This window comes from Streptomyces sp. B93 (assembly GCF_018070565.1).
Taxonomy (GTDB): domain Bacteria; phylum Actinomycetota; class Actinomycetes; order Streptomycetales; family Streptomycetaceae; genus Streptomyces.
The window spans coordinates 1-57532 of the sequence record NZ_JAGPXL010000039.1 but is presented as its reverse complement, the minus strand read 5'-3'; the positions used below and the strand labels follow the sequence as shown (position 1 = coordinate 57532).

General features: G+C 72.6%; 46 protein-coding genes and 1 pseudogene (1 of these 47 cut by a window edge). 21 read left to right on the top strand and 26 right to left on the bottom strand.

Annotation, left to right across the window (positions count from 1 at the left end; translation table 11 throughout):
- Positions 1-947: the 5' portion of a heavy metal translocating P-type ATPase gene (locus KBY47_RS28325; RefSeq protein ID WP_210925883.1), read on the bottom strand. The gene continues 997 nt to the left of window position 1, outside the view; the window shows 947 of its 1944 coding nt (coding positions 1-947); its start codon is at positions 945-947; its stop codon lies off the left edge, out of view.
- Between the two features lie 57 nt (positions 948-1004).
- On the opposite strand from KBY47_RS28325, the gene KBY47_RS28320 reads away from it, so the two are divergent.
- Positions 1005-1373: a metalloregulator ArsR/SmtB family transcription factor gene (locus KBY47_RS28320; protein ID WP_247695351.1), complete on the top strand. Its 369-nt coding sequence runs from the start codon at positions 1005-1007 to the stop codon at positions 1371-1373.
- Between the two features lie 30 nt (positions 1374-1403).
- Here the strand turns inward: KBY47_RS28320 and lpdA are convergent, their stop codons facing one another.
- From lpdA to KBY47_RS28300, 4 genes are all read right to left on the bottom strand, one after another.
- Positions 1404-2825, bottom strand: coding sequence for a dihydrolipoyl dehydrogenase (lpdA, locus tag KBY47_RS28315; RefSeq protein WP_210925881.1), 1422 nt, complete (start codon positions 2823-2825; stop codon positions 1404-1406).
- A 136-nt stretch (positions 2826-2961) separates the two neighbouring features.
- Entirely contained in the window at positions 2962-3294 is a 333-nt protein-coding gene (locus KBY47_RS28310; protein WP_210925879.1) for a DUF6343 family protein, read from the bottom strand.
- A 16-nt stretch (positions 3295-3310) separates the two neighbouring features.
- Positions 3311-3736, bottom strand: a complete 426-nt coding sequence (locus tag KBY47_RS28305) for a CBS domain-containing protein (protein ID WP_210925877.1) — start codon at positions 3734-3736, stop codon at positions 3311-3313.
- Positions 3737-3802: 66 nt separating this feature from the next.
- Positions 3803-7738 carry a glycoside hydrolase family 2 TIM barrel-domain containing protein gene (locus KBY47_RS28300; protein WP_210925875.1) on the bottom strand — a complete coding sequence of 1312 codons (3936 nt, stop codon included), beginning with the start codon at positions 7736-7738 and terminating at the stop codon, positions 3803-3805.
- 277 nt (positions 7739-8015) lie between these two features.
- Between KBY47_RS28300 and KBY47_RS28295 the strand changes: the two genes are divergently transcribed.
- From KBY47_RS28295 to KBY47_RS28280, 4 genes are all read left to right on the top strand, one after another.
- Complete coding sequence (locus KBY47_RS28295) at positions 8016-9476, top strand: aldehyde dehydrogenase family protein (RefSeq protein WP_210925873.1); 1461 nt, start codon at positions 8016-8018, stop codon at positions 9474-9476.
- A 195-nt stretch (positions 9477-9671) separates the two neighbouring features.
- Positions 9672-10355: a lytic polysaccharide monooxygenase gene (locus KBY47_RS28290; protein ID WP_210925871.1), complete on the top strand. Its 684-nt coding sequence runs from the start codon at positions 9672-9674 to the stop codon at positions 10353-10355.
- Between the two features lie 113 nt (positions 10356-10468).
- Positions 10469-11080, top strand: a complete 612-nt coding sequence (locus KBY47_RS28285; RefSeq protein WP_374103122.1) for an ABATE domain-containing protein — start codon at positions 10469-10471, stop codon at positions 11078-11080.
- 145 nt (positions 11081-11225) lie between these two features.
- Positions 11226-12035: an MBL fold metallo-hydrolase gene (locus KBY47_RS28280; RefSeq protein WP_210925867.1), complete on the top strand. Its 810-nt coding sequence runs from the start codon at positions 11226-11228 to the stop codon at positions 12033-12035.
- A gap of 10 nt (positions 12036-12045) precedes the next feature.
- Here KBY47_RS28280 and KBY47_RS28275 read toward each other — a convergent pair whose 3' ends face one another.
- From KBY47_RS28275 to KBY47_RS28260, 4 genes are all read right to left on the bottom strand, one after another.
- Positions 12046-12558, bottom strand: coding sequence for an O-acetyl-ADP-ribose deacetylase (locus tag KBY47_RS28275; protein ID WP_210925865.1), 513 nt, complete (start codon positions 12556-12558; stop codon positions 12046-12048).
- A gap of 90 nt (positions 12559-12648) precedes the next feature.
- On the bottom strand, positions 12649-14058 hold the full coding sequence (locus KBY47_RS28270) for an NAD(P)/FAD-dependent oxidoreductase (RefSeq protein WP_210925863.1): 1410 nt from the start codon (positions 14056-14058) through the stop codon (positions 12649-12651).
- Between the two features lie 195 nt (positions 14059-14253).
- Complete coding sequence (locus tag KBY47_RS28265) at positions 14254-15102, bottom strand: inositol monophosphatase family protein (protein ID WP_210925861.1); 849 nt, start codon at positions 15100-15102, stop codon at positions 14254-14256.
- 134 nt (positions 15103-15236) lie between these two features.
- Entirely contained in the window at positions 15237-17063 is a 1827-nt protein-coding gene (locus tag KBY47_RS28260) for a gamma-glutamyltransferase family protein (RefSeq protein WP_210925859.1), read from the bottom strand.
- Between the two features lie 222 nt (positions 17064-17285).
- On the opposite strand from KBY47_RS28260, the gene KBY47_RS28255 reads away from it, so the two are divergent.
- The 9 genes from KBY47_RS28255 (at position 17286) to KBY47_RS28215 (ending at position 29019) form a co-directional block, all read left to right on the top strand.
- Positions 17286-18320, top strand: a complete 1035-nt coding sequence (locus KBY47_RS28255) for an RNA polymerase subunit sigma-70 (protein WP_210925858.1) — start codon at positions 17286-17288, stop codon at positions 18318-18320.
- Between the two features lie 326 nt (positions 18321-18646).
- Entirely contained in the window at positions 18647-19996 is a 1350-nt protein-coding gene (locus KBY47_RS28250; protein ID WP_210925856.1) for a NarK/NasA family nitrate transporter, read from the top strand.
- Positions 19989-22151, top strand: a complete 2163-nt coding sequence (locus KBY47_RS28245; protein WP_210925853.1) for a molybdopterin oxidoreductase family protein — start codon at positions 19989-19991, stop codon at positions 22149-22151. The genes KBY47_RS28250 and KBY47_RS28245 overlap by 8 nt, the downstream gene beginning before the upstream one ends.
- Complete coding sequence (locus tag KBY47_RS28240) at positions 22148-23740, top strand: FAD-dependent oxidoreductase (RefSeq protein ID WP_308405317.1); 1593 nt, start codon at positions 22148-22150, stop codon at positions 23738-23740. The genes KBY47_RS28245 and KBY47_RS28240 overlap by 4 nt, the downstream gene beginning before the upstream one ends.
- Complete coding sequence (locus KBY47_RS28235) at positions 23625-24869, top strand: NAD(P)/FAD-dependent oxidoreductase (protein ID WP_210925851.1); 1245 nt, start codon at positions 23625-23627, stop codon at positions 24867-24869. The genes KBY47_RS28240 and KBY47_RS28235 overlap by 116 nt, the downstream gene beginning before the upstream one ends.
- 67 nt (positions 24870-24936) lie before the next feature.
- Entirely contained in the window at positions 24937-26058 is a 1122-nt protein-coding gene (locus tag KBY47_RS28230) for an ABC transporter substrate-binding protein (RefSeq protein WP_210925849.1), read from the top strand.
- Between the two features lie 111 nt (positions 26059-26169).
- Complete coding sequence (locus tag KBY47_RS28225) at positions 26170-26769, top strand: GPP34 family phosphoprotein (RefSeq protein ID WP_210925847.1); 600 nt, start codon at positions 26170-26172, stop codon at positions 26767-26769.
- Between the two features lie 263 nt (positions 26770-27032).
- The gene (locus tag KBY47_RS28220; RefSeq protein ID WP_210925845.1) at positions 27033-28001 is read left to right on the top strand and encodes a glycoside hydrolase family 11 protein; all 969 of its coding nucleotides are present in this window, start codon (positions 27033-27035) and stop codon (positions 27999-28001) included.
- Positions 28002-28035: 34 nt separating this feature from the next.
- Positions 28036-29019: a polysaccharide deacetylase family protein gene (locus KBY47_RS28215; protein ID WP_210925842.1), complete on the top strand. Its 984-nt coding sequence runs from the start codon at positions 28036-28038 to the stop codon at positions 29017-29019.
- A gap of 3 nt (positions 29020-29022) precedes the next feature.
- On the opposite strand, the gene KBY47_RS28210 is transcribed toward KBY47_RS28215, so the two are convergent.
- Both KBY47_RS28210 and KBY47_RS28205 read right to left on the bottom strand, forming a co-directional pair.
- Positions 29023-29697: a response regulator transcription factor gene (locus tag KBY47_RS28210; protein WP_210925840.1), complete on the bottom strand. Its 675-nt coding sequence runs from the start codon at positions 29695-29697 to the stop codon at positions 29023-29025.
- Positions 29694-30806 carry a sensor histidine kinase gene (locus tag KBY47_RS28205; protein WP_210925839.1) on the bottom strand — a complete coding sequence of 371 codons (1113 nt, stop codon included), beginning with the start codon at positions 30804-30806 and terminating at the stop codon, positions 29694-29696. The genes KBY47_RS28210 and KBY47_RS28205 overlap by 4 nt, the downstream gene beginning before the upstream one ends.
- 165 nt (positions 30807-30971) lie before the next feature.
- On the opposite strand from KBY47_RS28205, the gene KBY47_RS28200 reads away from it, so the two are divergent.
- Positions 30972-32057 (top strand): carboxymuconolactone decarboxylase family protein, encoded by a 1086-nt coding sequence (locus tag KBY47_RS28200; protein ID WP_210925836.1) that lies wholly within the window; start codon positions 30972-30974, stop codon positions 32055-32057.
- A gap of 172 nt (positions 32058-32229) precedes the next feature.
- Positions 32230-32910 carry a hypothetical protein gene (locus KBY47_RS28195; protein WP_210925834.1) on the top strand — a complete coding sequence of 227 codons (681 nt, stop codon included), beginning with the start codon at positions 32230-32232 and terminating at the stop codon, positions 32908-32910.
- 19 nt (positions 32911-32929) lie between these two features.
- Here KBY47_RS28195 and KBY47_RS28190 read toward each other — a convergent pair whose 3' ends face one another.
- The 9 genes from KBY47_RS28190 to KBY47_RS28150 all read right to left on the bottom strand — a co-directional run bounded on the left by KBY47_RS28190 (position 32930) and on the right by KBY47_RS28150 (position 43587).
- Positions 32930-34474, bottom strand: a complete 1545-nt coding sequence (locus KBY47_RS28190; protein WP_210925832.1) for an NCS1 family nucleobase:cation symporter-1 — start codon at positions 34472-34474, stop codon at positions 32930-32932.
- A gap of 97 nt (positions 34475-34571) precedes the next feature.
- Positions 34572-35591 carry a TIGR03842 family LLM class F420-dependent oxidoreductase gene (locus KBY47_RS28185; RefSeq protein WP_210925830.1) on the bottom strand — a complete coding sequence of 340 codons (1020 nt, stop codon included), beginning with the start codon at positions 35589-35591 and terminating at the stop codon, positions 34572-34574.
- Positions 35592-35602: 11 nt separating this feature from the next.
- Entirely contained in the window at positions 35603-37006 is a 1404-nt protein-coding gene (gene hydA, locus KBY47_RS28180) for a dihydropyrimidinase (RefSeq protein ID WP_210925828.1), read from the bottom strand.
- A gap of 28 nt (positions 37007-37034) precedes the next feature.
- A complete protein-coding gene (locus tag KBY47_RS28175; protein ID WP_210925826.1) occupies positions 37035-37877 on the bottom strand; it encodes a nitrilase-related carbon-nitrogen hydrolase in 843 nt (280 codons plus the stop codon).
- Positions 37878-38033: 156 nt separating this feature from the next.
- Entirely contained in the window at positions 38034-39596 is a 1563-nt protein-coding gene (locus KBY47_RS28170; protein ID WP_210925824.1) for a PucR family transcriptional regulator, read from the bottom strand.
- 34 nt (positions 39597-39630) lie between these two features.
- Positions 39631-40917, bottom strand: coding sequence for an aspartate aminotransferase family protein (locus KBY47_RS28165; RefSeq protein WP_210925822.1), 1287 nt, complete (start codon positions 40915-40917; stop codon positions 39631-39633).
- Complete coding sequence (locus KBY47_RS28160; RefSeq protein ID WP_210925820.1) at positions 40914-41756, bottom strand: nitrilase-related carbon-nitrogen hydrolase; 843 nt, start codon at positions 41754-41756, stop codon at positions 40914-40916. The genes KBY47_RS28165 and KBY47_RS28160 overlap by 4 nt, the downstream gene beginning before the upstream one ends.
- A gap of 157 nt (positions 41757-41913) precedes the next feature.
- Entirely contained in the window at positions 41914-43209 is a 1296-nt protein-coding gene (locus KBY47_RS28155) for a hypothetical protein (RefSeq protein WP_210925818.1), read from the bottom strand.
- A 99-nt stretch (positions 43210-43308) separates the two neighbouring features.
- Entirely contained in the window at positions 43309-43587 is a 279-nt protein-coding gene (locus KBY47_RS28150) for a helix-turn-helix domain-containing protein (RefSeq protein WP_210925816.1), read from the bottom strand.
- 32 nt (positions 43588-43619) lie between these two features.
- Here KBY47_RS28150 and map point away from each other — a divergent pair, with 32 nt between their 5' ends.
- Both map and KBY47_RS28140 read left to right on the top strand, forming a co-directional pair.
- Positions 43620-44390, top strand: a complete 771-nt coding sequence (gene map / locus KBY47_RS28145) for a type I methionyl aminopeptidase (protein WP_210925814.1) — start codon at positions 43620-43622, stop codon at positions 44388-44390.
- 500 nt (positions 44391-44890) lie between these two features.
- Positions 44891-47467 carry an ATP-dependent Clp protease ATP-binding subunit gene (locus KBY47_RS28140; protein ID WP_210925812.1) on the top strand — a complete coding sequence of 859 codons (2577 nt, stop codon included), beginning with the start codon at positions 44891-44893 and terminating at the stop codon, positions 47465-47467.
- Between the two features lie 61 nt (positions 47468-47528).
- On the opposite strand, the gene ggt is transcribed toward KBY47_RS28140, so the two are convergent.
- Positions 47529-49358 (bottom strand): gamma-glutamyltransferase, encoded by a 1830-nt coding sequence (ggt, locus tag KBY47_RS28135; protein ID WP_210925810.1) that lies wholly within the window; start codon positions 49356-49358, stop codon positions 47529-47531.
- A gap of 174 nt (positions 49359-49532) precedes the next feature.
- Between ggt and KBY47_RS28130 the strand changes: the two genes are divergently transcribed.
- A complete protein-coding gene (locus KBY47_RS28130; RefSeq protein ID WP_210925808.1) occupies positions 49533-50288 on the top strand; it encodes a hypothetical protein in 756 nt (251 codons plus the stop codon).
- 347 nt (positions 50289-50635) lie between these two features.
- Here the strand turns inward: KBY47_RS28130 and KBY47_RS28125 are convergent, their stop codons facing one another.
- Together KBY47_RS28125 and KBY47_RS28120 are read right to left on the bottom strand one after the other, a co-directional pair.
- A complete protein-coding gene (locus tag KBY47_RS28125) occupies positions 50636-51379 on the bottom strand; it encodes an amino acid ABC transporter ATP-binding protein (RefSeq protein WP_210925806.1) in 744 nt (247 codons plus the stop codon).
- Positions 51380-51525: 146 nt separating this feature from the next.
- The gene (locus KBY47_RS28120) at positions 51526-51957 is read right to left on the bottom strand and encodes a DUF6278 family protein (protein ID WP_210925804.1); all 432 of its coding nucleotides are present in this window, start codon (positions 51955-51957) and stop codon (positions 51526-51528) included.
- A 264-nt stretch (positions 51958-52221) separates the two neighbouring features.
- On the opposite strand from KBY47_RS28120, the gene KBY47_RS28115 reads away from it, so the two are divergent.
- Positions 52222-53940, top strand: a complete 1719-nt coding sequence (locus KBY47_RS28115) for an SGNH/GDSL hydrolase family protein (RefSeq protein WP_210925898.1) — start codon at positions 52222-52224, stop codon at positions 53938-53940.
- Positions 53941-53953: 13 nt separating this feature from the next.
- On the opposite strand, the gene KBY47_RS28110 is transcribed toward KBY47_RS28115, so the two are convergent.
- From KBY47_RS28110 to KBY47_RS28100, 3 genes are read right to left on the bottom strand one after another with little or no spacing between them, the layout of a single operon-like run.
- A complete protein-coding gene (locus KBY47_RS28110) occupies positions 53954-54733 on the bottom strand; it encodes an exodeoxyribonuclease III (protein WP_210925802.1) in 780 nt (259 codons plus the stop codon).
- A 53-nt stretch (positions 54734-54786) separates the two neighbouring features.
- Positions 54787-55422, bottom strand: coding sequence for an MBL fold metallo-hydrolase (locus KBY47_RS28105; RefSeq protein WP_210925800.1), 636 nt, complete (start codon positions 55420-55422; stop codon positions 54787-54789).
- A gap of 40 nt (positions 55423-55462) precedes the next feature.
- Positions 55463-56797, bottom strand: a complete 1335-nt coding sequence (locus KBY47_RS28100; protein WP_210925798.1) for an alpha/beta fold hydrolase — start codon at positions 56795-56797, stop codon at positions 55463-55465.
- Between the two features lie 479 nt (positions 56798-57276).
- Between KBY47_RS28100 and KBY47_RS36780 the strand changes: the two are divergent.
- Positions 57277-57532: pseudogene (locus KBY47_RS36780) on the top strand (hypothetical protein); the annotation flags it as partial.

Below are 57532 nucleotides of genomic sequence, written 5' to 3'. Positions count from 1 at the left end.
ATGGCCGAGAGCAGTGGCGGCATGGTCGCGAGGACGACCGCGCACGGCGAGGCGACGATCATGAAGGTCATGGCGCGCAGCAGGGCGTCGTCGAGGTTCTCGCCGAAGGCGAGCGGGATGCCGAAGACGGCGAGGGTGGCGATGACGATGCCGATCGCGTAGCGCTGTTCGATCTTCTCGATGAAGAGCTGGGTGGGCGCCTTGGTGCGGGACGCCTCCTCGACCAGGGTGACGATGCGGGCGATGACGGAGTCGGCGGGGTCGCGGTCGACGCGGACGCGCAGGGCGCCGGTGCCGTTGAGGGTGCCCGCGAAGACCTCGTCGCCGGGGCCCTTGACGACGGGGAGGGGTTCGCCGGTGATGGTCGCCTGGTCGGCCTCGCTGGTGCCGTCGAGGACGGTGCCGTCGGCGCCGATGCGGGTCCCGGGGCGGATGAGCAGGATGTCGCCGACGGCGAGGGCGGCGGTGGGCACGGTCTCCTCGCGGCCGTCCGCGGTGAGCCGGGTCGCCGTGGTGGGGGCGAGGTCGAGCAGACCGCGCACGGAGTCGGCGGTGCGGGCGGTGGCGAGGGCCTCCAGGGCGCCGGAGGTGGCGAAGATGACGATCAGCAGGGCGCCGTCGAGGACCTGGCCGATCGAGGCGGCGCCGAGGGCGGCGACGATCATCAGCAGGTCGACGTCGAGGGTCTTCTCGCGCAGGGCCCGCAGTCCTTCGAGGGCGGGCTCCCAGCCGCCGGTGACGTAGGCAGCCGCGTACAGGGGCCCGTACGCCCAGGCCGGGAAACCGCCGAGGTCGAGGGCGAGGGCGAGCAGGAAGGCCAGCAGCGCCGTGAGCGCCCAGCGGGCCTCGGGCAGGGCGAGGAGCCGGGTACGGCGGCGGGGGGCCACCCGGGCGGCGCGGGCGGGGGCCGGGTGAGGGGCGAGAGTCACTGACACGCCGCACACCATACAGGAACACTTGAAGACTCGTTCATGTGTTCATCTACGACCGGTAGGATACCGGTCATGGGTCATGGAGCCGTCACCGCAGCGCAGGACACCGCCGGCCGGGTACGCCTGGACGAGGGCAACGCCGCGAAGGTGGCGACCACGCTCCAGGCCCTGTCCACCCCCTCCCGGCTGCTGATCCTCGCGCGACTGCGCGAAGGACCGCTGCCCGCCACGGAGTTGGCGGCGGAGGTCGGCATGGAGCAGTCGGCCTGCTCGCACCAGCTGCGGCTGCTGCGCAACCTGGGCCTGGTGGTCGGCGAACGGCGCGGCCGTTCGATCGTCTACGCCCTGCACGACCACCACGTCGCCGAACTCCTCGACCAGGCGGTCTACCACGTGGAGCACTTGCGGCTGGGGATCAGCGACGCGGCGGAGCAGCCGTAGGAACTCCCGGCTGCGGGAGCAACTCCCCGGCTAGAAGTTGATCATGTGGCCGGACAGGCCGTGGACCGCCTCCTGGATCGCCTCGCCCAGGGTCGGGTGGCCATGGACGTTGCGGGCGACCTCGTGGACCGTCAGGTCCCACTTCTGGGCCAGGGTCAGCTCGGGCAGCAGCTCGGTGACATCGGGGCCGATCAGATGGCCGCCGATCAGCTCGCCGTACCTGGCGTCGCTGATCAGCTTCACGAAGCCGGTGGCGTCGCCCAGGCCGTGCGCCTTGCCGTTGGCGGTGAACGGGAACTTCGCCACCTTCACGTCGTAGCCGAGGTCACGGGCCTGCTCCTCGGTGTAGCCGAAGCTGGCGACCTGCGGCTGGCAGTAGGTGGCGCGCGGGATCATCACGTAGTCGAGTTCCATCGTCTCGGCGTCCGCGATCGTCTCCGCGGCCACCACCCCCATCGCCTCCGCCGCGTGCGCCAGCATCAGCTTCGCGGTCACGTCGCCGATGGCGAAGATGTGCGGCACGGACGTACGGCAGCGGGCGTCCACGTCGATCGCGCCGCGCTCGGTGACCCGGACGCCGGTGTTCTCCAGGCCGTAACCGGTGACGTTGGGCGCGAAACCGATCGCCTGGAGGACCTTGTCCGCCTCCAGCACCCGCTGCGAGCCGTCCTTTGCGGTGACCGTGACCCGGACCTGGGGGCCGGACTCGTCGATGGCGTCGACCCGGGTGGAGGTGAGCACGTCGATGCCCAGGCGGCGGTACTGCTTGGCCAGCTCCGCCGAGACCTCCGCGTCCTCCAGCGGGGCCATCCGGTCCAGGAACTCGACGATGGTCACCCGCACGCCGTAGTTGTTCAGCACGTACGCGAACTCGACGCCGATCGCCCCGGCGCCCGCGATGACGATCGACCCCGGCAGGTCCTCGGCGAGGATCTGCTCCTCGTACGTCACCACGCGCGCGGTGCGCTTGGTGCCCGGGAGCAGCTTCGGGGTGGCGCCGGTGGCGATGACGCAGTGGTCGAAGCCGATGGTCCGGGTGGAGCCGTCGTATCCGGCGACCTGGAGGGTGTGCGGGTCGAGGAAGGTGCCGCGGCCGTCGAACTCGGTGATCTTGTTCTTCTTCATCAGGAAGTGGACGCCCTTGACCCGGCCGTCCGCGACCTTGCGGCTGCGCCGGAACGCCTCGCCGTAGTCGAAGGTGATGGGGCTGTCGGAGCTGATGCCGAAGGTCCTGGCCTCGCGGGTGACGAGGTGCGCCAGTTCGGCGTTGCGCAGCAGGGCCTTGGTCGGGATGCAGCCGACGTTCAGACAGACGCCGCCCCAGTACTTCTCCTCCACGACGGCGACCCGCTTGCCCAGCTGGGCGGCGCGGATGGCGGCGACATAGCCGCCGGGTCCCGCCCCGAGGACCACGACGTCGAAGTGCTCGTCTCGCTCGTCCTGCTCGTCCATGCGTGTGGGGTCCCTTTCGGTACGGCGGGAGCGTCTGGCCAGGAGTCGTGCGTGCCGTGCGTACGGCGCACCAGGAATTCTTTCGTCCCGGCCTGCTCCTCGCCACACCGGTCACTGTGATGTGCCGCGCACGGCGTCAGCGGCCCGGCGAGCCCCGCTCGCGGCGCGTCCGGCGCAGTACGACCGCCCCGTCCAGGGCCGCGATCAGCGCGAGCACGCCGCAGCCGACGGCGAGGCCGGTCAGCACCCCGCTGCCGGGTGAGTCACCGGGGCCGGAGCGCGCAGCCCAGACGGCGAAGCCGACCGTCGCGGCGACGAAGAGGGGCAGGAAGACGGCGGTGAGCAGCAGCCGCAGGCGCAGGGCGCTCTGCGCGGTGGCCGGTTCGGTGCCGGTGCGCGGGTGGTGACGGCCGTAGGCGCCCGAGCGGGAGCGGGGCACCGGCGGGCGGGGCGGGCGCGGACGGGACATACGGGCCTCGGCGGGGTCAGTGGTTGGGGGCGGCGCGGCTGATGTCGGCCAGCGCGGAGTGCGGGTCCTCGGTGGCCGCGAGGTCGCCGAGGCTGACCACGCCGACCGGGCAGCCGCCGTGCTCGACGACGGGGAGCCTGCGGACCGCGTACCGGCGCATCAGGTCGATCGCCCGGTCGGTGGTGTCCTCGGGGGTCAGGGTCACCACCGGGGGACGGGTGCAGACCGAGCCGACGGTGGTGGCCTCGGGGTCGCGGCCCTCGGCGACGGTCCGCAGGGCGATGTCACGGTCGGTGAGGACGCCGAAGAGGTCGCAGTCGTAGGCCACCAGGACCTCTCCGACGTCCTGTTCGCGCATCACCCGGGCGGCCCGCGCCACCGTGGTCATGGGTTCCACGGCGGCCGCTCCGGGCGACATCAGGTCACGTATCTGCCGGGTCATGCGGGCCTCCCGTGCGCGCGCTGGGCTGTCGCCTACGGAGTACCGCGTACGGCCCGTCGCACACCGCTATCCGGTCACCTCCTCCCCGAGTCCGGTGGGACGCCGGGCGAGGCGCTGTGCCTCATTGACGTCGGTGAGGGGGCGGAGCCGGTAGGTGTAGGCGTAGTCGCGGTCGGCGAACAGCTTGTACTCGTCGTGCGTGTGCGCGCCCCAGCTGTTGTCGCCGCCCACCCCCATCTGCCGGTGGTTCAGCCGCAGCACGACCTCCTCGCGCGGGGTGAGCTGGTAGTCGTGACGGGCGCCGACGGACAGGTCCTCCGGGGTGAAGCGGGAGGCGTTGACCTCCAGCAGGGGGCCGCCGGGCGGGGCGCAGGCGAGCAGTCCGGCGCCGTCGCGGCCGGTGAGCGCGACCCAGCGGACGTCGGTCTTGTTGCCGTTCTCCTGGGGGCGGATGTACGGCGTCCACTGCTCGTCGACCGTGCCGGAGTACCGGCCGACGTCGGTGCCGTCGTTGCGGTCCCAGTGGTTCTCCTCGGGGCCACGGCCGTAGTAGTGCAGGTGGCTGAGGCGGCCGGGGAGGAGGAGCAGGGTGCCGACCTCGGGGATGTAGGGAAGGGTGGCCGCGCCGGGGCGCAGGGTGTTGTCGACCTTGATCTCGGCGTTGCCGAAGACCGTGTACGTGGTGGTGTAAGCCGACCGCGCGGTGGTCGGCAGGGTGCCCTCGACCGTGATCTCGACGGCCCGGTCCCCCAGCGCCCGCACCCGTACGTCCGTCACCTCGCGCCGGGCTCCGGCGTCCCGCCAGGTCTGGTTGCGGGTGTGCTGGCCGTTGCCCCGGTCGTTGTCGGTGGGCGCCCGCCAGAAGTTCGGCGCGGGCCCCGACTCGATCAGCCGCGTCCCCCGGGCCTCGTAGGAGGTGATCACACCGCTGCGCTTGTCGACGGTGACGGAGAAGTCCCGGCCGCGGACGGTGACCGCGCCCTCGCCGTCGTCGTAGGTCAGCGTGGGCACGCTCGACAGCGGTACCGGCGTCACCTCCGGCGCCCCGGAGTCCAGGGGCAGCTGCCGTGCGGCCACCTCGAAACCGGCCCGCGCCCAGGGGGTGGGCTCCTTGGTGGTGAAGGAGAGCCGCAGGAAGGCCTCCGCGCCGGGCGCCGGGTCGTCGGGCAGGCGTACGGGGAGGGTGATGTCCTTGCTCGACAGCGGCGGCAGGTCCAGCTGGCCCCGGGTGAGCCTGCCGTGCCGCACGACCGCCCCGTCCACGGCGAGTTCCCACTTGCCGTCGAACTCGCGGAGGCTGGTGAACAGGTACTCGTTGGTGAGGGTGACGGCGACCGCGTCGCGGGTGGTGCCGTCGGTGGCGAGCCGGGCGTCGATGGCCTGGTGGACGCGTTTGATCTCGGCGGCCTTGCCGGTGTGCCGCCGGTCGGCGGTGACGATGCCGTCCGCGCCGAAGTTGCCGTCGTTGGGGTTGTCGCCCCAGTCGCCGCCGTAGGAGAGGAACGTCCTCTCCCGTGGCCGGCGCTCGGTGTGTCCGACGGTCGCGGCGTCGAACCAGAACCGCACGGCCTCGTCGTCGGGGCCGCGCCCCCCGGCGGCCAGTTCGGCGGTGGTCAGGGCGCGGGCGTGGACCCGGGCGCGCCGGATGGTGCCGCTGAACTCGCGGCTGGGGTTGTCGGCGTCGGTGCCGAGGGCGAGCGGGGCGGTGGTGGCGCCGGGGCGCCGGGTGGTGGTTCGGGTGGCGCGCACCGCGCCGTCCACCCAGAGGGTCAGCGTGCCCGCCTCCTCGTCGAAGACGCCCGCGATGTGGTGCTCGGTGCCGGTCCAGTCCCCCGGCAGCGGCCAGCTCGCGGTGATCCACTGGCCGCTGTCGTGGATGAAGAACTCCAGGCTGTTGTTGGTCTGCTTCAGGGCGTACTGCGTGTCGCCCTTGGCGAGGACGGGCTGGTGGTAGCCCGTCACCCGGGGCGTGATCCAGGCCTCCAGGGTGAGCGAGCCGGTGAGGTCGAGGCCGGGGTCGCGGGCGAAGACGGTGCCGCCGGACACGCCGTGCTCCCGGTCGAAGGTGCCGCTGGGGGCGAGGATCTCACCGCGCAGTCCGAGCGGCCCGGACTCGGTGAGCAGGGTGCGGGCGGGGGTCGGCCAGGTGAGCGCCTGGTCCATGAAGTCCCAGATCCAGCCGCCCTGGAGGACGTCGTGACGGCGGACGACGTCCCAGTACTTCCTGAAGTTGCCGTTGGAGTTCCCCATCGCGTGGGAGTACTCGATCATGACGTACGGGCGGGTGTCGGCGGTGTCCCGCGCGCGCTGTTCGACGCGGGCGGGACTCTCGTACATCCGGGAGCGGATGTCGCTGACGCCGGGCCGGTCGTCGCCCTCGTACTGGATGACGCGGGTGGGGTCGTAGGAGCGGATCCAGTCGTGCATGGCGGCGAACGTGCTGCCGCCGCCCGCCTCGTTGCCCAGGGACCAGATGACGACGCTGGCGTGGTTCTTGTCTCGGTGGACCATGTTCTGGGCGCGGGCCACGCACGCCTCGGTCCAGTCGGCGTGGTCGCCGGGGTACTCGCCGCGGATGCCGTGGGTCTCCAGGTTGGTCTCGTCGACGAGGTACAGGCCGTACTCGTCGGCGAGTTCCAGCCAGAGCGGGTTGTCGGGGTAGTGCGAGGTGCGGACGGAGTTCATGTTCAGCCGCTTGATGATCCTGATGTCCTCGACCATGTCGGCGCGGGTGAGCGCGATACCGCGGTCGGGGTGCATCTCGTGCCGGTTGGTCCCTCGGAACGACACCGGCTTGCCGTTGATGCGCATCAGCCCGTCCCGCAGCGCGAACTCCCGCAGTCCCACGCGGTGCGAGAGGGTCTCGATCACCTTTCCGGCCGGGTCGCGCAGGCGCAGCACGGCGGTGTAGAGGGTGGGGTGCTCGGCCGACCAGAGGCGGGGTCCGGGGACGGGCCGCGCGGCCTGGACGGTGGTGTCCTCGCCGGTCGCCCCGATGTCGACGTGCTGGCGCAGGGGGCGGGGCCAGACGGGGTGGCCCTGGTCGTCATACAGCGTGGTGTCGACGGTGTACCGGCCCACGTCGCCCGCGTACGACCGCACGGTCGCCGTCACCGACAGCTCGGCCGCCGTGTGGTCGTCGCTCAGCGGAGTGTCCAGCCGGAAGTCGCGCAGGTGCACCGGCGGCGTGGAGTACAGGTAGACCGAGCGGAAGATACCGCTCAGCCGGATCATGTCCTGGTCCTCCAGCCAGTCGCCGTCGGAGTAGCGGTAGACCTCGACGGCGATCTGGTTGGTGCCCGGTCTCAGGCGGTCGGTGATGTCGTACTCGGCCGGGGTGAAGGAGTCCTCGCTGTAGCCGACGAGTTCGCCGTTGATCCACACGTAGTGCGCCGACTTGACGCCCTCGAAGTGCAGGAACGTCCGCCGTCCCGCCCAGTCGCGCGGGACGGTGAACGTACGGCGGTACTGCCCGACGGGGTTGTAGCGGGTCGGGGCCGCGGGCGGACGGGGTTCCTCGCCCAGGCCGTTGGGGCCCCAGTACGGGTAGGTGATGTTGACGTAGACGGGGAAGTCGTGGCCGTGCAACTGCCAGACGGAGGGCACGGGGATGGTGTCCCAGCCGCTGTCGTCGACGTCGGTGCGGTGGAAGTCGGGGTCGCGGTCGTCGGGGCGGTCGGCGTAGGCGAACCTCCAGGTGCCGTCGAGGCTCAGCCGGTACGGGGAGCGGGTGCGGTCGGCCGCCAGGGCCTGGTCGAGGTCGGCGTACGGCATGAGCGTGGTGTGCGGGGGCTCGGTGCCGACCTGGAAGAGGGCGATGTCTCCGTTCCACTCCGGGGTGCCCTGCGCCCGGGGCAGGCCCGGCGGGCGGGCCGCGGCCGACGGGGCGGACAGGGCCAGGGCGCCGAGGACGGCGGCTCCCCCTTCGAGGAGCCTGCGGCGGCTGACGACGGGACGCTCGGTGGGGGTGGTGTGAGGGCGCGTGGGGTGCGGGTGCGGCATGACCGTGTCCTTCCCTGGACGAACAGTGCGCTGCACGGGCTGAGAGCGGCTCAGCTCACAGACGGCCCACCCTAGAACTCCGAACACAAACGAATCAATTACCCCGTCGGACTTTGTGTGGTCTTGATGGAGCAGGCCAGAGGCGGCCGGATTCCGCCCCTGTCGACGCCATTGACATGGGCTTCCGCCACTTGGAGACTCCATACCGCCAGGTACTTGAAGATTAATTCACCTGGCGAACGCGATCACTGGCCGAAGACGGATGGCAGGAACCCGCATGACCATCACCCGCGAGCTGCACATCGGCGGCAAGGACGTACCCGCCGCGTCGGGCCGCACCACCGAGGACACCGACCCCTACACCGGGCAGCCCTACGCCCGGGTCGCCGCCGCGGGCGTCGAGGACGTCGCCCGCGCCGCGGAGGCGGCCGACGCGGCGTTCGCGTCCTGGGCGGCCCTCAGCCCGTTCGCCCGCCGGACCATCCTCCTCAAGGCCGCCGACCTGCTCCAGGACCGGGCCGAGCAGGTCGCGGAGCTGATGGCCCACGAGGTCGGCGGCACCCGCCCCTGGGCCCACTTCAACGTCGGGCTCGCGGCCGACATGCTGCGGGAGGCCGCCGCCGCGGTCACCGCCCCGCGCGGGGAAGTCCTCACCCCACAGGAGGAGGGCACGCTGGGCCTCGCGGTGCGTGAACCGCTCGGCGTGGTGGCCGCGTTCGCGCCCTGGAACGCCCCCGTCATCCTGGGCGTGCGGGCCGTGGCCGCGCCGCTCGCCGCCGGGAACACCGTCGTCCTCAAGGCGAGCGAGGACGCGCCCCTCGCCTGCGGGCTGCTCGTCGCCGACGTACTGCGCGACGCGGGCCTGCCGGACGGCGTACTCAACGTGATCACCAACGACCGCGCCGACGCCGCCGAGATCGCCGAGGCGCTCATCGCCGACCCACGTGTGCGCGCCGTCAACTTCACCGGCTCCACCGGCGTGGGCCGCATCATCGGCGCGCACGCCGCCCGCCATCTCAAGCCCGCCGTCCTGGAGTTGGGCGGCAAGAACTCCATCGTCGTCCTCGACGACGCCGACGTGGACCACGCGGTGGACGCCGCCGCCTTCGGCGTCTTCATGAACGCCGGACAGATCTGCATGTCCGGCGACCGGATACTCGTCCACGCCTCGCTGCTGGCGGAGTTCACCCGCAAGTTCACGGCCAAGGTCGCCGCGCTCCCGGCCGGGGACCCCGCCGACCCGCGCACCGTCGTCGGGCCGCTGGTCGACGCCGCGTCGGCGCGGCGGGTCGCGGCACTGGTGGCGGACGCGGTGGCGAAGGGGGCCACGGTGCTCACCGGGGGCGGTGCGCCCGAGGGGGCGGTACATCCGGCCACCGTGCTGACCGGGGTCACGCCGGACATGGACCTGTACCACGCCGAGGCGTTCGGGCCGGTCTGCGTGGTGACCGGATTCTCCGACGACGACGAGGCCGTCGCGCTGGCCAACGACACCGAGAACGGGCTGACCTGCGGCATCATCACCGAGAACGGCACCCATGGGCTGCGCGTCGCGCGCCGGATCCACACCGGGATCGTGCACATCGGCGACCAGTCCGTGGGCGACGAACCGCAGGCGCCGTTCGGCGGAGCGAAGGCGTCGGGGTACGGGCGGTTCGGCGGGCGCTGGGGGCTCGAGGCGTTCTCCAACACCCGGTGGGTGACGCTGGCCACGCAGCACGCGCACTATCCGTTCTGAGCCGGAGGGGCGCCACTTCCACGCCCTCGTGGTGGTCGGGCCGCGGGGGACGCGAAAGTGGCGCGATCGAATGTTGCGGTGCCGTTTCGCAGGGCACAGATTGAGGAATGGGAGCGCTCCCAATCGACTCCCGATCGAGGGCGCCCTCCATCCCCACATCCCCCACACCCGACCAAGGAGACCCTGACCATGCCCATGGCCACATCTTGGCATGATCACAACAAGACTGGTTCTCGCCGCTCACGACTGACCCTCGCCCTCAGCGGCCTCGTCGCCCTGCTGCTCTGTCTGATCCCCTGGAGCGGCACGGCCGTCGCCCACGGCTCGGTCGTCGACCCGGCGTCCCGCAACTACGGCTGCTGGCTGCGCTGGGGCAGCGACTTCCAGAACCCGGCCATGGCACAGGAAGACCCCATGTGCTGGCAGGCCTGGCAGGACGACACCAACGCCATGTGGAACTGGAACGGCCTGTACCGCAACGGCTCCGCGGGCAACTTCCAGGCGGTCATTCCCAACGGCCAGCTGTGCAGCGGCGGACAGACCGAGGGCGGCCGGTACAACTCGCTGGACGCCGTGGGCCCGTGGAAGACCACGGACGTGTCCAGCAACTTCACCGTCCGGCTGCACGACCAGGCCAGCCACGGCGCGGACTACATCCTGGTGTACGTCACCCGCCAGGGCTTCGACCCCACCACCCAGCCCCTGACCTGGAACGACCTCCAGCTGGTCACCCGCACCGGCCGTTACGCGCCCAGCCAGAACTACACGATCGACGTGAGCACGTCGGGGCTGAGCGGGCGGCACGTCGTCTACACGATCTGGCAGGCGTCGCACATGGACCAGACGTACTTCCTGTGCAGTGACGTGAACTTCCGCTGACCGACTCCCACGGGTGGTCCCGCCGGGGCCGGTGCTCCGGCGGGACGGATGCGGCCCGCCGGAGGGGCCGGCACTTCGGCGGACCGCGCTCACGGAAAACCGCGACCAGTAGCATGAACGGCATGAAGGAGGTCCCGCCCGCCGACGCCGTACAGCCGGTGCTGCCGCCCGCGCCGGGCGCCGACCGGCATCCCGCCCTGGACTTCGCGGACAGCGCCGCGACCGTGCCGGGCGGACAGGGCTACGACCTCCTGGCGGCCCCGGGCGACGCACGGCGGTGGCTGCTCGCGCACGACCTGATCGCACCGGACGTCCGGCTCCATGAGCCGTGCGCCCGGCGGGCACGCACCCTGCGCGGTCATGTGCGCGCCCTGTTCGCCGCCCGCGTCGAGGACCGGGTCGCGCCCTCGGAGTCCCTGCGCGCGGTGAACGACGCGCTGACGCGGGTGCCCACCGCTCCCCTGCTGACCTGGGACGCGGACAGCGGCCCGCGGCGCGTGCAGCTGCACCCCACCGACCAGGCCGTCGACCATGCCCTGGCCACCCTCGCCGCCGACGCCGCCGACCTGCTCACCGGCCCGGACGCCGATCTCCTCGCCGCCTGCGGCGCCGCCCCCTGCGACCGGTTCCTGCTGCGCACCCACGGCCGCCGCCACTGGTGCTCGACGCGCTGCGGCGACCGGGTACGCGCCGCACGGGCCTACGCCCGGCGCACCGGGGCCTGAAACCGCCGTACGCCCCCCTCATGCGGGTCCCTGCGTCCGCACACCCTCACATCCCCCCTCCTCACGGAAAGAGTTGCCCTCATCCATGAGGAGCCATTACCGTCCTTCACGGATACTCGCCCATCTATCCGTGAGGGATATCGCCATGACGTCGTCCGTGACCTCCACACCCGCCACCGACCGGTTCCCCGTCCGGGTCTACGGCGGCCCCACCGCCCACTTCGAGTACGGCGGTCTGCGCTTCCTCACCGACCCGACCTTCGACGCCCCCGGCGACCACCCCTCGGGGAGCGGCGTCGTCCTGACCAAGACGGCACCCCCGGCCGCCGCGCCCGCCGACCTCGGCCGTATCGACGTCGTCCTGCTCTCCCACGACGAGCACGCCGACAACCTCGACGACTCCGGGCGTGCCCTGCTGGCGGACGTGCCGCTCACGCTCACCACCCCGGGCGGCGGGCGGCGCCTCGGGAGCGAGTCCGGGGCCCGCGGGCTGGCCGACTGGGAGTCCGTCGACCTCGACCGGCCGGACGGCGGCACGGTCACGGTGACGGGCGTCCCGGCCGTGCACGGCCCCGGCCCGCGTGCGGCGGTCGAGCCCCTGACCGGCGAGGTCGTCGGCTTCGTCCTCACCGGCGAGGGCCTGCCGACCGTCTACGTCAGCGGCGACAACGCCTCCCTCGACGCGGTGAAGGAGATAGCCGACCGCTTCGGCCCGGTCGACACCGCCGTCCTGTTCGCCGGGGCGCCCCGCTTCCCGTTCCTCTTCGACGGCGAGCCCCTGGTCCTCGACAGCGCCCAGACCGCCGAGGCGGCGACCATCCTCGGCGCCCGCCGCGTGGTCCCGGTGCACTACGACAGCTGGGCCCACTTCACCGAGGGCCGCGACGAACTGATCGCCGCCTTCACCGCGGCGGGACTGTCCGACCGGCTCGACCTGGGGATCAGCGGGAGCTGAATCCGCCGCGTCAGTCCGGCAGTTGGGAGGCGAAGGCGGCGTACGCCCGCTCGTCGAAGAGGACGAAGCTGACCTCCCTGACCGCTGTCTCCGCGTCCCGTACGGCCGTCACCGCGATGCGGGCGGCGTCCGTCATGGGCCAGCGGAAGACTCCGGTGGAGATGGCGGGGAACGCGACCGTGCGGGCGCCGAGGCCGTCGGCGACGCGGAGGGACTCGCGGTAGCAGGAGGCGAGGAGGTCGGACTGGTCCTCGGTTTCGCTGTACACCGGGCCGACGGTGTGGATCACCCAGCGGGCGTCCAGGTCACCGGCGGTGGTGGCGACCGCGCGGCCGGTGGGCAGGCCCTTGCCGTACCGCGAGGCGCGCAGGGCGCGGCACTCCCGGAGGATGGCGGGGCCGCCGCGGCGGTGGATGGCGCCGTCCACGCCGCCTCCGCCGAGCAGGGAGGAGTTGGCGGCGTTGACGATCGCGTCGGCGCTCACGCGGGTGATGTCGCCCTGGACGAGCGTGATGGTGGTCATGGCGTCGGTCTCCGAGGCCTCAGGGTGCTCCGCGTGCTCCGGGTGCTCCGCGGGGCTCAGGGTGCTCGGGGTGTTCCCGCGTGCTCCGGGTCATGTCTGGCGGAGCCGCCGCCAGACCGCCTTCGCCGCGTTGTGTCCGGACATGCCGTGCACGCCCGGGCCGGGCGGGGTGGCCGACGAGCAGATGTAGACGGCCGGGTGCGGGGTGGCGTAGGGGAACAGGGAGAGCCGGGGGCGCAGCAGGGCCTGGAGTCCGCTGACGGCGCCGGAGGCGATGTCGCCGCCGACGTAGTTGGCGTTGCGAGCGGCGATCTCGGGCGGGCCCGCGGTGGCGCGCGCCAGGACGCGGTCGCGGAACCCCGGGGCGAAGCGCTCCAGTTGGCGCTCCAGGGCGTCGGTGAGGTCGCCGGTCCAGCCGTGCGGCACATGGCCGTAGGCCCAGAAGACGTGCTTGCCCTCGGGAGCCCGGGAGGGATCGACGACGCTGGGCTGCACGGTGATGAGGAACGGCCGGTCGGGGGCGCGGCCCTCCTTCGACGCGGCGCGCAGGGCCGCGCCGATCTCCGCGCTGTCCGCGCCGATCTGTACGGTCCCCGCGCGGCGGGGCGCCTCGGCGGTCCAGGGCACGGGGCCGTCCAGCGCGTAGTCGATCTTGAAGACGCCGGGGCCGTACCGGTACCCCGCGTAGGTGCTGCCGAGGCCCGCGATCCGGGCCAGGGCGGTGGGTGAGGTGTCGAAGACGTAGGCGCGGGCGGGCGGCAGGTCGTCGAGGCGCTTCACCTCGTAGTCGGTGTGGACGGTGCCGCCGAGGTCCTTCAGGTAGGCGGCGAGCGCGTCGGACACGGACTGGGAGCCGCCGCGGGCCACGGGCCAGCCACGGGCGTGGGCGGCGAGGGCGAAGACCAGCCCGATGGCGGCCGTGGCCAGGCCGGACAGCGGGGCCATCACATGGGCGACGAGCCCGGCGAACAGGGTCTTGGCGGGCTCCTCCCGGAAGCGGCGGGTCAGCCAGGTCGACGGGGGCAGTCCTACGAGGCCGAAGCGGGCCAGGGTGACCGGGTCGCGGGGCAGCGCGGTGAGCGGCAGGGACATGAAGTCCCGGGCGAGCGTGTCCCACCTGGGCAGGAACGGCGCGACCAGCCTGCGGTACGCGCCCGCGTCCCGGGGGCCGAAGGAGGCCGCGGTCTCGGCGACCGAGCGGGCCAGCACGGCGGCGGTGCCGTCGGGGAAGGGGTGCGCCATGGGCAGCTCGGGTTGCAGCCACTGGAGGCCGTACCGGTCCAGGGGCAGGGCGCGGAACGCCGGGGAGTTGATGCCGAGCGGATGGGCGGCGGAGCACGGGTCGTGCCGGAAGCCGGGGAGGGTCAGCTCCTCGGTGCGGGCGCCCCCGCCGACGGTGTCCCGCGCCTCGAAGACGGCCACGGAGAAGCCGCGCCGGGCCAGCTCCACGGCAGCGGTCAGCCCGTTCGGCCCCGCACCCACCACGACCGCATCGAGCATCGACGGCACCTTGGGAACCCCTTCGTCTGCTTCGTCTGCCGATGACCACTGGGCTTCAGGATATGCGGCGGCACCGACACCGTCCGGTGGGCCCCGACGGCCCCGGCGGGCAGCGATCCGGAGGGCGGGCTTCCGCCGCGCCCGGTTCCGGTCGCACCCCATCGGTGGCCGTCGGCACCGGCTGTCGCCGTCCGCTCAGGCCGCCCCGCTCGCCAGCAGGCCCGCCACCCGGCGCGCCGTGGCCGCGTCGCGGGCCGTGGTGAAGGGCAGGGCGTTGCCGCCGGTGATCCGGAAGGGCTCGCCCGTGCGCGTCAGGTGCGTGCCGCCCGCCTCCTCGACCAGCAGCAGGCCCGCCGCGTGGTCCCAGGCGGCCTCCCAGGAGAAGGCGGTGGCGTCCACCGCGCCCCTGGCGATGGCGAGGTACTCGAGACCGGCGGAGCCGCAGGGGCGCACCGAGACCCCGTCGGTGTTCAGGCCGAGCAGCGCGCGCTTCTCCTCGTCCGTGGTGAAGTCCGGGTGGGACGCGGCGATCCGCAGGTCCCGGCCCGGGTCGGGCGACCCGGCGTGCAGCCGCCGCCCGTCCAGGAAGGCGCCCCGGCCGCGCACCGCGACGGCGAACTGGTCCCGGGCGGGGGCGTACGTCCAGGAGCCGAGGACCACACCGCCGACGGCGAGCGCGACCAGCGTGCAGAAACCCTCGTCGCCGTGCACGAACTGCCGGGTGCCGTCGACGGGGTCGATGATCCAGACCGGGGCCTCGCCCCGGATCGCCTCGTACGACGCCGGGTTGGCGTGCACCGCCTCCTCGCCGACGACCGCCGAGCCGGGCAGCAGGGCGCGCAAGGCCTCCGTGAGGTACAGCTCGGCGTTGCGGTCGGCGTCCGTCACCAGGTCGTGCGGGCCGCTCTTCTCGTCGACCTCGTCCTGGGCGAGCTGCCGGAAGCGCGGCATGATCTCGGCCGCGGCCGCCTTGCGGACCGCTTCCTCCACGTCGGCCGAGTGACGGGCGAGAAACTCGTCGATGGTTTCACTGTCTTCGATCATGCCTCCATGAGAGCACGCCCCACTGACAATCCCTACCCGACCGGTGTATCCCCCATGGAATCCGGATGAACGCCCGGCACCGTCACGCCCGGTGCCATCCCCGCACGCGCCGTGGCGTCCCGTCACGGCCGGTGTCAGCGGCCCACCGCGTACCCCTGCATCCCGCGCGGGTTGGCCGCCGCCGACAGCACACCCGTCTCCGGGTCCCGGGCGACGGCGCACAGCCGCCCCTCGGACCAGTCGTCGCCGAGCACGACGTCATGACCGCGACGCCGCAGCTCCTCGACGACGTACGGGTCCGTCCGGGCCTCCAGGGTGACGCTGCCCGGGCGCATGCCGCGCGGGTAGAAGGAGCCGGGGAAGCTGTCGTTGTGCCAGTTCGGGGCATCGATGGCGCCCTGGAGGTCGAGGCTGCCGCGTACGGCGGGGCGCAGGGCGACGGCCAGGAAGAAGTGCAGCTGCCACTGGTCCTGCTGGTCGCCGCCGGGCGTGCCGAAGGCCATGACGGGCACGCCGTCGCGCAGGGCGATCGACGGGGTGAGGGTGGTGCGGGGGCGGCGGCCGGGCGTGAGGGAGTTCGGCAGGCCCTCCTCCAGCCAGGTCATCTGGAGCCGGGTGCCGAGGGGGAAGCCCAGTTCGGGCACGACCGGGCTGGACTGGAGCCAGCCGCCGCTGGGGGTGGCGGCGACCATGTTGCCCCAGCGGTCGACGACGTCGATGTGGCAGGTGTCGCCGCGGGTGGCGCCGTCGCCCGCCACCTCGGGCTCCCCGGGCACGGGCGACAGCGGACTCTTGGCGACGGTCGGCTCACCGATCCCCATCGGGCTGAACCCGGCCTCGTCGGGTGCCACCACGCGCGCGTGCGCGCACAGCCGCGGGGTGCGTCCGCCGGGCGCGCCCGGCCGCAGCTCGTAGGAGGCCTTGTCGCCGACGAGGGCGCGCCGCGCCGCGTTGTAGTCGTCCGACAGCAGCTCCGCCAGCGGTACGTCGGCGGCGTCGCCGTACCAGGCCTCCCGGTCGGCCATCGCGAGCTTGCAGCCCTCGATCAGCAGATGGACGTAGTCGGCGGAGCCGTGGGCGGGCAGCTCGGGCGGGAGCAGCGCGAGCTGCTGGAGGAGGACGGGGCCCTGGCTCCAGGGCCCGGCCTTGCACAGGGTCCAGCCGTTCCAGTCGTACGTCGCCGGGGTCTCGTAGCTCGCGGACCAGGCGGCGAGGTCGGCGGCGGTGAGGGTGCCGGCGTGGCGCTCGCCGCTGGTGTCCATGGTGGGCCGCCGGGACTGCCGTACCAGGGCGTCGGCTATGAACCCGGTGCGCCACACCTCCCGCGCGGCCTCGATCTGCGCCTCCCGGTCGCCCGCCCCGGCGCTCTCGGCGAGCAGCCGCCTCCAGGTGGCGGCGAGGGCGGGGTTGTGCAGCAGCCTGCCGGGGCGCGGCGGCGCGCCGTCCGGCAGGTACACCTCCGCCGACGAGGTCCACTCGGTCTCGAACAGTTCGCGGACCGTCTCCACGGTCTGGCCGACGCGCTCCACGGGCGCGTGCCCGTCCCCGGCGTATCCGATGGCGTACTTCAGCACGTCGGCGAGGGACTTGGTGCCGTGGTCGCGCAGCAGCACCATCCAGGCGTCGAAGGCTCCGGGCACGGCGGCGGCGAGCGGGCCGGTGCCCGGCACCAGCTCCAGACCGAGCCCCCGGTAGTGCGCGACCGTCGCCCCGGCCGGTGCGACGCCCTGCCCGCACAGCACCCGCACCTCACCGCCCGCCGGTGCGAGCAGGATCGGCACCTCACCGGCGGGCCCGTTCAGATGCGGCTCCACCACATGCAGCACGAACGCACCGGCCACGGCGGCGTCATAGGCGTTGCCGCCGTCCTCCAGCACGGCCATCGCCGACTGGGACGCCAGCCAGTGCGTGGAGGACACCATGCCGAAGGTGCCCTGGAGAGTGGGGCGGGTGGTGAACATAGGGCCTCTCACCTCGCTGTTTACGTGTCGCGGCCCGGCTGATGGGCACACGGGACGGGTCCTGGGGAGAATCCGGCGAGCCTGCGCCGGCGGCCTCCTGCTCCCGCTCCCCCTCCGGAAGGCTATCGATGATCAGCCATGCCGACTGGCCTCGGTGATGAGTTGTCGCGCCCGCAGCCGTCACACCTGTGACAGGACACGACGAGGCGGGAGGATGACGTGATGAGCGCGGACAAGCGACCGGAGGAACTGGGCGTGAGCGGTCTGAGCGAGGTGGACGAGCCGGCGTTCTCGGGGCTGGCGCGGCGGCACCGGCGGGAGCTGCACGTGCACTGCTACCGGATGCTCGGGTCGTTCGAGGACGCCGAGGACACGGTGCAGGAGACGTTCCTGCGTGCCTGGAGGCGACGGGAGACCTTCGAGGGGCGGTCGACGTTCCGGGCCTGGCTGTACCGGATCGCCACCAACGCCTGCCTCGACCTGCTCGCCAAGTGCCGCCCGGAACCCGCGACCGGCGGCGAGGTGCGGTGGCTCCAGCCCTACCCGGACCGGCTTCTCGACGAGCTGCCCGCGGACGGCACCGACGAGCCGGAGACCGCCGCCGTCGCACGGGAGACGATCGAGCTGGCGTACCTGGTCGCCGTCCAGCACCTCGCACCGCGCCCGCGGGCCGTGCTGATCCTGCGGGACGTGCTCGGCTGGCCGGCGAGGGACGTGGCGGAGACCCTCGGAGACTCGGTCAACTCCGTCAACAGCGCGCTGCAGCGGGCCCGCGCCGGCCTGCGGGAGCACCTGCCCGCCGCGCGGCAGGACTGGACCGGCGGCGAACAGGACGCCGGCACGCGCGAGCTGGTACGGCGCTACACCGACGCCAGCGTGGCCACGGACGTCCCGGCGCTCGCCGCGATGCTGCGGGACGACGTCCGGTGCTCGATGCCGCCCACGCCCGGCCTGCACGTCGGCCGCGACACGGTCGTGAACGACTGGGTCGAGAGCGGCTTCGAGGCCATGGAGGGCCTGCGCGCCGTCGCCACCTCGGTGAACCGGCAGCCCGCCGTCGCCTTCTATCTCTGGCGCAAGCAGGAGGGCGCGTACCTGCCCCTGACGATCGACGTCCTGCGCGTCACCGGCGGGGCGATCGCGGAGATCACCACGTTCCACGACGACCAGTTCCCGCGGCTCGGGCTGCCCGAGCGCCTGCCGGCCGACGGCACGCAGCCGCACCACGACGAGCCCGGCGCACTCCTCGAACGCTAGGCCGGGCCCTGACTCCGCGGCTGAGCCGGGCGCTGGAGCGCGAGTGACCACCCGGCGCCGCCCCGGACGGCCGGTGACCTCACGGGCCGTCCGGCGCCCCGGTATGCGCCGCGCACCACCACCGCGCGCCCCCGCCCGCGCCCCGGCACGTGCCCCGGCCGGGGCCGGGCGCGCGTCCGTCCGGGGCGGCCGGCGGTGCCCCGGAGGGTCCCGGCGTGCGGAGGGCCGCCCAGGCAGGCCCTACCGGGACTCCGGTGGGAGTCAGGATGATCCTGGCTGCCGTCCGGAATCATCCCGGCCGACTTCGGAAGTGGAGTCTCCGCATCATGAGCAGTGCCCCCCGGCGCGCACCACGTACCCCGACGACCGGCTACGACCCCGAGCAGCCCGGCTTCTGGAACGGCCCGGGCAAGCGCATCGCACGGCGCAACCTGGTGCTGTCGATCCTGACCGAACACATCGGTTTCTCGGTGTGGAGCATCTGGTCGGTGCTCGTCCTGTTCATGTCCCCGGAGACCGGGCTGGACTTCACGCCCGGGGAGAAGCTCCTGCTCATCGTCACACCAACCGTGGTGGGCGCCCTGCTGCGGGTCCCGTACAGCCGTGCCGTACTGCGTTTCGGGGGACGGACCTGGACGGTGGCCACCACCGCGGTGCTGCTGGTCCCCACGGCACTGGCCTGGCACTTCGTCCAGCGTCCCGGCACCCCGCTGTGGGTGTTCCTGGTCATCGCGGCGCTGTCCGGGTCGGGCGGGGGCAACTTCGGCTCCTCGATGACCAACATCGCGCTGCTCTACCCGCGCCGCCACCAGGGCTGGGCGCTGGGCGTGAACGCGGGCGGCGGGAACCTCGGTGTCGCCCTGGTCCAGGTCGTCGGCGTCGTGGTGATCGCCACCGCCGGGGACACCAGCCCCTCCCACGTCGCCGCCGTCTTCCTCCCCCTGATCGTGCTGGCCACGCTGCTCGCCGCCCTCGGAATGGACGATCTCGGCACGGGCACCGTGCCCCGGGGCGTGATCCGGGGCGGGCTGCGGCACCCGGACACCTGGTGGATCTCACTGCTCTACGTCGGCACCTTCGGGTCCTTCATCGGGTACGGCTTCGCCTTCGGTGTCGTCCTCCAGACGCAGTTCGGTTCCAGCGCGCTCCAGGCGGCCTCCTTCGCCGCGCTCGGTCCGCTGCTCGGCTCGTTCGCCCGGCCCCTGGGCGGCTGGCTGGCGGACCGCTGGGGCGGCGCCCGGGTGACGACGGCCGTGTTCGGGCTGATGGGCGCGGGGACGGCCGTACTGCTGGTGGCCTCCGCCCAGTCCTCCGTACCCCTGTTCATCACCGCCTTCAGCGCGCTGTTCGTGCTCACCGGGGCCGGCAACGGGTCCGTCTACCGCATGATCCCGTCGGTCTTCGCGCGGGAGACCCGCGCGCCGCGGGCGCAGCGCCTCACCGCGGCCGCCATCGGCATCACGGGGGCGGTGGGGGCGCTCGGCGGCGCGGGGGTCAACCTGGTGTTCCGGGCCGCCTACGACCGCAACGGCTCGGGCGAGGCCGCCTTCTGGGCCTTCCTGCTGTACTACGCCGTGTGCGCCCTCGCCGTCTGGGCCAGGTACCTGCGCCCCGGCGCGGGTGCCGCCGACGGGGCGCCGAGGACCGCCCGGGAACGGGAGGCCCTCCATGTCTGAGCGGACGGCGTCGCACCCGGTGCCCCTCGGGCAGGTCACCACCCACTGCCCCTACTGCGCGTTGCAGTGCGGCACCAAGCTGCGCGCCACCGGCGCAGACGACGGTCCGGACGCCGCGCCGGTGACGGTGGAGCCCGACGACTTCCCCGTCAACGAGGGCGGTCTGTGCCAGAAGGGGTGGACGGCCCCGGCCGTGCTGCGCGCACCGGACCGGCTGCGCGCACCGCTCCTGCGGGACGCCGCCGCACAGCTCGTCGCCACGTCGTGGGAGCGCGCACTGGACACCGTCGCCGCACGGCTGCGGGAGGTCCGGGCCGCGCACGGCCCGGACGCCGTCGCGGTGTTCGGCGGCGGCGGTCTCACCAACGAGAAGGCGTATCTGCTGGGCAAGTTCGCCCGGCTGGCCCTGGGCACGAGCCAGATCGACTACAACGGCCGCTTCTGCATGTCGTCCGCCGCCGCCGCGGGCACCGCGGCCTTCGGGCTGGACCGGGGGCTTCCGTTCCCGGTCGCCGACCTGGGACAGGCGGAGGTGATCCTGCTGGCGGGGGCCAACCCGGCCGAGACGATGCCCCCGTTGATGCGCCACCTCCGCAGGGCTGACCGGATGATCGTGATCGACCCGCGGCGCACCCCCACCGCGGAGCGGGCGGCCCTGCACCTGGCCCCCGCCCCCGGCACGGACCTGGCCCTCGCCCTGGGGATGCTGCACATCGCGGTCACCGAGGGCCTGTACGACCGGGAAGCCGTCGAACGGCGCACGGCCGGGTTCGAGGCGGCCTGGCGGCATGCCGCCGCCTGGTGGCCGGAGCGCGTGGAGCGGGTGACCGGCGTCCCGGTGTCCCGGCAGCGGGAAGCGGTGCGCATGCTCGCGGGGGCGCGGCGGGCGTACGTGCTCACCGGCCGGGGTGCGGAACAGCACAGCAAGGGCACCGAAACGGTCGGGGCCTTCATCAACCTCGCCCTCGCCCTCGGGCTGCCGGGCAGGCCGGGGTCGGGGTACGGCTGCCTCACCGGCCAGGGCAACGGGCAGGGCGGCCGGGAGCACGGCCAGAAGGCCGACCAGCTTCCCGGCTACCGGTCGATCACCGACCCAGGGGACCGGGCCCACGTCGCGCGGGCGTGGGGGGTGGCACCCGAGCGTCTGCCCGGCCCGGGCCGCAGCGCGTTCGAGCTGCTGGACGCCCTCGGCACCAACGGCGGACCCCGGGCCCTGCTGGTGTTCGGTTCGAACCCGGTTGTCTCCGCTCCCGCCTCCGCCCGTGTCGCCCGGCGGCTGGCGGACCTGGACCTGCTGGTGGTGGCCGACTTCGTGCCGTCCGAGACGGCCCGGCTGGCGGACGTGGTGCTGCCGGTCCTCCAGTGGGCGGAGGAGGAGGGCACCCTCACCAACCTGGAGGGCAGGGTGCTGCGGCGGCGCCGGGCCGTGCCCCCGCCGCCGGAGGCGCGCAGCGATCTGACGGTGCTGCGGGAGCTGGCCGTACGGCTCGGGGAACCGGCCGACCGCTACCCGGACGAACCGCGGCTGGTCTTCGAGGAGTTGCGGCGGGTGTCCCGCGGCGGGAAGGCGGACTACTCCGGGATCACCTATGCGCGGCTGGACGCCGGGGAGGCACTGTACTGGCCCTGTCCCCAGTCCCCCGAGGACCCCGGGGACCCGGCGCACCCCGGCACACCGCGCATGTTCCTGGACGGCTTCGCCCACCCGGACGGGCGGGCCCGCTTCCAGGAGGTGGACCACCGGGAGCCCGCCGACACCCTGGACGACGATTTCCCCCTGTGGGCGACGACGGGGCGGCTGCTCGCCCACTACCAGTCGGGCAGTCAGACCCGCCGCGTTCCCGAACTGGTCCGCGCCGCGCCCGAGCCGATCGTGGAGATCCACCCGGACACGGCGGCCCGCGCCGGTGTCGAGGAAGGCGGCCTCGCGTGGGTGCGCTCGGCCCGCGGACGCGTGACGGCCAGGGTGCGGCTGGTGCCGACGCTGCGCACCGACACCGTGTTCCTGCCGTTCCACTATCCGGGCGACGGGCGGGCCAATCTCGTCACCGGCACCGCGCTCGATCCACGCAGCAGGATGCCCGAGTTCAAGGTGAGCGCCGTCCGGGTCGAACCGGCCGGTCCTGGCGCGGCGGGAGAGGACACGGGGCCGTGAGCGGGAACGGGCGGCACCTGAGCGGGAGGGCGACGGCCGGGGAAGTCGTGATCGTCGGGGGCGGCCCCGTCGGCCACCGGCTGGCGGAGCGGCTGCGCCGGTACGGCCACGAGGGAACCGTCCTGCTGCTGGACGCCGAGCCGGTTCCCGCCTACCACCGGGTGCTCCTCACCTCGGTGCTGGACGGCGGGCTCGATCCGGCGGCGGTGCGGCTGCCGCCGGTACCGGGTGTGCGCAGCCTGCGGAGCGTCACCGTGACGGGCCTGGACCGTGCCCGGCGACGGGTGCGGACGGGAACGGGCGCGTACCACCGGTACGACACACTGGTCCTGGCCACCGGGGCGGAACCGGTCCTCCCGGCGGTGCCCGGCCTGCGGACCGCCGACGGGCGGTTGATCGACGGTGTCACCGCGCTGCGGTCCCTCGCGGACTGCGCGCGCGTCCGGGGCGACCGGGTCATCGTACTGGGCGGCGGCCCCCTCGGGCTGGAGACCGCGGTGGCCCTGCGGCGCTCCGGGCGGGATGTCTCGCTGGTGCACCGCGGCCCGTATCCGCTGGACCGCCTGCTGGACGCCGCGGCCGGGGAGCTGCTCGCCCGGCACCTGGTCTCCCTCGGGGTCCGGCTGGAGTGCGGCCAGTCGGCCGCGCGGGTCGAGCCGGGCAAGCTGGTGCTCGACCGCGGTCGCCCGCTGGCCTGGGACACCCTGGTGTGCTGCACCGGCGTCAGAGCGCGCACCGCACTCGCCCGCGCGGCGGGCCTGGCGGTGCGCGGCGGGGTGCTCGTGGACGGGGCGCTGCGCACGAGTGATCCGCGGATCCGGGCGATCGGTGACTGCGCCGAACACCCCGGGTGGGCGCCGGGGCTGCTGGCCTCGGGGTGGGACCAGGCGGAGGTGCTGGCCCGCTCGCTGACCGGGCGGCGGCCCGTAGGTGAGCGGCGTCCGGGCAGCGTGCTGCGTCCGCGTGTGCCGGGGCTGCCGCTCGGTGTGCTGGGAGTGCCGCTCCAGGCCGGGGACCCGGCCGCGGGCGAGGTCGTGACCTTCTCCGACCCGGCGGGGGGCAGGTACGCGACCATGGCCCTCGACGCGGCCGGACGGCTGTCGTCCGCCGTCGTGGTGGGTATGTCCGACGCCCTCGCGGCGCTCACCCAGCTCCACGACGCACACCGTTCGCTGCCCGGTGACCGGCTGGCCCTGCTGCTGGGCAGGACGGTTACCGGACGGCGGACGCCGACCGGGTCCGCTCCGGCCGCGAGCACGGTGGTGTGCCGGTGCAGCAACGTGACCCGGGAGACGCTCGTCCGTGCCTGGCACGACGGCGCCCGGGAGGTGCGTGCCCTCGCCCGTGCCACCCGGGCCACCACGGGGTGCGGCACCTGCGCGGACGAGGTCCGCGAGCTGTGCGCCCGGCTCACCGCCGAGCAGCCGACGGCCGGTTGCGGGCCGTCGGCCGACGAAGGAGTCGATGACGTCGATGACTGCGACCCGCACGCTGGTGATCGTCGGTCACGGAATGACCGCGCACCGGCTGGTCGAGGAACTGCGCTCCCGGGACCTGGAGAACGCCTGGCGCGTCCTTGTCCTCGGTGAGGAACCCCGGCCGGCGTACAACCGTGTCGCGCTGACGGACCGGCTGGCCGGTGCCCCGGAGTCGGACCTGGACCTGGCCGGGCCCGCGCTGCACGGTGATCCCTTCGTGGAACGGCGGACGGCCACCCGTGTGGTGGCCGTCGACCGGGCCGCACGGGCCGTGCTCACCGCGGACGCCGACCGGATCTCCTACGACGCCCTGGTGCTGGCCACCGGAGCGTCGGCGTTCCGTCCACCGGTGCCCGGCGCCGACCTGCCCGGCTGTCTCCCGTACCGGACCCTGGCGGACGTCGACGCGATCCGCTCGGCCGCCGTGCCCGGGGCGCCGGTGGTGGTGGTCGGCGGTGGTCTGCTGGGACTGGAGACGGCGGAGGCGCTGCGCCGCCACCTGGGCATGCGCCCGCACGTCGTGGAGGCGGCTCCCCGTCTGATGCCCGCTCAGCTCGACGGGCCCGCGGCGCGCATCCTGGCCGGGTGGCTGCTCCACTCCGGGCTGCGGCTGTCCTGCGGGAGCCCGCTGCGGTCCGTCGACGCCGGGGCGGACGGCCGGGTGCGCGGTGTGACGCTGGAGGACGGGACCCGGATCGCGGCGGGGCTGGTCGTCTTCTCGGCGGGGACACGTCCGCGGGACGAACTGGCGGACTCCGGCGGGCCGGCCCGTGGTGAGCGGGGCGGCTTCCTCGTGGACGAGCTGGGCCGCACCGGGGTACCGGACGTCTGGGCCATCGGGGACTGTGCCGCGGTCCACGGCCGGTGCCACGGCACGGTCGCCCCCGGCTACCGCATGGCCGAGGCGGTGGCCGGGCAGCTCCTGGGCGCACCGGTCGACGGCCCCGTCCCCGGCCCGGCGGACACGGCGACCGTCCTGAAGGTCCCCGGTGTCGACGTGGCGAGCCTGGGCGACGCCCACGGCCGCACTCCGGGAGCGGTGGCGTTCAGCTGTGCGGGAGGACTCCGGCCCGGCCCCGGGGCCCGCTACGCGAAGCTGGTCCTGGACTCCGAGGCGCGGGTGCTGCTCGGTGCCGTGCTCGTGGGGTACGGCCACGCCTACCCGCTGCTGCGGTCGGTCGTCGGACATGACCTCCCCTCACCGGTGGAGGAACTGCTGGCCGGGACGGGAGGGTCCTGAGGAATCTCGGGGCTCATCGGCGGTAGCAGCGATATTCGGTTGCCCGGCGGCGGTGGCGGTGGGTGCAATGGCCGGTGTGATCACGCCACCACCGTCGTCCGCGGCGGAGCGCACCGGCCGGCCGTCCGTCCGCATCGGCGCCCTGGCTCCGCTCTCCCGGCCCGGCTGGGTCGAGGCGGGCCGCCATCTGCTGGCCGGGCTCGAGTTGGCGGTCCGCGAGGTCAACGAGGGCGACGGGATCGCCGGAAGGCCGGTCGAGCTGGTGGTGCGGGACTCCGCGGCCGATCCAGCGCGGGCCGCGGCGGCCGTGGACGAACTGGCCGACCTCGGTGTGACCGCGCTGGCCGGGGAGTACCACAGCGTCGTCGCCCGCGCCGCCGCGGCCAGGGCCGACGCCCTCGGTCTGCCGTACCTGTGCTCGTCGGCGGTTCTCGACGCGCTCACCGACGAGCCGACGGAGTGGGTCGCGCGCCTCTGTCCGCCGCAGTCCCAGGGCTGGCGCCTCTACGCCGACTTCCTGCTCGACGCGGGCCACCGGCGCATCGCCGTGGCGACCCAGCCGAGTCTCTACTGGGCGTCCGGAGTCCGCCTGCTGCGGGAGCACCTCGCGCCCCGCGGGGGCACCGTCACCGAACTCGACCTGGGCGGCGCCGCCCCCACGGCCGTCTGCGACGACCTGCTCGCCCAGCGCGCCACGGCCCTGCTGCTGTTGGTCGGCCACCCGGAGCCAGCGGTGCCGGTGGTCAGGTCCGTCCGGCGCGACCGGCGCCTCGACGGCGTCCTGATCGGCGCCCCGGCCGGGCAGCCGGAGTTCGGCGGCTGGGCGGCCTCGCTGGGTGCCGAGGGCGCGGGGGTGCCGTTCCTGCGGTATCTGCCCGAGCGGCTCAGCCCGCTGGGAGCCCGGGTCGAGACGGCCCTGCGCGGGCGGCTGGGCGAGGCGCCCTCCTTCGTCGCCTTCGAGGGGTACGACACGATCACCGTCCTGGCCGAGGTGCTGCGTTCCCACGGCACGGACCGGGCGCGTGTCGCCGCGGCCTGGCCGCGGGTGGAGGTCGAGGGCACCCGCGGGCGGATCGGGTTCTCGCGCGTGCCGGGCGTCAGCGTGTGGCAGTGGGCCGGGACGCCCCTCCAGGTCGTCGACCGCGACCCGGCGGCACCCGGCCGGTTCCGTGTCCTGCGGGTCGGCTGACCAGTCACACGACGTGGATACGCAGGCCGGGCCGGGGCACGACGGGACCCACTCGGGGCACCCGCCTATCGTGGTGGGGACATCGACCACGGGGCAGACTTGGAGCCGTTCATGACCACAGCCCGGGACCTGTCCCTGCTCGCCACCGACCCGCCGACCGGCTCCGTCGTGGAGCGGGGCGACCTCTCCCTCGCGCTGGCCGGGGCGGAAGTCATCGATCTCCTGGACGCCGCGGCCGTCACCCTCGACGACGACCGCCTCGTACCCGGGCAACCGCCGTCGTCCGCCGACCCCCTGCTGCTCGAAGCCGCCTCGGAGCTGGCCCGGCACGCCTCCGGCGGGACCGTGGAGGACTGGCTGTGGCGCCGCGGTCGCGACCTGGCCGCGCGCTACCGGGCCGCGCTCGAGTCCGAGGGCCTCGTGGCACCCGAGCGCGCGTCCCGCAACCCGCTGCGCCGGACACGTCCGGCACCGAAGGACCCCTCGGCCCTCCACCGGGCGACCGAACGCCTGGCATCGGGTGATCCCGTCCTCACCGGTCTCGCGGCCGCCGTGGGGATGACGGAACAGCCCGCCGACGCGCCCGCCGGTCTCACGGACGGCCAGGGCACCGTTCTGGGCACCGTCCACCAGGCCGTCACGGAGCTGGCGGGGGAACGGCAGCGCAGGAGCATCGAGTCCGCGGCCTTCGACAACATCTGGCGCGGCTAGGCGAAGGCGCCCGACTTCTTCGAAACATTCGGCAAGCACCGGTGTCCTTTTGGTCCGTGAACCGATCAGAGACCGGAGGCAATCAAGCCCTTCAGCCCTCCAGCCGCCTTGAGCTGCACCTTTATCGGTCCAGGCACACCCTCCCCCGACCGCAAGTTTCGAAATAAGTACCGAAACTGTTGACACTTGTCGGGGTCACACCAACACTGGCGCCGTTCGCACCGCGCATACCCGCACCCCCTTCCCCAGGAGGAAGCCCGGAGATGAACGCGTTCAGTGCAAGATCCCTCAGACGCGGCTGGACCCTCGTCCTGGCCGTCGTGATCGCGCTGCTGATCCCGTCGGCCGCGCACGCCGACACGCTCGTCAACACCAACCAGACCGGCACGCACGAGGGCTACTACTACTCGTTCTGGACCGACGCCCCCGGCACGGTCTCCATGAACATGAGCAACGGCGGCAACTACAGCACCCAGTGGAGCAACACCGGCAACTTCGTCGCGGGCAAGGGCTGGAGCAGCGGCAGCCGACGGACGGTGACCTACTCGGGCAGCTTCAACCCGTCCGGCAACGCCTATCTGACGCTCTACGGCTGGATGTCCAACCCGCTCGTCGAGTACTACATCGTCGACAACTGGGGCACCTACCGGCCCACCGGCACCTTCATGGGCACCGTCAGCAGCGACGGCGGCACCTACGACATCTACAAGACCACCCGCTACAACGCCCCCTCCGTCGAGGGCACCCGCACCTTCGACCAGTACTGGAGCGTCCGCCAGTCGAAGCGCACGGGCGGCACCATCACCACCGGCAACCACTTCGACGCCTGGTCCCGTGCCGGGATGACCATGGGCACGCTGAACTACTACATGATCATGGCGACCGAGGGCTACCAGAGCAGCGGCAACTCCAACATCACGGTCGGCAGTTCCAGCGGCGGCGGCGGTGGCGGCGGCGGTGGCGGCGGTGGCTGCACCGCGACCCTCTCCGCCGGCCAGCAGTGGAGCGACCGCTACAACCTCAACGTCTCCGTCAGCGGCTCCAGCAACTGGACCGTGACCATGAACGTCCCCTCCCCCGCCAAGGTCCTCTCCACCTGGAACGTCAGCGCCAGCTACCCGAGCGCCCAGGTCCTCACCGCCAGGCCCAACGGCAGCGGCAACAACTGGGGCCTCACCGTCCAGCACAACGGCAACTGGACCTGGCCGACGGTCTCATGCAGTACGAGCTGACCCCGACCCCGGCCATACAGGAGGACGCACCCCCATGCGCAGCACACCACGCCTGGCCACCCGCACCCTGCTCACCGGGGTCGCCGTCGGCGCGCTGGCCATGACGGGCACCACCGCCGTCGACGCGGCCCCGGCACGGGCACAAGCCTGTACCGGATACGTCGGGCTGACCTTCGACGACGGCCCGTCCAGCAGCACCCCGGCCCTGCTGAGCGCCCTGCGGCAGAACGGCCTGCGGGCCACGATGTTCAACCAGGGCCAGTACGCCGCCGCCAACCCGGCCCAGGTCAGGGCCCAGGTCGACGCCGGGATGTGGGTGGCCAACCACAGCTACACCCATCCGCACATGACCCAGCTGAGCCAGGCGCAGATGGACTCGGAGATCTCCCGCACCCAGCAGGCCATCGCCAGTGCCGGGGGCGGGACGCCGAAGCTCTTCCGTCCGCCGTACGGGGAGACCAACGCGACCCTGCGCTCGGTGGAGGCGAAGTACGGGCTCACCGAGGTCCTGTGGGACGTCGACTCGCAGGACTGGAACGGCGCGAGCACGGACGCGATCGTGCAGGCGGCCTCGCGGCTGACGAACGGTCAGGTCATCCTGATGCACGACTGGTCCGCCAACACGCTCGCGGCGATCCCGCGCATCGCGCAGAACCTGTCCGCCCGCGGCTTGTGCTCCGGCATGATCTCCCCGCAGACGGGACGCGCGGTGGCCCCGGACGGAAGCGGCGGGGGCGGAGGCGGAGGCGGCAGCAGCTGCACGGCGACCCTGTCCGCGGGGCAGCAGTGGGGCGACCGCTACAACCTCAACGTCTCGGTCAGCGGCTCCAACGACTGGACCGTGACGATGAACGTGCCGTCCCCGGCGAAGGTCCTCAACACCTGGAACATCAGCGCCAGCTACCCCAGTGCCCAGGTCCTCACCGCCAGGCCCAACGGCAGCGGCAACAACTGGGGCCTCACCATCCAGCACAACGGCAACTGGACCTGGCCGACGGTCTCGTGTAGCGCGAGCTGACGGTCAGCGGCCGCCGCGCGCGGTCACCAGGCCCGACTCATAGGCGAAGACGACCAGCTGGGCGCGATCCCGTGCGCCCAGCTTGGTCATCGCCCGGCTGATGTGGGTCTTCGCGGTGAAGGGGCTGATGACCATGTGGGCGGCTATCTCCTCGTTGGTCAGGCCGCGTGCGGCGAGCGCGGTGACCTCGCGTTCGCGGCGGGTGAGGCCCTCCAGACCGGGTGCGGTGGCCCGGTCCGGGGGCCGGGAGACGAACTCACCGATCAGGGTGCGGGTGACGGACGGGGACAGCAGGGCCTCGCCCCGGGCGACGACCTCGATGGCCTGGAGCAGGTCGGCGGGTTCGGTGTCCTTCAGCAGGAAGCCGCTCGCCCCGGCCCGCAGCGCCTCGAAGACATAGCTGTCGAAGCCGTAGTTGGTGAGGATCACCACGCGTACGTCCGCCAGCGCCGGGTCGGCGGCGATCCGGCGGGTCGTCTCGATGCCCGACAGCACCGGCATCTGCACATCGACCAGCGCGATGTCGGGCACCTGCGCGCGCACCAGGGCGAGGCCCTGTTCGCCGTCGGCCGCCTCCCCGACCACCTCGATGCCGTCCTCGGCCTCCAGCAGGGCCCGGAAACCGGCGCGCATCAGCGCCTGGTCGTCGACGAGGGCGACCCGGACCGCGTCCGTCATCGGCCGTCTCCCCCCGCGCCGACGGGCAGTTCGGCCCGTACCGAGAAGCCGCCGGTGGCGCGCGGGGCGGCGTGCAGGGTGCCGCCGAGAACGGTGACGCGTTCGCGCATGCCGGTGAGTCCGGTGCCGGGCACCGGCGGGCGGGCCGGGTCGGCCGCTCCGTCGTCGTCCACGCGTATCTCCAGGGTGTCCCGGCCGTGGTCGAGCCGGACCGTCACCTCCGCCGGGCCCGCGTGCCGGGCCGCGTTGGTGAGGGCCTCCTGCACGATGCGGTAGGCGGCCCGGCCGACGCCTCCCGGCAGGGGGCGCTCGTCGCCGGTGACGGTCAGTTCGACCGCGAGTCCCGCAGCGCGGGCCCGCTCCACCAGCTGTTCGGGGGTGCCGGTCGGTTCGTCGGCGCGCAGCACCTCCAGGGTGGCCCGCAGTTCGCGCATCGCCTCGCCGCTGGCCTCCTGGATGGCGAGCAGCGCGGGCGGCACTTCGTCGCCGCGCTTGCGGGCCAGGTGCACGGCGACGCCCGCCTGGAGCTTGACGATGGAGATGCTGTGGGTGAGCGAGTCGTGCAACTCCCGGGCGATGCGCAGGCGTTCCTCCCCGGCGCGGCGCAGCGCGGCCTCCTCCCGGGTGCGTTCGGCCTCGAGGGCGCGCTGTTCGGTCTGGCGCAGATAGGCCTGCCAGTTGCGGTCGGCGAGGCCGGTCACGACCGCACACAGGAACCAGCCCGCGAGCAGCGCGGTCCGCTCCACCACCTCCTGGGTGGCCGGCCCGGTGGCGACGTACCCGGCGAGGTACACCCCGCTCGCCGCCGCGCCGAGCGCCCGGTGCCCGGCGCGGGCCGCGGTGTGCACGGCGCCGAGGACGGGCAGCGCGGCGAGCGGGCCGGGATGGGCGTGCAGCACGTAGGCCGTGCCGGTCAGGGTGGCCACCGCGAGGACGGCGCGCGGGGCGGCGCGGTAGAACGCCAGCGCCGCACAGCCGAGGACGATAAGCGCCCGGTCGACGGTGGTGGTGCCGTCGTCGAAGGCGGCCGTGGTCAGCACGAGGGCGCCGACCACGACCGCGAGGGCCGCGTCGGCGAGGTGCCTGCGGGTGACCGGGTGCCCGTCCATGCCCGCACACTAGACGGCCGCACCGACATCGGCGTCCGCCCTGTGGACAACTCCCGCGCTACTCCCCGTGGAGTAGTCGGGCGGCGGGGCGGCCCGGCCGGAGCAGCGGCGACTGCCTTCGCCGGTACGACGACCCGGGGCGGTCCGGGCGGCGACAGTGCTCCCATGTCCACACCATTCCGTTTCACCGCACCGCCGTCGCCCAGGACGGCCACCGGCCGGGTCGCCGAGACCTACGAGCAGATCTCCCGTGACTTCGGCATCGACCGGCCGTCGACCTTCGTGGTCCTGTCCTCCGCCCCCGAACTCCTCGCCCCGGCGTGGGCGTTGATGCGCGAGTCGCTGATCGCGGGCACCGGGAGCCGTACCGGCAGGGAGCTGGTGGCGCTCGGGGTGTCGCTGGCCAACAAGTGCCCGTTCTGCGTGGACGCGCACACCGTGCTGCTGCACGCCACCGGCGACCACGCCCTCGCCGAGCGGCTGGCCCGCGGGGAGCCGCCGGAGAGCGAGGAGCAGGCGCGGCTGCTGGAGTGGGGGCGGCGCACCCGCACCCCGGGGGCCGCGCTGGCGCCGTACCCGTTCCCGGCCGAGGAGTTGCCCGGCCAGCTGGGCACCGCGCTGGCCTTCCACTTCATCAACCGGATCGTGTCGGCCCTGGTGACCGAGAACCTGCTCCCGGCGGGCGCCCAGCGGTTCCGGGTGGTGCGCTCCATGGCGGGCCGCTCCCTGTCCGCCACCGTGCGCCAGTCGACCGCTCCGGGCGCCTCCCTGTCCCTCCTCGACACGGCCGAAGACGGTCCGGCATGGGCGGGCGGCACCCCCGTGGGTCCCGCCTACGCCGCGCTGCGCCGGGCGGCCACCGCGGGCGCGGGGCTGCTGGGCGAGGACGACCTGACCCTCGTACGGCAGACCCTGCGGTCCTGGGACGGCGGTCATCCGGCGCTCGCCCACGCCGCGTTCCCGGACCGTGCCGAGCGTCCGGGCGCCCGGCTGGCGCTGCTGGCCGCGCTGGCGCCGTACCGGATCACCGAGGAGGACGTGCGGGCCTGGCGGCGGCCGGAGCACACCGACCACTGTCTGGTCCATCTGGTCGCCTACGGCGCGTTCGCCGCCGTGGACCGCATCGAGCGCGCCCTGTCCCTGCCCGCCCCTGCGGAGACGGCTGGTGCGTGCCACCCGGCCCGGGTGAACACCGTCCAGGGCGGGGAGGGAATTACGGGAACTACCCAAACAGGAAACAAGGCGCCCTAATCACCGTCTATTTGGACGCATCATCCCCACCCAACAGCTCCGCGATGGGCCCGCTGTCACCGGGCGGGCACGCAGCGAGTTGGCACTTCCGCCCCACAGGCAGGCGTGTGACACTGGCGTCCCGTCCGCAGTGCGGACTCCGCTCCGCACCCTCCCCCACGAAAAGTGCGCCGTGCGTTCACTTCCACTGCCGCTCGCTCTCACCGCACGACTGACCCCCGTCGCGGTGCTCGCCTGTGCGGGCTGGGTCATGACGTCCGGTACCGACGAGACGCCGACCGCCCAGGACAAACCGGCCCCGCAGACCGAGAGCCGGTCGGGGGCCGACCCGTCCGCGCCGTCCTCGACGGCGGAGACCAAGACGTACGCCGCCGCGCCCGCGCCGTGCGACAGCCTGGCGAAGAAGACGATCACCTCGCTGGTGCCGGGCGCCAAGACGGCGGGCAAGGAGATCCCGTCGACGGACACCAAGAAGCGCCGCACCTGCTCCTGGAACGCGTTGAAGGAGTACGACTACCGCTGGCTCGACGTGTCGTTCGAGATCATGGCGACCGACGCGGCGGCGGAGAAGTCCTACAAGGCGCGCACCGAGGAGAAGAGCGGCGGCGGCGCCGTCCCGGGCCTCGGTGACACCGCCTACTCGGTGGTGAACCTCACCACCGAGGACGGCCAGGAGACCCGCGAGGGCGTGGTGCTGGTGCGGGCGGCCAACGCGCTGGTGGCCATCACCTACAACGGCAGCGACTTCGAGTCGAAGAAGGCGCCGAGCACGGACGAGATCAACAAGGGCGCCATCAAGGCCGCCAAGGAGGCGGTCGCGGCGCTGGAGGGCGGCCAGGCCCAGCAGAGCTGACCGCCCCCGGCGCCCTGGCTCAGGACCGGTCGGCGGGCCGTGGGGCGGCCGACGCCATCAGGGCCACGTACAGCACCAGCGAGGTGCCGAGGCCGACCGCCCATCCGTAGTCGGCGAGCGGCTGGAGGAACGGGATCAGGCCGTCCGCGGGGAAGGGTCCGGCCTTGTTGCCGTCGGCGTCGACGTTGGAGTACGACCCGCCGACGGCGAGCACGGCGCCCGCCCCGAAGGCCACCAGCGCCCGCCAGTTCCAGCCGGAGCCGTACCAGTAGGGGCTGCCGGGGCCGCTGTAGAGGCCGCGCAGGTCGAGGCGGGTGCGGCGGACGATCCAGTAGTCGGCGATGAGGATGCCCGCGACGGTGCCGAGCAGACCGCCGACCGTGCCCAGCCAGGTGAAGATGTAGATGTCGGGGTTCTCGATCAGCTTCCAGGGGACGATCACGACACCGATGAAGCAGGCGATGATCGCCCCGCCGCGGAAGGTGATCAGTTTCGGGGCGAGGTTGGACAGGTCGTAGGCGGGACTGACCAGGTTGGCGGCGATGTTGGTGGACAGGGTGGCGAGCAGCAGCACGAACAGCGCGAAGAGCACGCCAACGGTGCTGTCCATGCGGGCGGCGAGCTGGCTGGGGTCCCAGATCGGCTCGCCGTAGACGGCCTGCGCACCGGAGGTCACCAGCACCGACAGCAGTGCGAACGCGGCCATGGTGGTGGGCAGTCCGAGGGTCTGGCCCCACACCTGGGCCTTCTGCCCGGCGCCGAAGCGGGTGAAGTCGGGGATGTTGAGGGAGAGCGTCGACCAGAAGCCGATCATGCCCATGAGCGCAGGGAAGAAGACCTTCCAGAAGTCGGCGCCCCAGCCGAGCTGCGAGGGCTGGTCGAGCAGCGGCCCGAACCCGCCCGCCTTGCCGGCGATCCACACCAGCAGCGCCACCGCACCGGCCAGCATCAGCGGCGCCGCCCAGTTCTCCAGCCGCCGTACGGCCTCCATGCCGCGCAGGATGATGACGATCTCCACGGCGAAGAACAGCAGGAAGCACAGCCACTGCGTCCACGGGTAGCCGCCGAGCTTCCCGGCGTCGGTCCACCAGCTGCCCGCCCCGAACAGCTTCCCGGCGAGGAAGAAGATGGACTGCCCGCCGATCCAGGTCTGGATGCCGAACCAGGCGCAGGCCACCAACCCCCGCAGCAGCGCGGGCAGATTGGCGCCGCGCAGCCCGAAGGAGGCCCGTGCGAGCACGGGGAAGGGTATGCCGTACTTGGGTCCGGCGTGGCCGGTGAGCAGCATCGGCAGGAGCACGATGACGTTGCCGAGGGCGATGGTGAGCACGGACTGCTTCCAGTCCATGCCGAGCGCGACCAGCCCGGCGGCGAGGGTCCAGGAGGGCACGTTGACCGCCATGCCGATCCACAGCGCGGCGAAGTTGTACGTCGTCCAGCGCCGCTCGGCGAGCGGTACGGGGCGCAGGTCGTCGTTGGCGAAGGGGCTGTCGGCGGGGAAGGCGTCGGGGGCGAGTTCGATGCGGTCGTCCGGAGCGCCGACCGTCGGGGCTACGTCTGTCATGAGCAGGCCAATCAGGGGAGTACGGGGACGGGAGAGGCCGTGCGGAGGCCCGGACCCCTCCCCGGGACGGCGGGGAGGGGAGACAGGGAGTGGGGGGTCAGGCGTTGACGGCGGGGATGACGTGCCGGCCGTAGGCGTCGATGACGGCCTCCTGCGCGTCGTGCATGTCGTAGACGGCGAACTGGTCGACGCCCAGTTCCCGCAGCGCGTTGAGCTTCTCGACGTGCCTGTCGACCGGGCCGATCAGACAGAACCGGTCGACGATCTCGTCCGGCACGAACCGGGTGTCGGGGTTGCCGCTGCGCCCGTGGTGGGAGTAGTCGTAGCCCTCACGGGACTTGATGTAGTCGGTGAGTTCCTCCGGTACGACGCTGCCGTCGGCGCCGTACTTGGAGACCAGGTCGGCGACGTGGTTGCCGACCATCCCGCCGAACCAGCGGCACTGCTCGCGCGCGTGGGCGAGCGCCTCGGGCGAGTCGTCCTCGGTGACGTAGGCGGGCGCGGCGACGCAGACGGTCACCTCGCCCGGGTCGCGCCCGGCGGCGACGGCCGCGTCCTTGACCGCCTTCACCATGTACTCGGTCAGATACAGGTCGGCCAGCTGGAGGATGAACCCGTCGGCCTCCTCACCGGTCATCTTCAGCGCCTTGGGCCCGTACGCGGCCATCCAGACCGGCAGCCGGGCGTCCGGCTTGATCCACGGGAACCTGACGACCGTGCCGCCGAGGTCGGCCTCCTGGCCGCTGCCGAGGGCGCGGATGACCTTCATCGCCTCACTGATCCGGGCGAGGGTGTTGGGCTTGCGCCCTGCGACGCGCATCGCGGAGTCGCCGCGCCCGATGCCGCACACGGTGCGGTTGCCGTACATGTCGTTGAGGGTGGCGAAGGTGGAGGCGGTGACCTCCCAGGTGCGGGTGCCCGGGTTGGTGACCATCGGGCCGACCGTCAGCTTCTCGGTCTGGGCGAGGATCTGGCTGTAGATGACGAACGGTTCCTGCCACAGCACGGCGGAGTCGAAGGTCCAGCCGTACCGGAAGCCGTTGCGTTCGGCGCGTTTCATCAGGGAGACGACCCGGGAGGCGGGCGGGTCCGTCTGGAGTACGAGTCCGAAGTCCATGGGCACCACTCCTAGTTGAGGTACTGACAGGTGGAGCGGGGGGTGTAGACGCCGTGCCCGGCGCGGCCCGTGTACTCCCGCTCGGTGACGACCGGCACCCCGCGCGAGAGGACGGTCTCGACCCGGCCGGTGACGCTCCTGCCCTCGTAGGCCGAGTAGTCGACGTTCATGTGGTGGGTCTCGGCGGAGATGATCTGCTCGGCGCCGGGGTCGTAGATGACGACGTCGGCGTCCGCGCCCGGCGCGATGGTGCCCTTCTTCGGGTACAGGCCGAACATCCGGGCCGGGGTGGCGCAGGCGATCTCGATCCAGCGGCGGCGGGAGATGTGGCCGTCCAGCACGGCCTGGTGGAGCAGGTCCATCCGGTTCTCCACGCCGGGCAGCCCGTTCGGGATCTTCGAGAAGTCCCCGCGCCCCAGCTCCTTCTGCCCCGTGAAGCAGAACGGGCAGTGGTCGGTGGAGACCACCTGCAGGTCGTTGGTCCGCAGCCCCTTCCACAGCTCGGCCTGGTGCTCACGGGGCCTCAGCGGCGTACTGCACACGTACTTGGCGCCCTCGAAGCCGGGCTCGGCGAGGTTGTCGGTGGACAGGAACAGATACTGCGGGCAGGTCTCACCGAACACGTTCAGCCCCGCGTCCCGCGCCTTGGCCAGCTCGGCCACGGCCTCCGTCGCCGACACGTGTACGACGTACAGCGGCGCCCCCGCGACCTGCGCGAGCCGGATGGCGCGGTGCGTGGCCTCCGCCTCCAGCAGCGCCTTGCGCACCTCCCCGTGGTAGCGCGGGTCGGTCTCGCCCCGTGCCAGCGCCTGCTCGACGAGCACGTCGATCGCGATGCCGTTCTCCGCGTGCATCATGATCAGTCCGCCGTTCTCGGCGGAACGCTGCATGGCCCGCAGGATCTGCCCGTCGTCGGAGTAGAACACCCCCGGGTACGCCATGAACTGCTTGAAGGAGGTGACACCCTCCTCCACCAGCAGGTCCATCTCCTTCAGCGTCTCCTGGTTCACATCGGAGACGATCATGTGGAAGGCGTAGTCGATCGCACAGTTGCCCTCGGCCTTGGAGTGCCAGGCGTCGAGCCCTTCCCGCAGCGAACGCCCGACAGCCTGCACCGCGAAGTCGACGATCGTCGTCGTCCCGCCCCAGGCGGCGGCGCGGGTGCCGGTCTCGAAGGTGTCGGAGGCGAACGTGCCGCCGAACGGCAGCTCCATGTGCGTATGGGCGTCGACACCGCCCGGGATGACGTACCTCCCGGTGGCGTCGATGGCCCGCTCGGCGCTGAAGGCCTCGGCGGCCGGGGTGCCGGACGCGGCGAGGGCGGCGATCCGGCCGTCCTCGATCAGGACGTCGGCGTGCATCTCGTCGGACGCGGTGATGACGAGACCGCCGCGGATGACGGTACGGCTGCTCATGCTGCTCCTCCTGCCAGGGTCGGTACGGTCAGGGCGCGGTCAGCGGCCCGTAGGCGCCCGGCGCGCGGTCGCGGTAGAACTGCCAGCGGTCGCGGACCTCGCGCAGCTTGGCCATGTCGAGGTCACGGACCACCAGTTCGGTCTCCTTGTCGCTCGCCACCTCCCCGACGAACTGCGCCTCGGGATCGACGAAGTAGCTCGTCCCGTAGAAGTCGTTGTCGCCGTACTCCTCGACGCCCACCCGGTTGATGGCGCCGACGAAGTACTCGTTGGCGACGGCGGCGGCGGGCTGCTCCAGCTGCCACAGGTAGCCGGACAGTCCGCGCGAGGTCGCCGACGGGTTGAAGACGATCTCGGCGCCCGCCAGCCCCAGCGCCCGCCAGCCCTCGGGGAAGTGCCGGTCGTAGCAGATGTAGACGCCCACCTTCCCCACGGCGGTCTCGAAGACGGGCCAGCCGCTGTTGCCGGGCCGGAAGTAGAACTTCTCCCAGAACCCCTTCACCTGCGGGATGTGCGTCTTGCGGTACTTGCCGAGGTAGGAACCGTCCGCGTCGATCACGGCGGCGGTGTTGTACAGCACACCCGGCTGCTCCTCCTCGTACATGGGCAGCACCAGCACGATCCCCAACTCCCGCGCCAGCGCCTGGAACCGCTTCACGATCGGCCCGTCCGGGATCTGCTCGGCGTACTCGTAGAACGCCGGGTCCTGGACCTGGCAGAAGTAGGGCCCGTAGAACAACTCCTGGAAGCACAGCACTTGGGCGCCCTGCGCGGCCGCGTCCCGGGCCGCCCGCTCATGCACCTGGATCATCGACTCCTTGTCGCCGGTCCAGGCGGTCTGGAAGACGGCGGCGCGGATCACTCTGCTCATCGGGACCTCCGGTTGGCTCGGTGTGCGGTGAGCCTAGGAAGTCCGCAAGTCGTCGTTGAGGTGCACCGTGTCACGTCTGCGGCGCCGCCGCGTGCCACGGTGTCACGCCCTGCCTGCCCCATGTTTCACCGCCGTTTTCCCAGGTGGCCGCATGTTTCACCCCTGTTGCGCGTCATGCGCGAGGAGCGCGATGTGCACGGAGGCGGCCTGCTCGAAGTCATCGAGGTCCACCCCGAGCCGCTTCTGTATCGCCTCCAGCCGCCGGTACAGGGCGGGGCGCGAGACATGGTGCAGCTGGGCGGTGCGGGACTTGTTGCGCCCGGTGGCCAGATACGTCCGCAGCACCGACAGCAGGTCCTCGTCACCGGCGCACAGCAGCCCGTCCAGCTCCCGCTCGGCGAACGACTGCACCTGCGGATCGTCCCGCAACAGCCTGATCAGGCCCCGCAGGTGTACGTCCCTCAGCCGCACCACCACCGGCAGGTCGAGCGCGGCCGACGACCCGGCGACGGCCTCCGCGACATGCCGCGCCTCACGCAGCCCCGCGGGCACGTCGTCCCAGACGGTACGCGCGCCCGCCGCGGCCACCACCAGTTGCTCCGTCCCCGACTCCGACCGCAGCCGGGCGGCGAAGTGCGCGGCGAGCGCGTCGGCGTCCTGGTCCGGCGCCAGGCTCAGCAGCACCGCCGTGGTCCCGTCGGCCAACTCGGCCACCAGCCCCGGCAGCCCCAGCAGCCGCAGCACCCGGTCGAGCCGCCCGGCCTCCCCGTCCCGCACCACCAGCGGCACGAACGTCCGCCGGTTGACCGGCAGCCCGGCGGCACGCGCACGCGGCAGCAACTGCCGTGCCGGTACGACACCGGAGACCAGGTCGGTGAGCAGGCCCTGCGCGGACTGCTCCTCCCAGCTGTGCGCGAGGCCGCCCAGCATCCGGTGCAGCACCAGCGCCTCGGCGGCCCGGTCGGCGAGCAGCCGCCCGGTGGCGGTGTCCCCCCGGTACCCGCACAGCACGATCCGCCCCCACCGCTCCCCGCGCCCGCCCAGCTCGGCCCGGATCCACCCGGCGCCCTCACGGCCCCCGGCCTGCCGGGCGATGCGCTCCCAGTCCCGCAGCACGTCATCGACGGCCGACCGCTCCCCCGCGGTGGCGAGCACCCGGTGAGCCAGATTCGTCACGACGACAGGACACCCGCTGTGCTGCGCCACCTCGTCCAGCAGTCGCTGAAGCGGGGCCCCCGCCGTGATGAGCCCGGTCAGCGCGGTCCGCACCGCCTCCGACAGGCTGACGGCGGCGAACTTCCGCCGCACCAGCCGGGACTGCACCTCCTCGGTCAGCTCGGCGAACGGGAACGGCCGGTGCAGCACCACCATGGGCAGCCCGCACCGCTCGGCGGCCCGCCGCATCCCCTCCGGCGGCGTCCGGAAGGCCCGCCCGAGCCCCAGCACCACGGCGGCCGCCTCGGCCCGGTGCAGGGAGCGGATGTACTCGGCCTGCTTCTCCTCGTCCCCGGCGAGCAGCACGCCCGTGGTGAGCACCATCTCGCCGCCGCTGAGCATCACCCCGACATCGGCGGCCTCGGCGACATGCACCCAGCGCACCGCCCGGTCCAGCTGGTCCGCACCGGCCACCACCTCGGGCTCCCCGGCGAGCACCCGCTCAAGGCCGAGCACCTGCCGGACCGACAGGGCGGGTTGTGCTGTCCCGAGGTCGATGGTCATGACGCGCGACGTTCCCCTGCTCGGCCGGGTCCTGCTACTGGATGCTCCGCAGAGCGTCTTCGAGGATCGCGGCGCCCTCCTCGGCCTCCGCGACGGTCAGCGACATCGGCGGCGCGATCCGCAGCGCGCTGGTGCTGTGCCCGCCGCCCTTGCCGATGAGCAGCCCGCCCGCGCGGGCCGCCTCCAGCACCGCGGCGGCGGCCTCCGGGTCGGCCTCGTCGGTGCCCGGCCGCGCCAGCTCGATCCCGATCATCAGTCCGCGCCCGCGCACTTCCCGCACGGCCGGAACCTGCGCGCCCACGGCCCGCAGCCGCTCGATGAGCAGCCCGCCGACCCTCCGGGCGTTGCCCTGCAGATCGTGCTCCAGCAGATACGTCAGATTGGCCAGCCCCGCGGCCATGGTGATCTGCGTACCGCCGAAGGTCGAAATACTGTTGGCGTCCAGACAGTTCATGATCTCCGCGCGGGCGATGACACCCCCGACGGACATCCCGTTCCCGATGCCCTTGGCGAAGGTCACGATGTCCGGCGGCCCGTTGCGCCCGTGCGCCTGCCAGCCCCAGAAGTGCTCCCCGGTACGCCCCCACCCGGTCTGCACCTCGTCGGCGATCCACAGGATGCCCCGCTCGTGCAGCACCTCACGGAAGGCGGCGTAGAGCCCGTCCGGCGGCGCGGTGAACCCGCCTACCCCCTGCACGGGCTCGGCGATCAACGCGGCGGGCGGCCGGGTGTGCCCCAGCAGATCCCGCAGATCCTCCACGCAGGCAGCGATGAACTCCTCGTCGCCAAGCCCCGCGAAGGGTCCCCGCCCGCGCACACCCCCATGCACGTACAGCGTCTGAAGCGGCGACAGCGAGGTGGGCGACCAGCCACGGTTCCCGGTGATCCCCACGGTGCTGAAGGACCGCCCGTGGTAACTGTTCCTCATGGCCAGCACGGTGTTGCTGCGCCGATACGTCGTGGCCAGCAACAAGGCGGTGTCATTGGCCTCGGTCCCGGACGTCGTGAAGAACACCCGAGCATCGGGAATCCCACTCAACTGGGTGATGCGCTCGGCCAGATCGACCATGGGCCGGTTCAGGTAAAGAGTCGACGAATGAACAATCCGCCCGGCCTGATCGCTCACGGCCTTGGTGACCTCGGGCAGGGCATGAGCGGTCATCGTCGTCAGAATGCCCCCGAAGAAATCAAGGTACTTCCTCCCCTCGGCATCCCAGACGTACCGCCCCTCACCGTGGGTGATCTCGATCGGCTCGTCGTAGTACAGCGCGAGCCAGTCAGGCAGGACCTCCCGATGACGCCCGAGCAGATCCTTCGTCACGGCAGCACCAGCCCTTCGTACGCGTCGGGACGGCGGTCCCGGTAGAACGCCCACTGCCGCCGCACTTCGTCGATCACCCCGAAGTCGAGATCGCGGACGACGAGTTCCTCCGCCTCGTCACTCGCCACGTCCCCCACGAACTGCCCCCGGGGATCCACGAAGTACGACGTCCCGTAGAAGTCATTGTCCCCGTACTCCTCCACGCCGACCCGGTTGATGGCGGCGACGAAGTACTCGTTGGCGACGGCGGCGGCGGGCTGCTCCAGCCGCCACAGATGGGAGGAGAGCCCTCGATGGGTGGCGGACGGGTTGTAGACCAGCTGGGCCCCGTTCAGCCCGAGCTGCCGCCACCCTTCCGGAAAGTGCCGGTCGTAGCAGATATAGACCCCCACCTTCCCCACCCCGGTCTCAAAGACGGGCCACCCAAGATTCCCGGGCCGGAAGTAGAACTTCTCCCAGAACCCCTTCACCTGCGGAATGTGATGCTTCCGGTACTTCCCCAGATAGGAACCGTCGGCGTCGATCACAGCGGCGGTGTTGTAGTAGAACCCCGACTGCTCCACCTCGAACACCGGCACGACGATCACCATGCCGGTCTCCCGCGCCACGTCCCGCATCCGGCGCACCGTCGGCCCGTCGGGCACCGGCTCGGCCCACCGATAGTGCTCGGCGTCCTGCACCTGACAGAAGTACGGCGAGTTGAAGACTTCCTGGAACCCGATCACCTTGGCACCCTGCCGGGCCGCCTCGCGCGCGTGCTCCTCGTGTTTCGCCACCATGGACCCGGTGTCGCCGGTCCAGGTCGCCTGGACCAGAGCGGCACGTACGACGTTGGCCATGAGCTGCTCCTTCGACGGGACGTCAGAGCCTCTACGCCCGTAGACGCAGGTCGTAGAGGGATGAACGTATGCCTAGGAAACGCCCTTGCCAAGACCATCGTCGTTAACCCGCCGAGTCGGGCGTGTTTCACCCTCCCGGGGCGCGCGGCAGGTCCGGTCAGGCGGTCAGCCCGGCGACCCGCAGGGCATGCAGCACGTCCCAGTGCCGCTCCTCGGACACACTCCGGGCGGCCTCCAGCAACAACGGCACCAGGACCTGCGGCTCGGCCACGACACTCCGGGCGGCCTCCTCAGGTGTACGCATCCGGACATAGGCGTCCAACAGCGCACCGGCCTCCCGCCGCCGCCCGTCACCCACGAGCCCCAGCACGGCCACGCCGATCTCCTCGGCGGACCGCACGACCCCCTGCCGCAGAATCCGCTCCCCGTCCCCGCCCCGTCCCGCGGCGACGAGCGCGTCCGCGGCGGCGACCAGCCGGTCGGCGGGCAACGAGGCCGCCTCCCACAACAGGGTCGCCCAGTCCGCCCCCAGTCCGGCCCGCTCCAGCTCGACGGCGAGCAGCGGATAACGGACGGCGGGCCAGTAGGCGACCTCCACGAGCAACGCGTGCGCCTCCCCGCTCCGCCCTTCCCCCCGCAGCCGCACCAACGTCTCCACGGTCCCGACGATCTCCCGCCGCGCCCCCGCGTCCACGACCGCGTCAGGCCCGGGCCGCACCTCCACCGGTTCCTCGTCGACACCGGCGAACCGGGCCCCACGCGGCCCGCCACTCCCCCCACCGGAAGCAGCAACCTCCGGCACCGCGGCCACGGGAGCGGCCCCGGCCGCCTCCTCCTCCACGACTCCGGCGAACCGGGCACTCCCCCGCCGCCGCTTCCGCTGCTTGGGCACCACCGGAGCCGCGGCGGCCTGCTCACCAGGACTCTCACCGGACACGACAGGAGGACGAGCACGCAGCCGTTCGATCCGCCCACGCAGTTCGGCGCAGCGCGCGGTGGCCCGCTCATAGTCGTCCTGGGCCCAGGCCAGGTCGAGCCGCAGCGCCCGGTCCTCCTCCGGGTCGCTCACCGCGGCGAGCGACCGCCCCAGCCCGGCCAGCCGTTCGGCGGCGTACCGCTGCTCCCGGAGCATCACGTCGAGCCGGTCACCGATGGCGTCCCGCGCGCCAGGCAGGGCGTCAAGGTCGTCGAGCGCGGCGCCGTGCAGCACCCGAACCCGCTCCCGCTCCCTGGCGGCCACAGCACCGCCGTACTCATTGGCGAGGTCCTGCAGCAGGGCTTCCAGCACATCCCAGGGCGGCAGCTCATGTCCGTCCAGACAGGCCCGCATGCCCTCCGGGTCGCGCTGCCAGAAGACGGCGCACCACCCGGCCCGGGGATCCAGGCGCGTCAGAAGACCGTTCAGGTAGTCCGTGAACTCCCGCACCCGTCCCGGGAGCTGATCCACTGCCATCGCCCAACCCCCGCAAGACCGGAGCACTCCGGTCCCGTACACAACACCAACCGTGTTACAGGGCGACTACGGGCAGTTTTCGAAGTGAACGCGGCACCCTCAGAAACCGGACGAAGCACCGGTGACGTCCAGCCCCGCCAGCGCACACCGCCCGGCCAACTCGTCCATCGACAGCCCGAGGGCCCCGGCGAGCGCCGCGACGGTGAAGAAGGCCGGGGTCGGGGCCCGCCCGGTCTCGATCTTCCGCAGGGTCTCGGCGGAGATACCCGCCCGCGCCGCGACCTCGGCCATGCTCCGGGCGCCGCGGGCCTCGCGCAGCAGGCTCCCGAGCCGCTCGCCGCGCTCTCGTTCTTCCGGGGTGAGTGGGGTGCGTACCATGCCCCCATACTAATACCGGTATATTAATTGGCATGGTGGAACTCAAGACCAACACATCGATCGACGCGATGCACACGGCGGGCCAGGTCACGGGGGCGGCCCTGACCGCCGTACGCAAGGCCGCCGACGTGGGCGTATCCCTGCTGGAACTGGACGAGGTGGCCCGCGACGTACTGCGCGCGGCAGGCGCGACCTCCCCCTTCCTCGGCTATCGCCCCTCCTTCGCGCCCACGCCCTTCCCCGCCGTCATCTGCGCCTCCGTCAACGACGCCATCGTGCACGGCATCCCCACCACGTACCGGCTGCGCGACGGCGACCTCGTCTCCATCGACTGCGGTGCCGTGCTGGACGGCTGGGCGAGCGACTCCGCGATCAGCTTCACCGTCGGCCGGGCGCGCCCCGCGGACGTACGGCTGATCGAGACGGCCGAGCGCGCGCTGGCCGCGGGGATCGCCGCGGCGGTGGTCGGCAACCGCATCGGGGACATCGCACACGCGATCGGCACGGTGTGCCGGGGCGGGGGGTACGGCATTCCCGACGGGTTCGGCGGGCACGGCGTCGGGCGCCAGATGCACGAGGACCCGCCCGTACCCAACGAGGGACGACCGCGGCGGGGGCTGCCGCTCCGGCACGGGATGGTGCTCGCCATCGAGCCGATGCTGGTCGCCGGGGGCGGGGACGGGTACCACGCCGCGCCGGACGGATGGACGCTGCGAACGGATGACGGGTCCCGGGCGGCGCATGTCGAACACACGGTGGCGATCACGGACGGGGGACCGCGGGTACTGACGGCACGGGCGTGAGTCCCCGGGCGCCCCGACGCCGACGGGGCGCCCGGCATGGGTGCACGGCGCTACGGGGCACCTCCCCCAACCTCTTCGAACAGGGGGACCCCCAGCGCCCACCCGTGCCGCCCCGCGGCACGACTGCCCGCTGCCAAGCGAGCGACGAGGTGCAGTCGCCGTACGACGGAAGGGGACGTGTCGGGGGGTGTCCGCCCGCAGTGGTTCGCGCGGAAAACCCCGGTAAGGACCCAGTTGGCAGCCCGCGCGGTTCCGAGGACGGACACCCCCCGGCGCGGCCCCGACCCACCCCCGGCAGATGGCGCTACGCGCGCCACGCACCGGACGGACACAGGCCGCCGCAGGCACCCGCCCTCGCTGGACATGCCCACCGCGCCCGTTCGTGCGAAGGTGTAAATCGGGCCGGGCCCGGGCACCCGCGTCCGAACCGGCACGTCGATCAGCGAGGGCGTCCCGGGCGGTCCCACGGGCCACCGCAAGGACGCCCAGAACGGAAGGCCATGACCAGCGGCTTCGACGGTCCGCAGGGCTACGGCCCGGACCCCTTCGGTGAATTCCTCGCACGCTTCTTCGGCGGACCCCGCCCCCGCCAGATCGACATAGGCCGACTGCTCAGCCAGCCGGCCCGCGAACTGGTCCAGGGCGCCGCCCAGTACGCCGCCGAACACGGCAGCCGCGACCTCGACACCGAGCACCTGCTCCGCGCGGCGCTCGGCACCGAACCCACCCGCAGCCTCCTCAGCCGCGCAGGCGTCGCCGACCCCGACTCCCTCGCCTCGGAGATCGACGAACGCTCCGGTCCGGTCCAGTACCCGGAGGGCGAGGCCCCGCCCCCCACCTCCCTCTCCCTCACCCCGGCCGTCAAGCGCGCCCTCCTGGACGCCCACGACATGGCCAGGTCCAGCGGAGCCGGATACATCGGCCCGGAGCACGTCCTCAGCGCCCTCGCCGCCAACCCGGACTCCGCCGCCGGCCACATCCTCAACTCGGCCCGCTTCACCCCGGGCGGCCTCCCTCCCGACCCCCACGATCCCGCCCTGCGCGCCCAGCAGGGCCCAGGCACGGGCGGCCAAGCCCCCCGAGTCGGCCCCGAACAGCCCCGCCGCTCCGACACCCCCACCCTCGACAAGTACGGCCGCGACCTCACCGACATGGCCCGCCAGGGCCGTATCGACCCGGTCATCGGCCGCGACGAGGAGATCGAGCAAACGATCGAGGTCCTCTCCCGCCGAGGCAAGAACAACCCCGTCCTGATCGGCGACGCGGGCGTCGGCAAGACCGCCATCGTCGAGGGCCTCGCCCAACGCATCGCCGACGCCGACGTCCCGGACGTCCTCACCGGCCGCCGCGTCGTCGCCCTGGACCTCAGCGGCGTCGTCGCGGGCACCCGCTACCGCGGCGACTTCGAGGAACGCCTCAACAACATCGTCGGCGAGATCCGCGCCAACACCGACCGCCTGATCGTCTTCATCGACGAACTGCACACCGTGGTCGGCGCGGGCGGCGGCGGCGAAGGCGGCTCGATGGACGCGGGCAACATCCTCAAACCGGCGCTCTCCCGGGGCGAACTGCACATCGTGGGCGCCACGACCCTCGAGGAGTTCCGCAGGATCGAGAAGGACGCGGCCCTGGCCCGCCGCTTCCAGCCGATCCTCGTCCCGGAACCCACCACCGCCGACGCCATAGAGATCCTGCGCGGCCTGCGCGACCGCTACGAGGCGCACCACCAGGTCCGCTACACGGACGAGGCCCTCACGGCAGCCGTGGAACTCTCGGACCGCTACCTCACCGACCGCCGCCTCCCGGACAAGGCGATCGACCTGATCGACCAGGCGGGCGCCCGCGTCCGCCTCCGCGCGAAGACCAAGGGCACCGACGTACGGGCCATGGAACGCGAGGCGGACCAGCTCACCCGCGACAAGGACCAGGCGGTCGCGGACGAGCAGTACGAGGAGGCGATGCGCCTGCGCGACCGGATCACGGCCCTGAAGCAACGCATCGCCGACGCCAGCCACGACGGCGAGGCCGACGAGGGCCAGCACCTGGAGGTCACCGCGGAGGCGATCGCCGAGGTGGTGTCACGCCAGACCGGCATCCCGGTCAGCCGCCTCACCGAGGAGGAGAAGGACCGCCTCCTCAACCTCGAACAGCACCTCCACGAACGCGTCGTCGGCCAGGACGAGGCCGTCCGCGTCGTCTCCGACGCGATCATGCGTTCGCGCGCCGGCCTCGCCGACCCGCACCGCCCGATCGGCAGCTTCCTCTTCCTCGGCCCGACCGGCGTCGGCAAGACGGAACTCGCCCGCGCCCTCGCCGAAGCCCTGTTCGGCAGCGAGGACCGCATGGTCCGCCTGGACATGAGCGAGTACCAGGAGCGCCACACGGTCAGCCGACTGGTCGGCGCGCCCCCCGGCTACGTCGGCCACGAGGAGGCGGGCCAGCTCACCGAGGTGGTCCGCCGCCACCCGTACTCGCTCCTCCTCCTCGACGAGGTGGAGAAGGCGCACCCGGACGTCTTCAACATCCTCCTCCAGGTCCTCGACGACGGCCGTCTCACCGACTCCCAGGGCCGCACGGTGGACTTCACCAACACGGTCATCGTGATGACCAGCAACCTCGGCTCGGAGGCGATCACCCGACGCGGCGCGGGCATCGGCTTCGGTTCGGGCGGCGCCGACGCGGACGAGGAGGCCCGCCGCGAGCAGATCCTGCGCCCGCTGCGGGAGCACTTCCGCCCGGAGTTCCTGAACCGGATCGACGAGATCGTGGTCTTCCGCCAGCTCTCGCCGGACCAGCTGCACCGGATCACCCACCTCCTCCTGGAGGGCACCCGGCGCCTGCTGACCGCGCAGGGCATCACGGTCGAGTTCACGGACGCGGCGGTGGACTGGCTGTCCAAGGAGGGCTTCCAGCCGGAGTACGGCGCCCGCCCGCTGCGCCGCACGATCCAGCGCGAGGTGGACAACCGACTCTCACGCCTGCTCCTGGACGGCCGTCTCAAGGAGGGCGACCAGGTGACGGTGGACGCGGAGAACGGAAGCCTCACCTTCCACACCCCGGCGACCACCGCCCCCTAGACCCAAAGCTTGATCACGCCCGCACCTGATCACGGCCGCACCCGACCACGCCCGCACCTGATCACGGCCGCACCACCATCGCGGCCCCACCACCCCTCCGCACCGTCTCCGCGGCGGCCAGCCACTTCCCCCCACCGAGCCGCTGCACCCCGGTGGCCGCCCCGATCTCGGCACTGAGCCGGAAGGAATGCCCGATCCCCTCCAACTCCCCCCGCACCGCGCTCTCGTACAGCGCGCCCTCCAGATCGGTCACGGCCCCGTTGCGCTGACTGGCCCGGGGCGCGGCGATGGCGTCAACGAGCGGCAGCCCCCGGTCGAGGACCCCGGTGAGCGTCTGGATGACGGTGGTGATGATCGTCGCGCCCCCGGGCGACCCCACCGCGACCACCGGCCGCCGCTGCGCGTCCAGCACGATGGTCGGCGCCATCGACGACCTCGGCCGCTTCCCGGGCCCGGGCAGGTTGGGGTCGTGGACGGCCGGGTCGGCGGGGGCGAAGGAGAAGTCGGTCAGCTCGTTGTTGAGCAGGAAGCCCCGGCCGGGCACGGTGATGCCGCTGCCGCCGGTCTGTTCGATGGTGAGGGTGTAGGAGACGACGTTGCCCCACTTGTCGGCAACGGTCAGATGCGTGGTGCTCTCCCCCTCGTACGTGGTCGGCACCCCCGCACCCGCCACCCCGCACGCCCCGGGACTCCGCGGATCCCCGGGCGCGACCGGACTGCTCAGCACCGCGTCGTCCTTGATGAGACAGGCACGCGAGTCCGCGAACTCCTGCGACAACAGCCCTTCGGTGGGTACGTCCTCGAAGGCGGGGTCCCCGACCCAGCGCCCCCGGTCGGCGAAGGCGATCCGGCTGGCCTCGATGAACCGGTGCAGGTACTGCGCGTCGCCCAGCCGGGACAGATCAGTCCCTTCAAGGATGTTGAGCGCTTCCCCGACCGTCGTGCCACCGGACGACGAGGGAGCCATCGAGTAGACCCCGAACCCCCGGTACGAGGTCTTCGACGGCGCCTGGCTCCTGGCGCGATACGACGCGAGGTCGTCCACCGACAGCTCACCACCCCGAGCCCGCCACCCCGAACCGGGGTTCACCGGCGGCCGGTTCACGGTACGGACGATCTCCCGTCCCACCGCGCCCCGGTAGAACCGCTCGACGCCGCCCTTCGTCTTCCCCAACTCCCGGTAGGTCCGGGCAAGATCGGGGTTGCGGAACACCGACCCCACCACGGGCAGTTCCCCGCCGGGCAGGAACAGCTCGGCGGTGTCCGGGAAGTACCGGAACCGCGTCTCGTTGGCGGCGGTCTGGGACCGGAACGTCTCGTCGACGGTGAAGCCGTCCCGCGCGAGCCGTTCGGCGGGCTTGAGCAGCGTCCCCAGTCCCCGGCTGCCCCACTTGTCGAGCGCGGCCCGCCAGGTGGCGGGCGTCCCCGGCACCCCGACGGACAGCCCGCTGCTGACGGCCTCGGCGAAGGGGATGGGCCGCCCGTCCTCCAGGAAGAGGTCGGCGCCCGCGGCAAGCGGCGCGGTCTCCCGGCCGTCGATCGTGTGCACCGTACGGGTCGAGGCGTCGTAGTAGACGAAGTACCCGCCGCCGCCGATCCCGGCGGAGTAGGGCTCGGTGACGCCGAGCGCCGCGGCGGTGGCGACGGCCGCGTCGACGGCGTTGCCGCCCTTTCCGAGCACCTCGATCCCGGCGGCGGAGGCGTCCGCGTCGACGCTGGCGACGGCGCCTCCGTGGCCGACGGCCACCGGCGTCTTCTCAGGAGCGGGAACCGCACCCGACGCCGTACTCGACGTCGTACTCGGCGCCGTGGCCGCCGCCGAGCCCACCGTGGTGAGCACCGCGGCCGACACCGCCAGGACGGTCAGTTTCCGCATGACAGGGCGACGCATCCGCACCTCCAGTCAGGGGCCAGTGCGCGCAGCGTAGACCGGCGACCACACCCGCGTCAGGACCGCACCCCGCCCCCGCCCCTCAACTCCGGCCACCCGGACCCCCGATCCCCCGCCCCCCGGCCGCCCCCGCGTCGAACAACGGTTTGTCTCGACCCGCTACCATCCCCGGCCATGAATGACGACGTGCGCAACATCGTCCTCGGCGTGGTCGCGGCGGGCATCAGTGCCGCGCTGGGCTGGCTCGCCCGCACCTATCTGTACAAGCGGAAGCTCCGCCGCAAACAGGCCTTCTTCGGGCTGCCGGAGAACTCGGAGTCGCTGCTCGTCGTCAACCGTGACCCGGCCACCGCGGAACCGGCGGTGCACCGCTTCGACGTGTTCGCGCTGCTGGAACTCTCCGCGCTCATCAAGGACTGCGGCGCCCACGTCCAGGTGGTCACCCAGGACGCGAACCCTCAAGGCTTCGGCGAACGCACCGAGTTCTGTGTCGGCGGGCCGGGCTCCAACCGCCGTATGGTCGCCCACATGGCGGCGATGCTGCCGGGCATACGCGTCAACGTCGATCCCGAACCGGGCCCGGACCGGGGCGCCTTCCAGATCGGCACCGAGCGCTACCGCATGGAGCCGGGGATCACGGAGTACGTGCTGCTGGCCCGGCTGACGGCCGGTGACCGCCGGGAGACCCGGCCGGTGTTCCTGTTCTGCGGCCAGCGCGCGATCACCAACCAGGCCGCGACCCGCTATCTCGCCCGTCATCACGAGCGGCTGGCCCGCAAGCACGGCGGCAACTCGTTCGTCCTGCTGCTGAAGGTCGTCAACTCGCAGGCGTACGGCCCGGACGTGGTGGAGCTGGTCGCCGACGTGACCCGCACGGCGCAGACCCCCCTGCCCGCGCCCGCCCCCAAGAACTCCCACCGCGCCCAGTGAGGGGCGCCGGACCCCGGCCAACCCGTCCGGCGCGCGGCTGACCTTCTCCTCCGCGACGGGCCGACACCCCGTGGATGTCGGTTCCACCGCGCGAGCAGTGATCGGCGGCCGCGCCCGGCCGGGCCTGGCTCTGGGGCCTGTCCGGCGGATCATGCCGCAGACGCCGGGCTTGCCACGCCCATCTGCGCTTGCACCCCACCGCCGATTTCCTGCGACCTGATCCGCCGGACAGGCCCTAGGGGGTGAACGACACATCGTAGTCGAGGCCTTGGGCACCCCTCCTCCCCGGTTGCCCCGGCGCTTCACCGGTCTCAGCTTTCGAGAACCCCGTCTCAAGGGCCGGGGCCTCAGTGCTTGAGGATCTTGGACAGGAAGTCCCGGGCCCGGTCGCTGGCGGGGTTGGTGAAGAACTCGTCGGGGCTGCGGTCCTCGACGATCCGGCCGTCGGACATGAACACCACACGGTTGGCGGCGGAGCGGGCGAAGCCCATCTCATGAGTGACGACGACCATGGTCATGCCCTCGCTGGCGAGCTGCCGCATGACCTCGAGGACCTCGTTGATCATCTCCGGGTCGAGCGCCGAGGTGGGCTCGTCGAACAGCATGACCTTGGGCTCCATGGCGAGGGCGCGGGCGATGGCCACGCGCTGCTGCTGGCCGCCGGAGAGCTGCGCCGGGTACTTGTCCGCCTGGTCGGCGAGCCCGACCCGGTCGAGCAGCTGACGGGAGCGTTTGTCGGCGTCCTCCTTCTTGCGTTTGCGGACCTTGACCTGGCCGAGTGAGACGTTCTGGAGGACGGTCTTGTGGGCGAAGAGGTTGAAGGACTGGAAGACCATTCCGACGTCGGCGCGGAGCGCGGCGAGGGCCTTGCCCTCCTCCGGGAGCGGACGCCCGTCCAGCAGGATCGCGCCGGAGTGGATGGGCTCCAGCCGGTTGATCGCCCGGCACAGCGTCGACTTCCCCGACCCCGAGGGGCCGATGACCACGACCACCTCCCCCTTTCCGACGGTGAGCTGGACGTCCTGGAGGACATGCAGATCGCCGAAGTACTTGTTGACGTCACGCAGCTCGATCAATGGATCGACGGCCATGCTCAGCCCTACTCACTTTCAGCTGTCTCGCGTGGGTCGCGGTCGCCGCAAACTAACCAGACGCGACAGGCGCCGATGCGCGACACGCACCTTCCGGGCATAAGCCGTATTTACGCCGTATTTACCCCATCCCCCGCTCGACGGTCTCAGGCCTCCGCGATCTCCGCGTACAGCTGCGACAGCTCGGGCACCCCGTTGGCGGCCCACTCGTGCCCGACGGTCACCACGTCGAACTCCCGCCCGGAGGCCAGTCGGACGACGGGCCCGGTCGTCCAGATGTCCCAGGTGGCACCCGGCACCGTACGCACGATCACCGTGCCGAGATAGAGCCCGGCGTCGTTGCCGAGCCAGGGCAGGATCTCCTCGTCGTCGCGCCAGCGCGGCAGCAGCTGGTCGAGCGCCTCCAGCGAGGCCACCGAGTCGTCGAGCCGGACGCCCACCCGGGACGCCTGCGACCGCAGCAACTCGCATTCGGACAGCAGCTCGGCGATCCCCTCGGGGTCGGGCGTGCCACCGCCCGCCGTCAGGAGCGCGGCGGCCCGTTTCTTCCGTCGGCCGCCCAGGAAAGGGATGTTCATACGGACAGCCTGGCATTCGCACCGGCGTGCGCACCACAGGCGCGCGGACCGCAGCGTGCGGGGGGTTTCCCGGCCCGTTCACGCATGGCTCGTTGACCTGCGCCGATCACCTCCCTAGCTTCGCGGTGACTCATCCCCGGCCGTCAGGTCACTCGTCCCCCAGCACTCACAGGACTCGGGAGTATCGGTTTGCTGCACCGGCGTCTCGGAGTCCCCGGAACCCCGCGCGGTCTCGGGGGCCTCATCCTCGTCCTCGCCCTGTTCATGGCCCTGGTGCCGGGCGGCGGCACCGGCGCGACCGCCGAGTCGGCGCTCGGGCCGGTGCCGCTGGAGCGGCTCTACGACAACACCGCCGTCAGCGACGACAGCAGCCCCGAGCAGGCCGACTTCGACGGCCTCGGGTCCTCCCTGTCCGCCCAGGACCTCACCGCCGCGGGCTGGACGCCGGGCGGCACGATCACCGTGCGGGGCGCGCGGCTGACCTGGCCGGACAGCGGCGCGGGCCGACCCGACAACGTACGCGCCGCCGGGCAGAGCGCCTGGCTCGGCGGCGCCTCGGGGGACGCGCTCGCCTTCCTGGTCGCGGGCACGGACGGCGCCGACGTCAGCGGCTCGGGCACGGTCTCGTACGCGGACGGCTCCCTGTCCTCGTACCGGCTGACCGCTCCCGACTGGCGCACGGGGCCGCTCGCGACCAAGGCGGTCGCGCTGCCGCACATCAACACGCCCGGGGGGCAGCGCGCCGAGAAGGCCCGGCTGTACGTGGTGACGATCCCGGTCGCGCCGGACCGCCAGGTGCTCTCGGTGCGGCTGCCGCACGCGCCCGGACTGCATGTGTTCTCGCTGGCGGTGCGCGCGGCCACCGCGGGCTGGACGGGGAGCTGGGCGGCGGCGACCTCGGGGTACCAGGCCGTGGGCCCGTGGACCGACCGCACGCTGCGGCTGGTGGTGCACACCTCGGCGGGCGGGCCGCGGGTGCGGCTGCGGTTCGACAACACCTTCGCGGCGGCGCCGGTGCGGATCGGCGCCGCGAGCGTGGCGGTACGGGACAGCGGCGCGGCGGCGCGCGGGACGCCGGTGCCGGTGACCTTCGCGGGCTCCCCGGGTGCCACGGTCCCGGCCGGGGCGCAGACGTACAGCGATCCGCTCGCCTTCCAGGTGCCCGCGGACGCCGATCTGCTGGTCAGCTTCCATCTGCCCGGCACGGTGACGGCGGCGCCGACGCACCGGCTCGCGGTGCAGACGTCGTACGTCAGCGAGCCGGGCGACCACACGGCGGACGGCTCGGCGGCCGGGTACCCGTCGACGATCACCAACTGGCCGCTGCTCACCGGGGTCGACGTGGGCGGCGGGCCGGGGACGGTGGTGACGCTGGGCGACTCGATCACCGACGGTGACCGGTCCACCGTGGGCGGCAACCGGCGCTGGCCCGACGTCCTGGCCGACCGGCTGCGCGCCCAGAGCACCGTCCCGCACTACGGCGTGCTCAACCAGGGCGTCTCCGCGAACCGGGTCCTCGGCGACCGCTACCCCGGCGACGGCGTGTCCAAGGAGACGGGCGGCGTGAGCGCGCTGAACCGCCTCGACCGGGATGTGCTGGCGCAGACGTCGGTGCGTACGGCGGTGGTGTTCGAGGGCATCAACGATCTGCTGTCGGGCTCCTCGGCGGACGAGGTCGCGGCCGGGCTCCGCCAGATCGCCGACCGGGCACACGCGTGGGGGCTGCGGGTGCCGGTGGCGACGCTGGTGCCGTGCGGCGGTCTCGCCGGGTGCACGGCGGCGGTGGAGGCCGAGCGGACCGCGCTGAACGACTGGATCCGGGCCAGCTCGGTGTTCGACGGGGTGCTCGACTTCGACGCGGCGTTGCGCGACCCGGCGCAGCCGGGCCGGATGCTCCCGGAGTACGACAGCGGCGACCATCTGCATCCGGGCGACGCGGGTCTCGCGGCGCTGGCCGAGTCGGTGGACCTGACGCTCCTGTGAGGCGGGCCCGGCTCTACACCTCCAGGTCCACCACCACCGGCGCGTGGTCCGAGGCGCCCTTGCCCTTGCGCTCCTCGCGGTCGACGTAGGCGTCCTTGACGGCCTCGCCGAACGCCTTGTTGCCGTAGACCAGGTCGATGCGCATGCCGCGGTTCTTGGGGAAGCAGAGCTGGCGGTAGTCCCAGTACGTGAACGGGTGGTCGTACTTCAGGGGGCGCGGAACGACGTCGCTGAGGCCGGTCTCGCGCAGGGCGGCCAGCGCGGCGCGCTCGGCGGGGGTGACATGGGTGCTGCCCTCGAAGGCGGCCGGGTCGAAGACGTCGTCGTCGGTCGGGGCCACGTTGTAGTCACCCAGGACGGCGAAGGGGCGGCTGCCGCCCGCGTCACCGGCGACCGCAGCCTTCAGGGCCTCGAACCACTGGAGCTTGTAGGCGTAGTGCGGGTGCTCCACCTCGCGGCCGTTGGGCACGTACACCGACCAGACGCGGACCGGTCCGCAGGTGGCGGAGATGGCGCGGGGCTCCACCGAGCCGTCGTAGCCGGGGTCGCCGGGCAGGCCCTTGACGACGTCGGCGAGGCCGACGCGGGAGAGCACCGCGACGCCGTTCCACCGCCCGGTGGCGTGTACGGCGGCCTCGTAGCCGATTTCGCGCAGTTGCTCGGTCGGGAACTGGTCCTCGGCGACCTTGGCCTCCTGGAGGCAGAGCACGTCGGTGCCGCTGCTCTCCAGCCAGGCCAGGAGCCTCGGCAGGCGGGCGGTGATCGAGTTCACGTTCCAGGTCGCGATGCGCATGTCCCACAACCTACCCGGCGGGTCCGACAACGCCGCCCCGCCGGGGCTGGCCGTCAGACCTCCGCGGTGCCGCCCGGGGCCAGCCGCTGGTGGTCGGCGCCGCCGAGGGCGCCGATCTGGCGGTCGTAGACCGGGCGGGCGAGGTCGGTGAGCAGGGCGTCGTGGATGTCGTAGGCGCGCCGCGGCCTGACCTCGCGGACGTAGTCGATGACCTCGGAGATCTTGTTCCAGGGGGCCATCACCGGCAGCATCAGCGTCTCCACCGGGTGGTCGGGGACGGTCAGCGCGTCGCCGGGGTGGAAGACCTTGCCGCCGTCGACGAGGTAGCCGACGTTGGTGACGCGCGGGATGTCGGGGTGGATGACGGCGTGCAGCTCGCCGTGGACCTGGACGTCGAAGCCCGCGGCGGTGAACGTGTCGCCGTGGCCGACGGTGTGCACCCGGCCCGGGAACGCCGCCGCGACCTTCTCGGCCACCGATTTCAGCGTCCAGATCTCGGCGGCCGGGTTGGCCTCCAGGGCGGCGCGCAGCCGTGCCTCGTCGAAGTGGTCGGGGTGCTCGTGGGTGACGAGGACGGCGTCCGCGCCCACCGCGGCGTCCTCCTCGGTGAACATGCCCGGGTCGAGGACGAGCGTCCGGCCGTCCTTCTCCAGGCGGACACAGGCGTGCGACATCTTCGTGAGCTTCATGGCTCCATCCTGCCCCGGGCGGCCGTGGGGTTCGCGGCGCTCACTCCTGCGGCGTGGTCTCCTCCCGGACGACCTGCTGTGCCACCCGGAACGCGCTGCTCGCCGCCGGTACGCCGCAGTAGACGGCTGTCTGGAGGAGGACCTCCTTGATCTCGGCCGGGGTGAGGCCGTTGCGCAGGGCGGCGCGGACATGGGCGGCGAGATCGTCGAGGTGGCCGCCCGCGACCAGCGCGGTGAGGGCGATGCAGCTGCGGGTGCGCCGGTCGAGGCCGGGCCGGTCCCAGATCTCGCCCCAGGTGTAGCGGGTCAGCAACTCCTGGAAGTCCCCGGAGAAGTCGTCGGCCTGCGCGAGCACCCGGTCCACGTGCGCGTCGCCGAGCACCTCGCGGCGCACCTTGGTCCCGGCGTCGTACGGGTCGGGCCGTCCGGTGGGCTGCGGCTGGGCCTCGGCGGGCGGGGCGATCTCGGCGATGGGCCCGCTCTGCGGGGGCTGCACGGCCTGTGGGGTGCCCGGGTGCTGCTGGGGCGGGACGAAGACGGGCTGGCCGGGGGCGGCCGGGAGGACGGTCTGGCCGGTGGCCGAGTCGTACGCGGGCTGCCAGGCCGTGGAGAAGTGGTGGACCAGCAGATCCGTGACCGCGGCGGGCTGTTCGACCGGCACCAGGTGCGAGGCGCCGGGCACGACGGCGAGCCGGGCGTCCGGGATCCCGGCGACCAGGGTGCGGGCCTCGGCGGGCCCGGTGACCTGGTCCTCCGACCCCACCAGCACCAGCGTGGGCACCCCGATCCCGGCCAGCTCCCGCCGTACGTCGAAGGCGGCCAGCGCCTCGCAGGCGGCGATGTAGCAGCCGGGGTCGGTGGTGCGCACCATCTGCACCGCCCACTCGGTGATCGCGGGCTGGGCGGCGGCGAACCCGGAGGTAAACCAACGGTCGGGCGCGGTACGGGCGATGGGGTCGAGCCCGTTGGTCCGGACGATCACCCCGCGCTGGCGGAACTCGTCGGCCGAGCCGAACCGCGGCGAGGCCGCGATCAGCACCAGCGAGGCGAGCCGCTCGGGGTGCCTGAGCGCCAGTTCCATGCCGACCGCGCCGCCGAGCGCGCAGCCCGCGTAGCCGAAACGCTGCACGCCCAGCGCGTCGAGGGTGGCGAGCAGCCGGGCGGTGAGGTCGCCGACCGCGTCCGTGGGGTACGCCGGCGCGCCGCCGTGTCCCGGCAGGTCGTACCGGAAGACCCGCCACTGCTCGGCCAGTTCGGGCACCTGTCGGTCCCACATGTGCCATGTGGTACCCAGTGAGGGACCCAGGATCAGAACAGGTGCGTCTTCTGGCCCGTCAAAGCGGTATTGCAGGGTGTTCGGTGGTGTCTCACTCACGCCCCAGACCCTCTCACGTATCACGAACGCCCTTGTAACGCGGGGGTGTGGGCAACCGGTCCGACCAGGTCGAAGACCTCGAGGGCTGCGTAGCCTCTGAGGCATCGGACGATCTCACGTCGGGTCTTGCAGGGCGGCGTTGGCCGGGTGGTCTCCGCCCTAGTCGAGCCGACGGGTGCTCCGACAGCCCGGACGAATACTCGACCGCTGGAGGAGATGGGTGGTACGGGAGCGGGCATGCCTTTCACAGGCACCGACGGGCGCACGGCATGCCGAGGACGGCCGCAGACCAGCGGCTGATCCGGACAGCGGCGTGCGGGTAGGGACGACTATGAGCGGTTCGGGATCTGGTCGCCATCCTCTGCGCGATCCGAATTCCGGATCCGGTCCATCCACGCGGTGGATGGACCAGGCGCTCCTCCATTCCTGGGTTCAGCGACGACATGCGACGAGTTGCATGACTTCCCATCACAAGTGGTTTGGCCTACATCGACTTCTCCGCGCTGCTGGCGGACCATTTCAACCGGCAGCTCCGCCGGGGCGCGGGGGTGACGCACTCGGATTACAGCCTGCTAGCCCACCTGTCCGCGGCCCACGACCGCGCACTGACCATGTCCTCCTCGAACAGCGTCGAGGCCCACAAGTGGGGGTCGCCCGCGAGCCGTTGCCGGCAATACGGCGGGGAACGCCCTCCGCGGCACGGGCCCTGGACACGGCAGCCCCGCAACGCCGAGG

Bases quoted from the DNA above. Each gene is read 5' to 3' on its own strand.
- ggt (WP_210925810.1), bottom strand. From the start codon at position 49,358: ATGCGTCGCCCTGTCATGCGGAAACTGACCGTCCTGGCGGTGTCGGCC.
- KBY47_RS28150 (WP_210925816.1), bottom strand. From the start codon at position 43,587: ATGGTACGCACCCCACTCACCCCGGAAGAACGAGAGCGCGGCGAGCGG.
- KBY47_RS28230 (WP_210925849.1), top strand. From the start codon at position 24,937: ATGGCCGGTGTGATCACGCCACCACCGTCGTCCGCGGCGGAGCGCACC.
- KBY47_RS28110 (WP_210925802.1), bottom strand. From the start codon at position 54,733: ATGCGCATCGCGACCTGGAACGTGAACTCGATCACCGCCCGCCTGCCG.
- KBY47_RS28280 (WP_210925867.1), top strand. From the start codon at position 11,226: ATGACGTCGTCCGTGACCTCCACACCCGCCACCGACCGGTTCCCCGTC.
- KBY47_RS28185 (WP_210925830.1), bottom strand. From the start codon at position 35,591: ATGGACTTCGGACTCGTACTCCAGACGGACCCGCCCGCCTCCCGGGTC.
- KBY47_RS28155 (WP_210925818.1), bottom strand. From the start codon at position 43,209: ATGGCAGTGGATCAGCTCCCGGGACGGGTGCGGGAGTTCACGGACTAC.
- KBY47_RS28260 (WP_210925859.1), bottom strand. From the start codon at position 17,063: ATGTTCACCACCCGCCCCACTCTCCAGGGCACCTTCGGCATGGTGTCC.
- KBY47_RS28205 (WP_210925839.1), bottom strand. From the start codon at position 30,806: ATGGACGGGCACCCGGTCACCCGCAGGCACCTCGCCGACGCGGCCCTC.
- KBY47_RS28300 (WP_210925875.1), bottom strand. From the start codon at position 7,738: ATGCCGCACCCGCACCCCACGCGCCCTCACACCACCCCCACCGAGCGT.
- KBY47_RS28270 (WP_210925863.1), bottom strand. From the start codon at position 14,058: ATGCTCGATGCGGTCGTGGTGGGTGCGGGGCCGAACGGGCTGACCGCT.
- KBY47_RS28285 (WP_374103122.1), top strand. From the start codon at position 10,469: ATGAACGGCATGAAGGAGGTCCCGCCCGCCGACGCCGTACAGCCGGTG.
- KBY47_RS28105 (WP_210925800.1), bottom strand. From the start codon at position 55,422: ATGAAGCTCACGAAGATGTCGCACGCCTGTGTCCGCCTGGAGAAGGAC.
- map (WP_210925814.1), top strand. From the start codon at position 43,620: ATGGTGGAACTCAAGACCAACACATCGATCGACGCGATGCACACGGCG.
- KBY47_RS28235 (WP_210925851.1), top strand. From the start codon at position 23,625: ATGACTGCGACCCGCACGCTGGTGATCGTCGGTCACGGAATGACCGCG.
- KBY47_RS28210 (WP_210925840.1), bottom strand. From the start codon at position 29,697: ATGACGGACGCGGTCCGGGTCGCCCTCGTCGACGACCAGGCGCTGATG.
- KBY47_RS28120 (WP_210925804.1), bottom strand. From the start codon at position 51,957: ATGAACATCCCTTTCCTGGGCGGCCGACGGAAGAAACGGGCCGCCGCG.
- KBY47_RS28215 (WP_210925842.1), top strand. From the start codon at position 28,036: ATGCGCAGCACACCACGCCTGGCCACCCGCACCCTGCTCACCGGGGTC.
- KBY47_RS28115 (WP_210925898.1), top strand. From the start codon at position 52,222: ATGGCCCTGGTGCCGGGCGGCGGCACCGGCGCGACCGCCGAGTCGGCG.
- KBY47_RS28310 (WP_210925879.1), bottom strand. From the start codon at position 3,294: ATGTCCCGTCCGCGCCCGCCCCGCCCGCCGGTGCCCCGCTCCCGCTCG.
- hydA (WP_210925828.1), bottom strand. From the start codon at position 37,006: ATGAGCAGCCGTACCGTCATCCGCGGCGGTCTCGTCATCACCGCGTCC.
- KBY47_RS28290 (WP_210925871.1), top strand. From the start codon at position 9,672: ATGGCCACATCTTGGCATGATCACAACAAGACTGGTTCTCGCCGCTCA.
- lpdA (WP_210925881.1), bottom strand. From the start codon at position 2,825: ATGGACGAGCAGGACGAGCGAGACGAGCACTTCGACGTCGTGGTCCTC.
- KBY47_RS28130 (WP_210925808.1), top strand. From the start codon at position 49,533: ATGAATGACGACGTGCGCAACATCGTCCTCGGCGTGGTCGCGGCGGGC.
- KBY47_RS28255 (WP_210925858.1), top strand. From the start codon at position 17,286: ATGAGCGCGGACAAGCGACCGGAGGAACTGGGCGTGAGCGGTCTGAGC.
- KBY47_RS28140 (WP_210925812.1), top strand. From the start codon at position 44,891: ATGACCAGCGGCTTCGACGGTCCGCAGGGCTACGGCCCGGACCCCTTC.
- KBY47_RS28170 (WP_210925824.1), bottom strand. From the start codon at position 39,596: ATGACCATCGACCTCGGGACAGCACAACCCGCCCTGTCGGTCCGGCAG.
- KBY47_RS28250 (WP_210925856.1), top strand. From the start codon at position 18,647: ATGAGCAGTGCCCCCCGGCGCGCACCACGTACCCCGACGACCGGCTAC.
- KBY47_RS28265 (WP_210925861.1), bottom strand. From the start codon at position 15,102: ATGATCGAAGACAGTGAAACCATCGACGAGTTTCTCGCCCGTCACTCG.
- KBY47_RS28220 (WP_210925845.1), top strand. From the start codon at position 27,033: ATGAACGCGTTCAGTGCAAGATCCCTCAGACGCGGCTGGACCCTCGTC.
- KBY47_RS28245 (WP_210925853.1), top strand. From the start codon at position 19,989: ATGTCTGAGCGGACGGCGTCGCACCCGGTGCCCCTCGGGCAGGTCACC.
- KBY47_RS28200 (WP_210925836.1), top strand. From the start codon at position 30,972: ATGTCCACACCATTCCGTTTCACCGCACCGCCGTCGCCCAGGACGGCC.
- KBY47_RS28190 (WP_210925832.1), bottom strand. From the start codon at position 34,474: ATGACAGACGTAGCCCCGACGGTCGGCGCTCCGGACGACCGCATCGAA.
- KBY47_RS28305 (WP_210925877.1), bottom strand. From the start codon at position 3,736: ATGACCCGGCAGATACGTGACCTGATGTCGCCCGGAGCGGCCGCCGTG.
- KBY47_RS28225 (WP_210925847.1), top strand. From the start codon at position 26,170: ATGACCACAGCCCGGGACCTGTCCCTGCTCGCCACCGACCCGCCGACC.
- KBY47_RS28175 (WP_210925826.1), bottom strand. From the start codon at position 37,877: ATGAGCAGAGTGATCCGCGCCGCCGTCTTCCAGACCGCCTGGACCGGC.
- KBY47_RS28160 (WP_210925820.1), bottom strand. From the start codon at position 41,756: ATGGCCAACGTCGTACGTGCCGCTCTGGTCCAGGCGACCTGGACCGGC.
- KBY47_RS28320 (WP_247695351.1), top strand. From the start codon at position 1,005: ATGGGTCATGGAGCCGTCACCGCAGCGCAGGACACCGCCGGCCGGGTA.
- KBY47_RS28125 (WP_210925806.1), bottom strand. From the start codon at position 51,379: ATGGCCGTCGATCCATTGATCGAGCTGCGTGACGTCAACAAGTACTTC.
- KBY47_RS28275 (WP_210925865.1), bottom strand. From the start codon at position 12,558: ATGACCACCATCACGCTCGTCCAGGGCGACATCACCCGCGTGAGCGCC.
- KBY47_RS28295 (WP_210925873.1), top strand. From the start codon at position 8,016: ATGACCATCACCCGCGAGCTGCACATCGGCGGCAAGGACGTACCCGCC.